This window comes from Undibacterium sp. Xuan67W (genome assembly GCF_049340165.1).
GTDB lineage: Bacteria > Pseudomonadota > Gammaproteobacteria > Burkholderiales > Burkholderiaceae_D > Undibacterium.
Genome location: NZ_JBMPPN010000009.1, coordinates 113,551 through 170,027, shown reverse-complemented (window position 1 = coordinate 170,027; position 56,477 = coordinate 113,551). Strand labels below are relative to the sequence as shown.

Annotated in this window: 51 protein-coding genes (1 of these 51 running past the window's edge); 27 read left to right on the top strand and 24 right to left on the bottom strand. The window is 51.1% G+C overall.

The features are described 5' to 3' along the window. A partial coding sequence (locus tag ACO0LE_RS10590; protein ID WP_422960333.1) for a hypothetical protein occupies positions 1–193 on the top strand: 193 nt, incomplete at its 5' end. Positions 194–198: 5 nt separating this feature from the next. Here the strand turns inward: ACO0LE_RS10590 and ACO0LE_RS10585 are convergent. Then, positions 199–885 (bottom strand): HAD family hydrolase, encoded by a 687-nt coding sequence (locus ACO0LE_RS10585; RefSeq protein ID WP_422960332.1) that lies wholly within the window; start codon positions 883–885, stop codon positions 199–201. Between the two features lie 173 nt (positions 886–1,058). On the opposite strand from ACO0LE_RS10585, the gene ACO0LE_RS10580 reads away from it, so the two are divergent. The 4 genes from ACO0LE_RS10580 to ACO0LE_RS10565 all read left to right on the top strand — a co-directional run bounded on the left by ACO0LE_RS10580 (position 1,059) and on the right by ACO0LE_RS10565 (position 5,765). Beyond that, entirely contained in the window at positions 1,059–1,952 is an 894-nt protein-coding gene (locus tag ACO0LE_RS10580) for an NAD kinase (protein ID WP_422960331.1), read from the top strand. Between the two features lie 112 nt (positions 1,953–2,064). Beyond that, positions 2,065–3,711 carry a DNA repair protein RecN gene (gene recN / locus ACO0LE_RS10575; RefSeq protein WP_422960330.1) on the top strand — a complete coding sequence of 549 codons (1,647 nt, stop codon included), beginning with the start codon at positions 2,065–2,067 and terminating at the stop codon, positions 3,709–3,711. Between the two features lie 81 nt (positions 3,712–3,792). After that, entirely contained in the window at positions 3,793–4,899 is a 1,107-nt protein-coding gene (hemH, locus tag ACO0LE_RS10570) for a ferrochelatase (protein ID WP_422960329.1), read from the top strand. A gap of 20 nt (positions 4,900–4,919) precedes the next feature. Then, the gene (locus tag ACO0LE_RS10565) at positions 4,920–5,765 is read left to right on the top strand and encodes a symmetrical bis(5'-nucleosyl)-tetraphosphatase (RefSeq protein ID WP_422960328.1); all 846 of its coding nucleotides are present in this window, start codon (positions 4,920–4,922) and stop codon (positions 5,763–5,765) included. Positions 5,766–5,826: 61 nt separating this feature from the next. On the opposite strand, the gene ACO0LE_RS10560 is transcribed toward ACO0LE_RS10565, so the two are convergent. The 6 genes from ACO0LE_RS10560 to ACO0LE_RS10535 all read right to left on the bottom strand — a co-directional run bounded on the left by ACO0LE_RS10560 (position 5,827) and on the right by ACO0LE_RS10535 (position 10,752). Beyond that, positions 5,827–6,561 carry a lysophospholipid acyltransferase family protein gene (locus tag ACO0LE_RS10560; RefSeq protein ID WP_422960327.1) on the bottom strand — a complete coding sequence of 245 codons (735 nt, stop codon included), beginning with the start codon at positions 6,559–6,561 and terminating at the stop codon, positions 5,827–5,829. 224 nt (positions 6,562–6,785) lie between these two features. Further along, a complete protein-coding gene (locus tag ACO0LE_RS10555) occupies positions 6,786–8,069 on the bottom strand; it encodes a dihydroorotase (protein WP_422960326.1) in 1,284 nt (427 codons plus the stop codon). Positions 8,070–8,188: 119 nt separating this feature from the next. Next, complete coding sequence (locus ACO0LE_RS10550; protein WP_422960325.1) at positions 8,189–9,148, bottom strand: aspartate carbamoyltransferase catalytic subunit; 960 nt, start codon at positions 9,146–9,148, stop codon at positions 8,189–8,191. Further along, positions 9,141–9,653: a bifunctional pyr operon transcriptional regulator/uracil phosphoribosyltransferase PyrR gene (gene pyrR / locus ACO0LE_RS10545; protein ID WP_422960324.1), complete on the bottom strand. Its 513-nt coding sequence runs from the start codon at positions 9,651–9,653 to the stop codon at positions 9,141–9,143. The genes ACO0LE_RS10550 and pyrR overlap by 8 nt, the downstream gene beginning before the upstream one ends. Then, positions 9,650–10,054: a Holliday junction resolvase RuvX gene (ruvX, locus tag ACO0LE_RS10540; protein ID WP_422960323.1), complete on the bottom strand. Its 405-nt coding sequence runs from the start codon at positions 10,052–10,054 to the stop codon at positions 9,650–9,652. Before ruvX ends, pyrR begins: the two co-directional genes overlap by 4 nt. Then, the gene (locus tag ACO0LE_RS10535; RefSeq protein WP_422960322.1) at positions 10,054–10,752 is read right to left on the bottom strand and encodes a YqgE/AlgH family protein; all 699 of its coding nucleotides are present in this window, start codon (positions 10,750–10,752) and stop codon (positions 10,054–10,056) included. The genes ruvX and ACO0LE_RS10535 overlap by 1 nt, the downstream gene beginning before the upstream one ends. Before the next feature lie 189 nt (positions 10,753–10,941). Between ACO0LE_RS10535 and ACO0LE_RS10530 the strand changes: the two genes are divergently transcribed. Further along, a complete protein-coding gene (locus ACO0LE_RS10530) occupies positions 10,942–12,441 on the top strand; it encodes a cryptochrome/photolyase family protein (protein WP_422960321.1) in 1,500 nt (499 codons plus the stop codon). Between the two features lie 64 nt (positions 12,442–12,505). Here the strand turns inward: ACO0LE_RS10530 and ACO0LE_RS10525 are convergent, their stop codons facing one another. The 6 genes from ACO0LE_RS10525 to ACO0LE_RS10500 form a co-directional block, all read right to left on the bottom strand. Then, a complete protein-coding gene (locus ACO0LE_RS10525; RefSeq protein WP_422960320.1) occupies positions 12,506–19,000 on the bottom strand; it encodes an Hpt domain-containing protein in 6,495 nt (2,164 codons plus the stop codon). Between the two features lie 93 nt (positions 19,001–19,093). After that, positions 19,094–21,430, bottom strand: coding sequence for a methyl-accepting chemotaxis protein (locus tag ACO0LE_RS10520; RefSeq protein WP_422960319.1), 2,337 nt, complete (start codon positions 21,428–21,430; stop codon positions 19,094–19,096). Positions 21,431–21,489: 59 nt separating this feature from the next. Next, positions 21,490–22,080, bottom strand: a complete 591-nt coding sequence (locus tag ACO0LE_RS10515) for a chemotaxis protein CheW (RefSeq protein ID WP_422960318.1) — start codon at positions 22,078–22,080, stop codon at positions 21,490–21,492. A 32-nt stretch (positions 22,081–22,112) separates the two neighbouring features. Then, positions 22,113–22,478, bottom strand: coding sequence for a response regulator transcription factor (locus tag ACO0LE_RS10510; protein ID WP_262837714.1), 366 nt, complete (start codon positions 22,476–22,478; stop codon positions 22,113–22,115). Positions 22,479–22,507: 29 nt separating this feature from the next. Continuing rightward, positions 22,508–22,909, bottom strand: a complete 402-nt coding sequence (locus ACO0LE_RS10505; RefSeq protein ID WP_262837715.1) for a response regulator — start codon at positions 22,907–22,909, stop codon at positions 22,508–22,510. A gap of 146 nt (positions 22,910–23,055) precedes the next feature. After that, positions 23,056–23,208 carry a rubredoxin gene (locus tag ACO0LE_RS10500; RefSeq protein ID WP_262837817.1) on the bottom strand — a complete coding sequence of 51 codons (153 nt, stop codon included), beginning with the start codon at positions 23,206–23,208 and terminating at the stop codon, positions 23,056–23,058. A gap of 205 nt (positions 23,209–23,413) precedes the next feature. Here ACO0LE_RS10500 and thiD point away from each other — a divergent pair, with 205 nt between their 5' ends. The 4 genes from thiD (at position 23,414) to ACO0LE_RS10480 (ending at position 28,401) form a co-directional block, all read left to right on the top strand. Continuing rightward, on the top strand, positions 23,414–24,244 hold the full coding sequence (thiD, locus tag ACO0LE_RS10495; protein ID WP_422960317.1) for a bifunctional hydroxymethylpyrimidine kinase/phosphomethylpyrimidine kinase: 831 nt from the start codon (positions 23,414–23,416) through the stop codon (positions 24,242–24,244). 131 nt (positions 24,245–24,375) lie between these two features. Further along, positions 24,376–25,659 carry a glutamate-1-semialdehyde 2,1-aminomutase gene (gene hemL, locus ACO0LE_RS10490; protein ID WP_422960316.1) on the top strand — a complete coding sequence of 428 codons (1,284 nt, stop codon included), beginning with the start codon at positions 24,376–24,378 and terminating at the stop codon, positions 25,657–25,659. A gap of 120 nt (positions 25,660–25,779) precedes the next feature. Further along, the gene (locus tag ACO0LE_RS10485; RefSeq protein WP_422960315.1) at positions 25,780–26,481 is read left to right on the top strand and encodes a transglutaminase-like cysteine peptidase; all 702 of its coding nucleotides are present in this window, start codon (positions 25,780–25,782) and stop codon (positions 26,479–26,481) included. Positions 26,482–26,493: 12 nt separating this feature from the next. Continuing rightward, positions 26,494–28,401 (top strand): bifunctional diguanylate cyclase/phosphodiesterase, encoded by a 1,908-nt coding sequence (locus ACO0LE_RS10480; RefSeq protein ID WP_422960314.1) that lies wholly within the window; start codon positions 26,494–26,496, stop codon positions 28,399–28,401. 251 nt (positions 28,402–28,652) lie between these two features. Here ACO0LE_RS10480 and corA read toward each other — a convergent pair whose 3' ends face one another. The 9 genes from corA to mpl all read right to left on the bottom strand — a co-directional run bounded on the left by corA (position 28,653) and on the right by mpl (position 37,618). Next, the gene (gene corA, locus ACO0LE_RS10475; RefSeq protein WP_422960313.1) at positions 28,653–29,618 is read right to left on the bottom strand and encodes a magnesium/cobalt transporter CorA; all 966 of its coding nucleotides are present in this window, start codon (positions 29,616–29,618) and stop codon (positions 28,653–28,655) included. An 83-nt stretch (positions 29,619–29,701) separates the two neighbouring features. Further along, positions 29,702–30,130 (bottom strand): hypothetical protein, encoded by a 429-nt coding sequence (locus ACO0LE_RS10470; RefSeq protein WP_422960312.1) that lies wholly within the window; start codon positions 30,128–30,130, stop codon positions 29,702–29,704. After that, complete coding sequence (gene mtgA, locus ACO0LE_RS10465) at positions 30,127–30,813, bottom strand: monofunctional biosynthetic peptidoglycan transglycosylase (RefSeq protein WP_422960311.1); 687 nt, start codon at positions 30,811–30,813, stop codon at positions 30,127–30,129. The genes ACO0LE_RS10470 and mtgA overlap by 4 nt, the downstream gene beginning before the upstream one ends. Beyond that, complete coding sequence (gene aroE / locus ACO0LE_RS10460; RefSeq protein ID WP_422960310.1) at positions 30,810–31,688, bottom strand: shikimate dehydrogenase; 879 nt, start codon at positions 31,686–31,688, stop codon at positions 30,810–30,812. Before aroE ends, mtgA begins: the two co-directional genes overlap by 4 nt. Next, positions 31,685–32,581, bottom strand: coding sequence for a TonB family protein (locus ACO0LE_RS10455; protein ID WP_422960309.1), 897 nt, complete (start codon positions 32,579–32,581; stop codon positions 31,685–31,687). The genes aroE and ACO0LE_RS10455 overlap by 4 nt, the downstream gene beginning before the upstream one ends. Before the next feature lie 69 nt (positions 32,582–32,650). Beyond that, the gene (locus tag ACO0LE_RS10450) at positions 32,651–34,774 is read right to left on the bottom strand and encodes a ribonuclease catalytic domain-containing protein (RefSeq protein ID WP_422960308.1); all 2,124 of its coding nucleotides are present in this window, start codon (positions 34,772–34,774) and stop codon (positions 32,651–32,653) included. A gap of 170 nt (positions 34,775–34,944) precedes the next feature. Then, a complete protein-coding gene (locus ACO0LE_RS10445) occupies positions 34,945–35,628 on the bottom strand; it encodes a chorismate--pyruvate lyase family protein (protein ID WP_422960307.1) in 684 nt (227 codons plus the stop codon). Further along, on the bottom strand, positions 35,625–36,197 hold the full coding sequence (locus ACO0LE_RS10440; RefSeq protein ID WP_422960306.1) for a YqiA/YcfP family alpha/beta fold hydrolase: 573 nt from the start codon (positions 36,195–36,197) through the stop codon (positions 35,625–35,627). Before ACO0LE_RS10440 ends, ACO0LE_RS10445 begins: the two co-directional genes overlap by 4 nt. Then, positions 36,194–37,618, bottom strand: coding sequence for a UDP-N-acetylmuramate:L-alanyl-gamma-D-glutamyl-meso-diaminopimelate ligase (gene mpl, locus ACO0LE_RS10435; RefSeq protein ID WP_422960305.1), 1,425 nt, complete (start codon positions 37,616–37,618; stop codon positions 36,194–36,196). The genes ACO0LE_RS10440 and mpl overlap by 4 nt, the downstream gene beginning before the upstream one ends. Before the next feature lie 306 nt (positions 37,619–37,924). On the opposite strand from mpl, the gene ACO0LE_RS10430 reads away from it, so the two are divergent. From ACO0LE_RS10430 to ACO0LE_RS10400, 7 genes are all read left to right on the top strand, one after another. Then, positions 37,925–38,518, top strand: coding sequence for a hypothetical protein (locus tag ACO0LE_RS10430; protein WP_422960304.1), 594 nt, complete (start codon positions 37,925–37,927; stop codon positions 38,516–38,518). Further along, the gene (locus tag ACO0LE_RS10425; protein ID WP_422954617.1) at positions 38,515–39,054 is read left to right on the top strand and encodes a TlpA family protein disulfide reductase; all 540 of its coding nucleotides are present in this window, start codon (positions 38,515–38,517) and stop codon (positions 39,052–39,054) included. Before ACO0LE_RS10430 ends, ACO0LE_RS10425 begins: the two co-directional genes overlap by 4 nt. Positions 39,055–39,121: 67 nt before the next feature. Further along, a complete protein-coding gene (gene aroQ, locus ACO0LE_RS10420; RefSeq protein WP_422960303.1) occupies positions 39,122–39,559 on the top strand; it encodes a type II 3-dehydroquinate dehydratase in 438 nt (145 codons plus the stop codon). Positions 39,560–39,682: 123 nt separating this feature from the next. Continuing rightward, positions 39,683–40,144, top strand: coding sequence for an acetyl-CoA carboxylase biotin carboxyl carrier protein (gene accB, locus ACO0LE_RS10415; RefSeq protein WP_422960302.1), 462 nt, complete (start codon positions 39,683–39,685; stop codon positions 40,142–40,144). 152 nt (positions 40,145–40,296) lie between these two features. Continuing rightward, the gene (accC, locus tag ACO0LE_RS10410; RefSeq protein ID WP_422960301.1) at positions 40,297–41,667 is read left to right on the top strand and encodes an acetyl-CoA carboxylase biotin carboxylase subunit; all 1,371 of its coding nucleotides are present in this window, start codon (positions 40,297–40,299) and stop codon (positions 41,665–41,667) included. Between the two features lie 93 nt (positions 41,668–41,760). Then, positions 41,761–42,672 carry a 50S ribosomal protein L11 methyltransferase gene (gene prmA / locus ACO0LE_RS10405; protein WP_422960300.1) on the top strand — a complete coding sequence of 304 codons (912 nt, stop codon included), beginning with the start codon at positions 41,761–41,763 and terminating at the stop codon, positions 42,670–42,672. 12 nt (positions 42,673–42,684) lie between these two features. Next, positions 42,685–44,064, top strand: coding sequence for a DUF3426 domain-containing protein (locus ACO0LE_RS10400; protein WP_422960299.1), 1,380 nt, complete (start codon positions 42,685–42,687; stop codon positions 44,062–44,064). Positions 44,065–44,075: 11 nt separating this feature from the next. Here the strand turns inward: ACO0LE_RS10400 and ACO0LE_RS10395 are convergent, their stop codons facing one another. Together ACO0LE_RS10395 and ACO0LE_RS10390 are read right to left on the bottom strand one after the other, a co-directional pair. After that, positions 44,076–45,008 carry a pseudouridine-5'-phosphate glycosidase gene (locus ACO0LE_RS10395; RefSeq protein WP_422960298.1) on the bottom strand — a complete coding sequence of 311 codons (933 nt, stop codon included), beginning with the start codon at positions 45,006–45,008 and terminating at the stop codon, positions 44,076–44,078. A gap of 10 nt (positions 45,009–45,018) precedes the next feature. After that, positions 45,019–46,110, bottom strand: coding sequence for a PfkB family carbohydrate kinase (locus ACO0LE_RS10390; protein ID WP_422960297.1), 1,092 nt, complete (start codon positions 46,108–46,110; stop codon positions 45,019–45,021). Positions 46,111–46,746: 636 nt separating this feature from the next. Between ACO0LE_RS10390 and rbsK the strand changes: the two genes are divergently transcribed. From rbsK to ACO0LE_RS10340, 10 genes are all read left to right on the top strand, one after another. After that, positions 46,747–47,676, top strand: coding sequence for a ribokinase (gene rbsK / locus ACO0LE_RS10385; RefSeq protein ID WP_422960296.1), 930 nt, complete (start codon positions 46,747–46,749; stop codon positions 47,674–47,676). Positions 47,677–47,900: 224 nt separating this feature from the next. Further along, on the top strand, positions 47,901–48,902 hold the full coding sequence (locus ACO0LE_RS10380) for a BMP family lipoprotein (protein ID WP_422960337.1): 1,002 nt from the start codon (positions 47,901–47,903) through the stop codon (positions 48,900–48,902). Positions 48,903–49,202: 300 nt separating this feature from the next. After that, complete coding sequence (locus tag ACO0LE_RS10375) at positions 49,203–50,780, top strand: ABC transporter ATP-binding protein (RefSeq protein WP_422960295.1); 1,578 nt, start codon at positions 49,203–49,205, stop codon at positions 50,778–50,780. Positions 50,781–50,782: 2 nt separating this feature from the next. Beyond that, on the top strand, positions 50,783–51,859 hold the full coding sequence (locus ACO0LE_RS10370) for an ABC transporter permease (protein ID WP_422960294.1): 1,077 nt from the start codon (positions 50,783–50,785) through the stop codon (positions 51,857–51,859). 10 nt (positions 51,860–51,869) lie between these two features. Further along, positions 51,870–52,841 carry an ABC transporter permease gene (locus tag ACO0LE_RS10365; RefSeq protein WP_422960336.1) on the top strand — a complete coding sequence of 324 codons (972 nt, stop codon included), beginning with the start codon at positions 51,870–51,872 and terminating at the stop codon, positions 52,839–52,841. Positions 52,842–53,032: 191 nt separating this feature from the next. Then, positions 53,033–54,025 carry a nucleoside hydrolase gene (locus ACO0LE_RS10360; RefSeq protein ID WP_422960293.1) on the top strand — a complete coding sequence of 331 codons (993 nt, stop codon included), beginning with the start codon at positions 53,033–53,035 and terminating at the stop codon, positions 54,023–54,025. A gap of 12 nt (positions 54,026–54,037) precedes the next feature. Continuing rightward, positions 54,038–54,880, top strand: coding sequence for an isopenicillin N synthase family dioxygenase (locus ACO0LE_RS10355; RefSeq protein WP_422960292.1), 843 nt, complete (start codon positions 54,038–54,040; stop codon positions 54,878–54,880). Between the two features lie 157 nt (positions 54,881–55,037). Continuing rightward, on the top strand, positions 55,038–55,454 hold the full coding sequence (locus tag ACO0LE_RS10350; protein WP_422960291.1) for a cytidine deaminase: 417 nt from the start codon (positions 55,038–55,040) through the stop codon (positions 55,452–55,454). Then, on the top strand, positions 55,451–55,681 hold the full coding sequence (locus ACO0LE_RS10345; protein ID WP_422960290.1) for a TIGR02450 family Trp-rich protein: 231 nt from the start codon (positions 55,451–55,453) through the stop codon (positions 55,679–55,681). Before ACO0LE_RS10350 ends, ACO0LE_RS10345 begins: the two co-directional genes overlap by 4 nt. A gap of 148 nt (positions 55,682–55,829) precedes the next feature. Next, on the top strand, positions 55,830–56,477 hold the 5' portion of the coding sequence (locus tag ACO0LE_RS10340) for a dienelactone hydrolase family protein (protein ID WP_422960289.1). Its footprint extends 234 nt past the window's final position; the window shows 648 of its 882 coding nt (coding positions 1–648); its start codon is at positions 55,830–55,832; its stop codon lies beyond the right edge, outside the window.

The window sequence follows — 56,477 nt, the reverse complement described above, 5'->3', positions numbered from 1 at the left end:
TCTGGATATATGGAACGAGCAAGCGGTCAATTCAGCGATTCAAAGAATTCAGTTAACTCGTATCATCGTGGCGCACCGCCCAGAGACTATCGGTATGGCACAGCGTGTGGTGGTATTGCAGCAGGGAGCGATGGTGCAGGATGTCCTTAAGCCTGTCGAGATGCCAGACTTGCCTATACAGAAGCAGGCTTAATAACTTCAAAACATTGCCACAACATCATGCAAACTGCTGACCACGGCATCTGGTCTGATATGCGCATGGTGTGGCTTATCTTGTTCTAGTTGATGACGGTTCATCCAGACGCCATACATACCCACTTTTTGGGCACCTTCCACGTCTAACAATAGATCGTCGCCGACATACATGACCTGCTCTGGTTTGAGATCGAGCGCATGGCAGGCTGCGGTAAAAATACGCGGATCGGGTTTGGCGCAGCCGAAGCGATGTGCGGCGAGAGAGACTTTGAAATGCGCTGCCAGTCCAATTTCATTCAGGTCGGCAAATCCGTTCGATACGGAGCCCAGTCTCACCCGCGTGCCCAGCGCCTGCAAACCTGGCAAAACATCGTCATACAGACTGACCTTATTTCTGGCATCCGCAAATACCGCCATTGCCTCATCTGCCTTATTTACATCAACTTTAAATTCTTTAAACAAAGTCGACAGCAATGCATGGCGCAGTGACCAGAGATCGTATTGAAAACGTGGATTGGTTTTGACCAGCTTTTCCCGATACGTACGCATCCGCTCGATTGAGTAATGCCTCGCAACCTCTGGCGTATTAAACATCATCCACTGATACAGAGTCGCCTCGGCATATTGGATGACAGGCGCTACCGGCCACAAGGTGTCATCTAAATCAAATAGAACTGCCTGGATCTGCATCTTTGCTCACTTTTTCCGTATTTCATACTGGGCCGCTGCATTTGGAATATCCAAATCAGATGCAATTATGGTCTAATCTGAGTCATCTCGCATGTCTCATACTAAGTTTGATCGCATGTTTCATAGTATGTTTTACAGTACGCCTCGTACACTAGCTAACAAATCTGACCTTTATGACTTCTTCGGCTAAAACCATTGCACTCGTTGGCAAATACAATGCCGCAGGTATAACCGAATCGTTGACTGAACTTGCCGACTTTTTGAGTCAGGCCGGGCATACCGTTGTCTTTGAGGAAGAAACTGCGCAGAACATTCTGCTAGATGCTTATACCGTCATGTCTGTCGCGGAAATCGGCAAATTTGCCAATGCCGCCATTGTGCTCGGCGGTGATGGCACGATGCTCGGGATTGCACGACAGCTGGCGCCCTACAATGTGCCGCTGATCGGCATCAACCAGGGGCGCCTCGGCTTTATTACCGATATTCCCATGGACCGGATGTTTCCCGTCATTACAGAAATGCTAGAGGGAAAATATGAATCCGAGCGTCGCAGCCTGTTGCAAGGAATCGTCGTACGTGAGGGTAACCAAATTTTCAGCGGCATGGCGTTCAATGACATTGTGGTGTCGAGAGGTGCCGGCTCTGGTATGGTGGAATTGCGGGTCGACGTTGATCATCACTTCATGTACAACCAGCGCTCGGATGGACTGATCGTCTCCACACCGACCGGATCCACGGCATATGCGCTGTCCGCTGGCGGCCCGCTGCTACATCCCAGCCTGAGCGGTATCGTGATGGTGCCGATCGCGCCACATGCTCTGTCTAACCGCCCTATCGTGTTGCCTGACTCAAGTGAAATCGTGATTGAGATCGTCGCAGGACGTGATATCAGCGTGAATTTTGATATGCAATCGTTCGCCAGCCTGATGTATCAAGACAAAATTATGATACAGCGCTCTGCCCATACGATCACCTTTTTACACCCACGTGGCTGGAACTACTATGACACGCTGCGTGAGAAACTGCACTGGAATGAATACCCCTCCGTCGAAGGGGCTTTACGTTAAAATACAATGATGCGCCGCTGCCCCTGAATGATCGGTGCGGCGAGTATGATTACGCACCTTTCCCTGGGTGACGACTCCAGTTTTCTTCAATTTCTTATCCCTGTAACCACCTATGCTGCGCACGCTTGCTATCCGTGATTTTGTTATCGTCGATGCGATAGAACTTGAATTTTCTGCGGGTTTCTCCGTCTTTACGGGGGAGACCGGCGCAGGTAAATCCATTCTGATTGATGCCCTGAGCCTGAGCCTCGGAGGGCGCGGTGATGCCAGCATGGTACGCGAGGGTGCGGCACGCGCCGACATCTGTGCAGAATTCTCCGTCGATGAAAACACGACCGCCTGGCTAAACGAAAACGATTTCGCTAATGACGACCATGAACTGATGTTGCGTCGTGTAATTGATAATGCCGGCCGCTCAAAAGCCTACATCAACGGCATCCCGGCAACAGCAGGTCAGTTGCGTGAACTTGGTGAATTACTGGTTGACATCCACGGTCAGCATGCCCATCAGTCTTTATTGAAATCAGAAGCACAACGGGCACTGCTCGATATGCAGGGTGGCTTGCAAACTCAAGCGCAAAAAGCAGGCAAATTATTCAAGGTCTGGCGCAATCTGGTCAAACAAAGAGAAGAGTTTGAGCGAGATTCAAAAAATGTACTGCTGGAGCGCGAACGCCTGGAATGGCAGGTGAAAGAACTCGACAAATTGCAAATTCAAGCCGGTGAATGGGAGAGCATCACCCACGAGCACAGCCGTCTGGCGCATGCTGCCAGCTTGCTTGAAGGTGCGCAGGAAGCTGTCGATCTGATTTCAGAAACCGATCATCCCATGCTGTCGCAACTCTCGTCGCTGCATCAGCGTTTATTGAAACTAGTCGAATACGATGTAGCGCTGCAACCGGTCGTCGATGCACTCGATTCTGCCCGCATCAACTTGCAGGAAACCAGCTATGCATTGAATGACTACCTGAACCGTATTGAGCTGGATCCGGCTCGCTTACGTACCGTTGAAGCGCGCTTGGAGATCATGCACGCCACGGCGCGGCGCTTCCATGTTGCACCAGAATCTCTGCATCTGGAACTGGCGATTCTCTCCGAGCAATTACAGCAATTAGCCGATGCCTCCGATATCGATGCACTCAAAACGCAGGAGAAAAATGCCTATACTGCCTATGAACAAGTCGCACAGACACTCTCCAAAGCGCGTCACAAAGTAGCGAAAGAATTAGCTGCCGCAGTCACCACCGCCATGCAGGATCTTAGTATGAGTGGCGGTAGTTTTGCGATTGCCCTGCATCCTTGCGAAGCGGCTAGTCACGGACTGGAACAGGTCGAATTCCAGGTGGCAGGTCACGCCGGTGTGCAACCGCGCTCCCTCGCCAAAGTGGCATCAGGCGGTGAACTCGCCCGCATCTCGCTGGCTATCTCGGTGATTACCTCATGTGCGACAGCGACCCCGACGCTGATCTTTGACGAAGTTGATAGCGGCATCGGAGGCGGCGTTGCTGAAGTCGTGGGACGCCTGCTTAAACGTCTGGGACAAGACCGTCAGGTGCTGTGCGTGACGCATTTACCGCAAGTGGCGAGTCAGGCAAATCAGCATTTTCAGGTCAGCAAAGACAGCAGCAACGGTAAAACCCAATCGCAGATCGACAGGCTCGATTCCAAGCAACGCGTAGAAGAAATTGCCCGTATGCTAGGCGGTATCGAAATCACAGCGACCACGCGCAAACATGCCCGGGAACTGCTGGCATCCTGAACCAGCTATTGCTATGACCATGACCAGATCAGTTCAACTGCGAAAAACTTTAACACCACCAATAAGATTACTAAAATACCTATGCGCTTCCTGAAAGAACCTGACTATACGCACGGCAAAGCCACTAAAACCGGCGTCGTCCTGATCAACCTTGGTACACCGGATGCACCAACCACGTCTGCAGTCCGGCGCTATCTGAAAGAATTTTTATGGGATCCGCGGGTTGTCGAAGTGCCGCGTCTGATCTGGTGGTGCATCTTGAACCTGATCATTCTGCCATTTCGCTCAAGTCAGTCAGCGAAAAAGTATGCCTCGATCTGGAGTAAGGACGGCTCTCCGCTGAAAGTCCATACCGAAAAACAGGCCATCCTGCTTAAAGGCTATCTGGGTGAGCGCGGACATGAAGTACAAGTTGCATATGCCATGCGCTATGGCTCACCAAATATTCCGACGGTGCTGCAAAAACTGAAGGAAGAAGGCTGCGAACGAATTTTGATTTTGCCTGCCTATCCGCAATACTCAGCGACCACAACGGGCTCTAACGCCGATGCCGTTTTCAGCCATTATCAGCGTACCCGCAATATGCCAGAGCTACGCCTGGTGCGCAGTTACCATGACCATGATGCGTATATCCGCGCTCTGCGTTTGTCGATCATGAACCACTGGCAAAATAACGGGCGTCCCGAAAAACTCGTCATGAGTTTTCATGGCTTGCCAAAAGCGTTTTTAATGCGCGGCGATCCTTACCATTGTGAATGCTACAAAACCGCGCGCCTGCTGGTAGAGCAACTTGGCCTCAGCAAAGATCAGTATGTTGTCACCTTCCAGTCGCGACTCGGGCGTGCCGAATGGCTGCAACCCTACACCGCCCCCACGGTGAAAACCTTGGCTCAACAAGGCATCAAACGGATCGATGTAGTATGCCCTGGCTTTATCGCTGATTGCCTTGAAACATTGGAAGAAATCGCGATGGAAGTCCGCGATGAATTCTTGCATGCAGGCGGTAAAGAATTTAGCTACATTCCCTGCCTCAACGAATCACCAGAGTGGTTGCGCGCACTTGCTGAAATTACTGAGCAACACCTGATTGGCTGGCCTACAATGATGACTGTCAGCATGCGAGACAAGCAAAAACAAGATGCCCTGATCAGCCGCTCAGAATCCAAGCGTCTTGGTGCAGATCACTGAGCCAGATAACCGGATAGATTATGCACACAGCACCATCAGGCCATGTTGACACTTACGTCATCGGCGACATTCAAGGTTGCTGTGAGCAGCTACAGCAACTGCTCACCAAGATAGAACAACGCTCTCCGCAAGCACGGTTGTTATTTGCAGGCGATCTTGTCAACCGCGGGCCACAATCGCTGGCAACGCTGCGTCTTGTAAAACAGTTACATGAGCAAGGTCGTGCTGACAGCGTGCTGGGCAACCACGATCTGCATTTGCTGGCGGTTGCCAATGGCATACGCCCCGCTCATCGCAGCGATACGCTGGACGACATTCTGCAGGTGCCTGATCGTGACGACTTACTTGGCTGGCTGCGCCATCGCCCGCTGGCGATCTGCCTTGACGATCATTTGCTGATACATGCCGGTGTTTTCCCGCAATGGTCGGTGCAACAAACGCTGTCGCTGGCGCAAGAGGTTATGACTCAATTACAAAGCGAGAACTGGATCAGCCTGTTACGCCAGATGTATGGCAATACACCGAACCAGTGGAATGATCATTTACAAGGCGCGGCCCGCTATCGCTGCATCATCAATGCGCTGACACGCATGCGGTTTTGCAGCAGTGACGGCATCATGGATTTTGCGAGCAAAGATGGCGTCGGAACGGCACCGGCGGGATATGCGCCATGGTTTGACCTGCCGAGAGCAAGTGCGGACCACACGCTGGTCTTCGGCCACTGGTCAACTATGGGACTGGTCCTGCGCCCCAACCTGATCAGCCTCGATACCGGCTGTGTATGGGGTGGGAAATTAACCGGCGTATCCTTAAAAAACAGAGATGTCGTACAGATCGATTGTCCGCAGCAGCAGGAGCCTGGTTAGGTTTTTGCTCTGGCATTTTGTTCTGACACCGCGATTTATCTGGTGAGCTTATTCCGTGAACTTATTCCGCGATACCGAGCTGCTTCATCACAGCCACCCACGCGACCAGCGCGACTTCGCGACGGTGGGCACCTTCGGTAGAAATCGACGGCAATCTGACGAGCTCAGCCGTCATTTTAGGTGCTCGTAAAATCGCATGCATACTCTCGACAAACGTCATGTCACCGATAAAATCGGCTGCTGCATGCAATTGCCCTTGCGCATCCACATAGCGCACAACCAGCGGCTGCACCGGGACATGCGCTTCTATTGCGGCTTCAAATAAGTTCGCATGAAACGGCAATACATTACCTTGTGCGGCAGTCGTGCCTTCGGGGAAAAAAGCGATGCGCTTGCCAGCTTCGATCTGATGCACCAAACCTTCGTAGATACGGCGCACATCGCGCTGTCTGCCGCGTTTGAGAAAAATCGTACCGGCTTTTTCGCATAACCAGCCGAGCAAAGGCCAGTCGCGGATATCGGACTTGGCAACGAAATGACAGGGATGCAACGTGTTAATAACGAAAATATCAAGCCAGGAGACATGATTCGATACGATCATCGCCCGCTCTGCGACGGCGCCATCACTCAGGTCTTTAAACACTACTGTGACTGTACAAATCGTGAGTAGTTTTTGCGACCAGCGACGCACCAGGCGCTCGTGCGTCTGTGCCGATGTAAAAGGAAACACCACAGCACAGGTCAATAATCCAGCGAATAAATGGATCACCACCCGTGCGAAACGCCAAGCTATCATGCCTATCCTGTTTTTATATACTGAGTGGGAGTATTTTTAATAACGTAGATATAATCTGCGCAATCAAGGCATTTTATGCCGATACTCCCCTATTTATTGATACTGCGGCATATTTTTGCGTTACATGCAGCTTTTAAGCGACATCGACCCATGGACACGGTCAGATCAGCATTGAATCTGATCTGACACTCAGAAACCTCAACTGAGTTTGAACGTAGCTTCACTTAAGACGCATCAAACGCGATATGACCAGAGACGATCGTTGTCTTCACGACACCGGGCAATTCATAGCCGAGGAAAGGGGTGTGCTTGCCCTGACTCGCCAACACTTTGGCATCGACAGCCCAGCGCGCCGCGGGGTCAAACAGGCAGACGTCAGCCGCACATCCGACAGCCAGTTGACCGCAACTCAGGCCAGCAACCTTCGCCGCAGCATGCGTAATAGTTGACAGCATTTGCGATAAAGACACATCGCCACGACTCTCTTCCGCCCATTTCAATGACAGCGAGAGTAGCAATTCCAGTCCTGTTGCACCAGGTGATGCTTCGGCGAACGGCAGCAGTTTTTCATCATCATCAACCGGAGTGTGGTCAGAGCAAATGGCGTCAATCGTGCCATCCAGCAAAGCTTGGCGAATCGCATCGCGATCACGCTGAGTGCGTAAGGGCGGCGTCAGACGGGCATTCGAATCGAAGTACCCAATATCCGCATCAGTCAAATGCACATGATGTGCGCCGACATCACAGGTCAAAAGCAGTCCCTCTTTCTTCGCCTGCCGGATCAGTTCCAGGCCCGCAGCGGACGAAATGCGGCACAGATGCACTTTGGCGCCAGTCGCCCGCATGAGTTCGAATAAGGTATGCAGAGCGATCGTTTCCGACATCACTGGCACACCAGCCAAGCCAAGGCGTGATGCCAGAGGCCCGCTATGCGCTACGCCACCTTTGCCGATGAAGGCATCTTGCGGACGCAGCCAGACGGTGTAGCCAAATGTACTGGCATATTGCAAAGCGCGCTGCAACACATTGGTATCGGCAATCGTGACTTCGGCTTGCGAAAAACCGATACAACCGGCATCAGTCAGTGCCGCCATTTCTGTCAGTGCTTCGCCTTTCAGCCCGATAGTGAGCGCACCCAGGGGATAAACATGGGCTTTATTCTGTACCCTGGCGCGCTGCTTGAGCATCTCGACCAGACCGGATTCATCCAGCACTGGGTCGGTATCGGGCGGACAGACCAGACTCGTGACACCGCCACGCATAGCGGCCTGCAACTCGGACTCCAGCGTTGCTTTGTACTCGAATCCTGGCTCACGCAAGCGAGCACTCAGATCGACCAGGCCAGGTGCTACGACCAATCCCGTCGCATCAATCGTTTTATTCGCAATGAAATCGGCAGGCGCCTGACCAACCGCCACAATCTTGCCAGCGGCGATAAATACATCTTGCACTGCATCGACCTGATTCGCAGGATCGATCAGGCGACCGTTTTTGATATGTATTTTCATACTTGTTCTTTCACGTGTTTTTTCGCTTATTTTTGCTTGCTATCCCGCGCATACTGACACTATGTTGCGTGCTGCGCCGCGGATATTCGCGGTGTTCGCCGGCGTTGTCAGCAGAATGGCTAATTGCCCGCAACAATGCTCATGACCGCCATGCGCACGGCAATGCCGAATGTCACCTGCGGCAAGATCACTGCTTGCGGACCATCGGCTACAGCGGAATCAATCTCGACACCGCGATTCATCGGCCCGGGATGCATAACAATCGCGTCAGGCTTTGCCAGCGCCAGGCGCTCCGGCGTCAGTCCATAACTCTTAAAATATTCTTGTGCCGAAGGAAGCAAGGCACCGCTCATACGCTCGTTCTGTAAGCGCAGCATGATAATGACATCCACACCTTTGAGACCTTCGTCCATGTTGTTGAAGACGCGCACACCCATTTGCTCCAGACCGCCCGGCAACAAGGTACGTGGCCCGATCACACGCACCTCTGGCACACCGAGTGTCGTCAGTGCATGAATATCCGATCGTGCAACGCGACTGTGCAATACGTCGCCGACAATCGCCACCGTGAGATTGGTGAAATCTTTTTTGTAGTGACGAATGGTGTACATGTCCAGTAAACCCTGGGTCGGGTGCGCATGACGACCATCACCTGCGTTGACTACGTGAACATGATTTTGTCTGGTGTCGTTCAAGTGTTTGGCGATCAGGAAGGGCGCACCCGAAGTCGCATGACGCACCACGAACATATCGGCATGCATCGCCGCCAGATTGTCGATGGTATCGAGCAATGATTCGCCTTTACTCGTACTCGACGCGGCAATGTTCAGATTAATGACATCGGCAGATAAACGTTTGGAGGCAATCTCGAACGTAGTGCGGGTACGTGTCGAGTTTTCAAAAAACAGATTGAACACGCTTTTACCTCGCATCAGCGGGACTTTTTTGACTTCGCGGTCACTCACGCTGACGAAGGAAGAGGCAGTATCCAGAATGTGATTGACGATGGATTTTGGCAAGCCATCGATGGTCAGCAGATGCTGGAGTTCGCCGTTTTTATTGAGCTGGGGATTATGCATGATCTATCGAGAAGCTAAGTTGACCACCGTCTGCACGCTGCAGATTGACGGAACAGTTTTTTTCAAATTCGGCAGTATGAGCGACGAAATCTGCCGCAATCGGCAACTCGCGCCCACCTCTGTCGACCAGAGCTGCCAGCATGATTTTTGCGGGACGACCATAGTCAAATAATTCATTAATTGCGGCGCGTGTTGTGCGTCCCGTGTAGAGCACGTCATCGACCAAAATAATGCTGGCGCCATCGACATCGAACGGAATCTGACTAGGCTTCACTTCAGCGTGTAAGCCTTTAGCCGCATAGTCATCACGGTAAAATGAAACGTCGATAAAGCCGGGCTTGCCCTTCAGGCCGAGATCGCTGACCAGACGCTCTGCCAGCCAGGCACCGCCAGAGTAAATGCCAACGATAGCGAGATGCTCATCGGTGGCAACACGCGCTTTAATTTGCTCCAGCAATTGCTGGTAGAGCGTTTCCGCATCGGGTAATTGCGTAGAAGAGGTCATGGAGTCTGGTCAAAATATTGTTGCAGAATTAGGGCGGCTGCCTGTGCGTCGATATGTTCGCCGCGTTTGGCGCTCAGCACAGCAGAGGAGTAACGTTCATCGACTAAGATCGTCGGCACAGCAAAACGACCGTGCAGCTGGTTGGCAAATCGGGTGCAGCGTACAGTCATTTCATGCCCGGCACCATCAGGATGCATGGGTAAGCCTACGACACAGAGCACGGGTTGCCAGTCTTTGATCAGTTGTGTGATTTCACTAAACTTGCCATCGTTGGTCGCGGCACTGATGATTTTTAAAGCCTGAGCTTGTCGCAGCAAGGTATTGCCGACTGCGACTCCAATACGTTTTAATCCGAAATCAAATGCCAGGATAGTGCCAGATACATTGGCGACAGCATTCATCAGGCGTGCCCTGCATCGGCTGCTAACATCATCGGATCGATACCGAGTAATTTGATCGCAGCAGTAAAGCGATCTTCAATTGGCAACTCGAACATAATCCTGGCATCAGCGGCAACAGTCAGCCATCCATTGGCGCCTATTTCCTGCTCAAGTTGACCCGCGCTCCAGCCTGCGTAACCGATACTGACCAAGACTTGCGCAGGGCCATCACCCGATGCAACCGCTTCTAAAACATCGCGCGACGTAGTGAAAGCGATCTGATCCGTGACTCTGAGCGAGGATGAAAACTTGCCGGCAGGCGCATGTAAAACGAAGCCACGATCATCTTGCACCGGTCCACCAAACATCACAGGCTGCTGGCGCATAGGGTGAGAATCAGGAATAATTTCAAGTTTTAAATCGATACGATCAAATAAACCCGCTAGCGTCATGTCAGTCGGCTTATTGATGACCAGTCCCATCGCGCCACGCTGATTGTGCTCACACAGATAAATCACTGTGCCGCCAAAAATTGGATCCTGCATCGATGGCATTGCAATCAAGAAATGATTGGTGAGATTTAAAGTGGTATCGGGCTGAGATGCCTCGCCGGATGTGCCGGAGGATGTGTCAGCAGCGGCATCCACAGGAGCATCTAGCTCTTGCTGTACGAATTCTGCCGATAATTCAGAGTGGGGATTTTTGATTAACTTCGCCATGCGCCCATTTTAGCATTTTTAGGCTGCTTTTTCGATGTCAGTGCTTGCGGCAAAACGCTGGATATTCCTGCTTTTGGGCATCTTTTAGGGCGCCTGCGCGGTTATCTGGATGATGATAAAGCGAACTGATCACGTTCTAAGACGATCAGCGGTATCTAAACATAACAAATCACAATTTTTCATACTACGATGACCACTTCTCAATTAACTGTCGAGCGCTCACTGGTCTGGTTCCGGCGCGATCTGCGCTGTTTTGATCATGCTGCCCTGTATGCCGCCCTTAAACATAGCCAAGCGGTGTATTGCGTCTTTGTTTTTGACAAAAGCATCTTGCAGGATTTAGTTCCTAATGACAGGCGTGTCTGGTTTATTCACGAAAGCATCAAGGAGCTGGCGCAGGAACTGGCGAAACTGGGCGGAAAGCTCATCGTACGTTATGGCGTCGCCGAAGAAGAAATCCCTGCATTGGCAGCAGAACTAAACATTAATGCGGTATTTGCCAATCACGATTACGAGCCTCAGGCGATCAGGCGTGACGCTCTTGTCAAGCAGCGACTGCAGAGTTTTGACTGCGCTATGTATACGCGTAAGGATCAGGTGATCTTTGAGAAAAATGAAGTCTTGTCGCTGGCAGGAACTTCTTTTTCCGTATTCACGCCGTATAAAAATGCCTGGCTGAAGAAATTTTATGCAGAAGGAAGCGATTTTTATAGCAAGCCCTATCCCGTTGACCTTTATGCAAACCGTTTTGCAGCAGATTTGCCTGCTGCACTGACCACTATCCCGAGCCTGGCAGAGCTAGGGTTTAAGGACGATCCGGAATCACATATGAACGTACCAACCGGCATGTCGGGCGGTACGGTATTAATCGCTGATTTTTTACAACGGATACAGCGCTACGGTCAGACAAGAGATTATCCATCGGTAAAAGGTCCCTCATATCTATCGGTACATCTGCGCTTTGGTACCGTATCGGTAAGACATCTGGTACGTGAAGCAATGACCTGTATGCGCACTGCTACCGATCTTGGCGGAGCGCAAGTCTGGCTGGCTGAACTGATCTGGCGCGATTTTTATTTTCAGATCCTGCATCATCACCCTCATGTTGTGGAACGCTCCTTTAAGAAAGACTACGATGCGATCCAGTGGGAACAGGGTGAGCGGGCAAAAAATCTGTTTGCGGCCTGGTGCGAGGCGCGTACGGGCTATCCGCTGGTCGATGCGGCAATGACGCAATTGAATCAGACAGGGTATATGCACAACCGCCTGCGCATGGTCGCGGCGTGCTTTTTAATTAAAGACTTGGGCATCGACTGGCGCTGGGGTGAGCGTTATTTTGCACAGCATTTGAATGACTTTGATTTGTCTGCAAATAATGGGGGCTGGCAATGGGCATCCTCGTCCGGTTGTGATGCGCAGCCCTACTTCAGAATTTTTAATCCGGTCACGCAATCTGAAAAATTTGACGCGGAAGGTAAATTTATCCGCCGGTATTTACCCCAACTCGGTAAGCTCACCAACAAACAAATTCATGCCCCATGGCTGCAGAGCACGGATGCATTGCGATCGGCTGGACTGACTTTGGGAAAAGACTATCCGCTGCCCGTCGTTGAACATGATCTGGCCCGCAAAGCGACCTTGGCTCGCTATGCAGTGGTAAAAAAGCCAGACGAAAAAAATGCACCTTGAGCAAGGTGCATTTTTAAATTTACATCTGGAGGATGATCTCTAGAAGACATCCGGCACGGTTTATTTATACGACAACCGCTTCTTTACTTACAAAACGTGTAATTGCGCCGAGCAAATCATCTTCACGATAAGGCTTACCAAAGTACTCATTCACACCCAACTCCTGTGCATAGTTACGATGCTTGTCCGCTGTGCGTGAAGTAATCATGATGATAGGAATGTGACTGGTGCGCGCATCACTGCGAACGTTACGAGTTAGATCGAAACCATCCATACGTGGCATTTCGATGTCAACCAGCATGACATCCGGAGTGACCGATTGCAGTTGCTCCAGAGCGTCAATACCGTCTTTGGCCAGTATCACCTGATATCCCTCACGTGTCAGCAAACGCTGGGTAACGCGACGTACCGTCAATGAATCATCAACCACCATGATCGTGTGCTGAGTGCGTAAACCCTGGACTGGCGCTACTTCTGCATTCTCAGTACCGGTACTGAGGTTCGCTACCGCGCCCATTTCAGGATTATCCTGAGTTGCTTGCTGTGTAGGATGGCGAGCATGTTCATGCTCCATTCTTTGGGCTAAAGGCACTGGATTCAGAATTAGTACGACTTCACCAGAGCCAAGTACCGTAGCACCGGCAATACCGGTCATACGAGCTAACTGCGGACCGATATTTTTAACAACAACCTCACGATTACCGACGATATCATCGACGTGAATCGCAACACGCTCTGCACCGCTCTTCATGATCAGGATCGGTGAATATTGCTGCGCAATCGGTGCTACCTCGTGCTCACCCAACATCGATGACAGGTAATGCATTGCAACGCGGGCGCCTTGCCACATAATCGCGCCATCATTGTAAGCAGTGGCCAGCATTGCAGATTTCAATTGCTGTACCTGCTCAACAAGAACGGACGGCACTGCAAAAGTTTTTCCACCAGATTTCAAGATAACGACCTGTGTGACGGCGAGAGTCAGTGGCAAATGAATGGTGAAATGCGCGCCCTTACCCTCGACAGAGCTCACCGCAACACGGCCGCCCAGAGACGCCGCCTCAGAACGTACCACGTCCATACCGACGCCACGGCCTGCCAACTCTGTGACCTCGCTGGCAGTAGAGAAACCCGGTTCAAAAATCATGTTAACGGCGTCGGCGTCACTGGCATTCTCGTCGTAACCAATCAAACCAACTGTTTTAGCTTTTTCGCGAATACGTGACAAGTTCAAGCCCTGTCCGTCATCACTGAAGTGGATCACAACTTCATTACCTTCCTGACGAATTTCAACTAAGAGTTCACCGATTTCTTCTTTGCCACTGGTACGACGTGCATCACGTGTTTCGATGCCGTGAACAATTGCATTACGCAATAAATGTTCAAACGGTCCGATCATTTTTTCCAGAACGCTACGGTCAATCTCAACCGATGTTCCGCGGATATCAAGATTGACACGCTTGTCGACTTCTTTCGACGTCTGGCGGGTTACCCGGTACAAACGCTCGGCAATACTTGCAAACGGAATCATACGGACACGCATCAAATCCTGTTGCAATTCACGGGTGAGACGTGCTTGTGTATGCAAATCGTTCGATGCACCATCAATCGTACGCGTCAGGTTGGTCTGCACCGTCGCTACGTCGCTGACGCTCTCAGCCATCATACGAGTCAGTTCCTGCAAACGGGTAAAGCGATCAAATTCCAAAGGATCGAATTCGCGATCGCCAGACATCGCCATGCGCGAAGTAATTTGGGTTTCTGCCTGAATCTCGACTTCACGCAATTGCGCACGCAGACGGTTCACGTTTTCGGTTAATTCAGTTAATGAAGTACGCAATGTGCCTACTTCATTTTCTAACTTAGAGCGTGAAATAGAAACTTCACCAGCCTGATTGACGAGGCGATCAAGAATATCTGCACGGACACGCACCAACGGCGCAGGGCCAGCAGGTGCAACCGGGGCAGATACTGCCGCGCGGCCAGGCACAAAATTGCTGACGGCATTCGATGCCGTTAAAGGTACTAAAGGTGCAAGGCTGACCAATTCTTTCGGGGCTGACGCAATATCAGCCGGACCGGTGTTAGCAGCTGCGTCCTGACTCAGCGTTTCCTGGAATTGATCCAGTTCCTGTGCTGCTGTCAGCGCTTCTGCAGCAACAGGCGCAACTACTTGTAACTGCGGATTCTGCAGGCGATCAAACAGTTGCATGCTGTAGTCGTGACGCATGACCAGATCATCCATCAGTGGCTGACGCGCTGCTCCGCCACCGGCGTGCATAAGATTCTCTACACGCGTTTCCATATCATGGGTGTGCTGCCCCAATTCCATCGCACCCGCCATCCGTGCACTACCTTTTATCGTGTGCATCAGACGCAAGATGGATTGAGGAATTGCCGTCTCTTCCGGTTGTTGCTGCCATGAGCGTAATAGCTGCCCTACCATAGGCAACAAATCATGACCTTCTTCGATAAACACCGGCAAGAGATCCTGATCCAGATCATCTTTGATGCGCAAATCGGGATCTGATGTCAATGGTGCCGCATCAAATGTAGTATCTGTCGCAACTTCCTTGTGCTGCGGCACTAGCGGCGCAATAACAGGCTCTGCAACTAGTTCTGGTATCGCAGGATCTACACTGACCACTGATTCTGGTTCAACCCGAACTGGCTGCTCAACGACTGGCTCATCAGAAACTGGTTCAATAAGCACCTCAGGCAAGGCGTCTGCAGTTACCTCAACGATTACATCCGGATGCTCAAGCAAATCTGCAGCAATCGCACGTTGCGTGTCCAGATCTAGCAAACTCTCTTCTGGCTTATCTAAATTAGCATTTGTCGTTGGTTCAGGTAGCAATTCAACTGCAGGAGCCTCTCCGGCGATATCCAATTCAGCTAAATCGTTGATAACGAGTTTTTCGTTTGTAGAGGTAATGAACTCGTCATCTGCACCAGCATCCGAACGCGCTATGACAGCAAGCAATAATTTATCCAGCTGACGAACTTCGGTCGATGCATGCTCTGCAAGCTCAGACAAACCGAATTTTTTCAACATCTGCTTCACGGTTTCAACTGCGTGATCCAGTGTGTCAAACTCTGCATTGTCCAGTACCACAGGATGACGCTCTAAACGCTGAAGAACCATTTCCAGACTGTGTGCAAGCTCTTGAACCGACTTCAAACCTACCGTAGCAGAGCTGCCAGCTAAAGAATGAGCTGCATGCACAGCATGTTTGGATACGTTGCGATGTGGCTCATGACGCCACTCAGCAAAATCCTGTGACAGGTAGCGGACAATTTCATCCGTTTCTGCCATGTAAATCGTGTGCAAAGGCAAACTGATCTCGATATCGCCGATACGTTTTACGTTATCATCCTGCGCTTCGGAAGGCTTGGATAAATCTGGGAACTCAATGATCTGCGCAGTCGATGCCGCTTCCGAAACGAGGTTTGCCAATGGCTCAGGTGCTATCGCGGTCACCTCTGACAAAGTCTCATGGCGAGTAACAGCATCCGAATGTACGATAGTCTCAAACACCGCGGCAGTATCCTGAGGCAATTCAGCTGCGGTATCTGCCACCACATCAAGAACAACTGGTTCTGCCGATAAAACTTCCGGTATATCGAGGCTATCTGTTGCAACAAGTGCTTCAGGGACTGATACTGAGTCGGGCAACACGACGGGTTCGATGAAATCAATTGCTTCGATTAAAGCAGGCGCTTCCGTAATTTCCTGGCGATCAACCGGACTTAATGATGTTGGTTCAAGAATAGTAATATCAGAGACAGTGATCGCATGATCAACGCTGTCACTCACATGATCTTCTTCATCTGCATCGAAGGCTGCAACCGCCTCAATGACGATCTCAGCCTCTTCCGGCACGGAGTTTGCCGTCTCTACAGCAGCAGTAAGCTCAACAAGAGCGGGCGAATCAGTGTGAGCATCATCCATTGCAGGATGAGCAACTTCAGCCAAAACAGGTTCGACTACAACATGCTCAGTAACAGGAGGAGCCACTTCTGCTATGGCAGTTTCTATATATTGGAAATCCTGACCGGCTTTAATGCGTTCTGCTGCGGCAATCAGGGCTAATCCATTGCGACTGGAGAATCCCACATGCTTCAAATCCTCGACCCAGGCAAACATTTCGTCTGCGGCCCGGTCTAACAAGGCGTACAAATGCTCGTTACCATCACGTGACTCGGACAGCCACATATTCATGATCTGCTCGATACTCCATGCAGCCTCACCAAAGACGGTCAGGCCAACCATACGTCCACTGCCTTTTAAAGTATGGAATGAACGACGCAGACTTGTAAGATGTTCTTGATTACCCGGATCGCGTCTCGATGCTGGCACAGTTTCTCTGACAAAGCCAAGAACCTCATCTGCTTCCATCAAAAATATTTCCAACAACTCAGCATCAATCGCGTCATCATTGGCAGGCAGCTCAGGAACATAACTAGGCGCAGGCTCACTGACAACGTGCGTCGTAGCCGCTACAATATGGTTGAGTGCGTCTTGAGAAATAGTCGAATCTGCTTGCCCCAGCAAATCAATCGCCGCACGAGCACGTGTACTCGCATCAGCATCATCAAGGAGGGTAGCAACCGAGCGCTCCGACTCAAGTGAATCTTTTAACTGTGCCTGCAGCTCACGGTTTTCTGGCTCTTCCATCAAAGAAGCAACAAGCTTTGACGATTGCTGCTGCTGATTGACCAGCTCTTGTTCTGCGGTAACGACAGTCTCGGATAACTGCGCCTGAACAACATTTCCGGCAGATTCATTCAGTGAAGAGGGAAGCAATTCTTTCTCTACACTCTTTTCCAGCAATCTGGAACGTAATAATCCAGCGTCCGCATCAAAGCTGAATTTTTTCTTTGCGGTATCTGGTTGAGATTGCAAGATCTCGATAAAGAAAGTCAGCGCACCAATATTTTGTGCGACATTTTGATGAGCGCTTTCCGCATGTTCAGTACCGGCAACTTCATAGAAATTTGCAATGACTTTGCGGGCATGTTCAACAGCAAGCATGGCATCATCCTGATCCAGGATAGCCAGAGCGCCGCCAATCTGATGCAAAATCGGATCAACAGGTGACAATACCTCGACACTAGCCGGATCACGGAAGTACTCGTCCAGAGTTTTTTCAACCTGACGCAGGCTAGATTGCATTTCTGCTACCAGTACCGACATCGTTTGTCTTTGTTGCGCCTCACGTGAAATTTCACCCATCCACGCGGCTTGAGTTGGCGGTTCATCACCGGAAACCAGTGACAACAAACGTGCCGTTACTTCGTCTGCACGTTCAGAAAAATGGTCTGGCAAACGTGATATGTGGTCGAGTGCATTTTCTACAAACAACAAGCTTGTTGCGAGCTCTATGCCGATCTTGCCCTTCTCCGGAGTGTGAGCGGCATGGCGTGCGATACCACTCAGTTCACGGAGCAACTTCGACAAGGGAGCCGAGTTCAGGTTTGCGCCATTCTCAGCTAGGTCTTTCATTTTTTGAGCAAAGCGATCTGAGACGCTAGCATCGCCATTAGCAATTCTGCCCCACAGATTTTTTAAACTACCCACCTGCTCTTTGGCAGTCGCCAACACATTGGCGGCAATCTTGCCATAGTTCTTTTGATCGTAATCAATCGGAACCTGATTGTCGAGCTGATATGCGCGGCGAATTTGTGCGACGAAAGCCGAGGGGTGATCGACCTGCGCAATAAAAAACAAAGCATCCCGCAGTAAACGCTCAGGAATACTGGAAACACCGTCCACGAGACGTCGAATCTGCAAATTAATGCGCCCGAAAATTTGTTTTACGTACTGTTTATTTTCGATCGCGCCCTGTGCAACCGTCTCGGCAAAGCCGCGCATCACCAGCCAGAAAGCTTTCGCTTGCGGCGTGACCTGTGCATGCTCAATCTCACCGATCAGATCGTGCATCGCCTTTACGGCAAGCAGTTGCTGCGCATTATCTTTGCTGGTTAAAACGGTCAGCAAGAGTTTTTCAAAACGTTGTCTCAGGCTGGTGTAATTCACAGCAGCGACATCATGTGCGATGGTCAACTCAGGAATTTGCTCCTGAACTGACAAAGACGGGAAGAACAAATCGGCAGGATGAATGCGCTCTGCACCCTTTAATTCGAGTAATGCCCGATAGTAAGGGAACAAACGCACAGGTTGATGTGCGCTGCCAGACAACAAGTCTTCGAGGTAACGCAAAATAGCGTGGAAAGCGTCGTTGATGACGTCAATATGCGCCGGATTCATTTCGAGCTGCCCCGATTGCAGGCGCTCGATCAAATCCTCGATGGTCTCAGTAACAATCGACACACCGTCGATATCCACAATCTGCAAGGCGCCATGCGCCTGATGCAAATAACTTTTGGCATGCAATAGCATCGTGGATTTACTATCGTCATCCTGCACGACAGCATCCGACAATAATTTTCCAGCACTGGTAATTGCTTCGCGGACTTCACCCATCACCCAAGACAAAGGGCCAATATCAAACTGCTCCTGGGGAGTTTCTTGCGAAATTGAAAAATCAGACGTCATGCGTACCCCGCAAACTCAAAGGGCGATAAACCTTCGCTTATCGCCATGCATTTATGATCTGGCTACGAACAATACGCAGCCAGTAGCTGAAAATTAAGCAGCAACCCGGAAACGAGATACGGAGTTTCTAAGTTCTTCAGCCAACATCGACAATTCACTAATGGAATGCGCAGTTTGTTGTGTACCGGTCTGAGTTTGCTCAGTAATCGTCAAAATGTGTTGAATATTTTGAGCAACGCCGTTAGCAGAAGTTGCCTGCTGCTCGGTAGCGAGAGAGATGCCTTGAATCAGTTCCGCGAGACGGTTCGAAACGCTACGGATTTCAGACAACGCGGTACCAGCAGCATCGGAAAGTTTTGCTCCCTCAACCACACCCTGCGTGGATTTTTCCATCGCGGCAACCGCATCGTGCGTATCTGTTTGAATCGTACGAACCAGCGCACCAATCTGCTTGGTCGCTTCAGCTGAACGTTCCGCAAGGCGTTGAACCTCTTCCGCAACCACGGAGAAGCCTCGACCTGCTTCACCCGCTGACGCTGCCTGAATCGCCGCATTCAACGCCAAGACGTTGGTCTGTTCGGTAATATCAGAAATCAGTTCAGTGATCTCGCCAATCTCTTGAGAGGACTCACCGAGACGCTTAATACGTTTAGATGTTTCTTGGATTTGTTCGCGAATCTCGTTCATACCTTTGATCGCGTTTTCCACCGCGTGGGAACCTTGCTCTGCCGCAGCAACCGACTGACGTGCAACCTCGGCTGATTCGTTCGCAGAGCGGGAAACGTCGGTAATATCCTGTGCCATGGTCACAACAATCTGACCCGCGTCAGAGATTTCACGAGACTGCTGTTGTGATGCTTCCAGCAAATCATTAGAAATACTTTGCGCCTGATTAGATGCAGAAGTAACCTGCGCCGCCGTTGACGTAACACGACCTACCAGCCCGCGCAACTCTTCCACCGTGTAGTTAACCGAGTCGGCAATCGCACCAGTAATGTCTTCGGACACCGTTGCCTGAATCGTCAAGTCACCATCCGCCACTTCCTGCAGTTCATTCATCAGACGCAAAATAGCAGCCTGATTCTGATCGTTCGCAGCTTTCGCCTCTTCTTCCTGCTTCTGCGCTTGCAACATCTGCGCATCGGCCTCTACACGGCGTTCATTCGCTTCTTTAGCGCGGTTACGGCTATCCTGCAACAGAACCAGAGCGATACCTGCAGCTGAAACCAGAGCCAGTACAGCGCTTAACAACATCAGCCAGAATGAAATACTGATCGTATCTTGCTGAGCAGTGTAAGTTTTTTGAAGCTTAGTAATTTTTTGCTTCAAATCTTCGTTTTCGTTAAACACCAATTGTTCGGATTGTTTCGCTGCAATAAAGTTTTGCAGATTACCGAGAATGCTGGAAACGGAAGTCTGGTATTCAGCAAACGCTTTTTGCAATTCGAGTAATTTTTCACGTGTTGCAGCATCTTTCGTCGGCGTCAGACGCAATACATCGCTACCGTTCAGGAAGCCGTCAACCAGATCACGGAACGTGTTTGTATCTTTACCCAACAAAAATGCCGTTTCAGGGTTAACACCTTCAGATGTAAGGAATTCATTCGCGCTACGCGCCAGACGCTGAGTCAACATCACCAGCTGACCTGATGCTGAAATTTCACGAGAATTACCACCGCCCTGTACCTTTAAGGTCGAAATTTGTTCGGTCAGTTCCAACAGGCCACCAGACATGCCATTCAGTTTTTGCAGCGTCTGACCGAAACCCGTCAACTCTTTACGCAACTTCAAAATTGTGTCGGCCGCTTTGTCTGAGTTATTCCAGGCCTTCTTAGTGTCGGCCAAGATGGGCTCAACAGAAGAATCTGGCTTTTTCAATTCACGGCCTTGATAAGACAAACCATTCAGCAAAACGTTTAGATCGCTGTTGATCTCGCGACGACTTTCATCGAGCTGCTTAAACGCTGCCGGATTACCTTGAATCGCATTCGGTGCCGCTTTACCAATACGCTGGGAGTGCATCAGCACCTCACCGGCAATCTGCGCCTGAGTAGAAATCAAAGTTGACTGGGCAGAGTTCAGATAAACGAACAGAGCAACCGCCAGCAACGAACCCACCATCAGGATCAGCAATAAACGAATCTGTCTTTGCAACGGCAAATGACCGATCAGAGGGAGGCGAATATCCCCCCCTTTTTCCAGCGCATCACCAATGAAGGTCGCATCAGCGCGCGGCACATGCGTGCGCTCTGCGACGACTTCTACTGACTCAGGCTTTGCTTCGCCATGAGCGTCTCCCGGGAGCATCTTCACGTTACTAGCCTCTTCAATCGAATCGGCAGCATTATTGAACTCCCGGACGCTTGATTCTGCTAAGTCAAGCTCTTGGTCTTGTTTTTTCTTGGACAAGGACGGTAGTTTATATGCCATTACTAGGTCTCCTAAACGATTGAGAAGCTGTCAGCCAATCTGATAATTCAACTGACGAATTACAAGCCAATATGTAAAAAATCCTGATCTTGCACCAACGTAGCCAAACTCAGCTGCGTCCAGATGTTTGCATCACGATCACGATATTTCTTAACGATCCAAGGTTTCTGGTCGGGTTGGTTTTCCCCTTCCGGATTCACTTGCTCTTCCATTTCTGCTACGTTCCTCAAACCCAGCACCTGAGTCACGAGTAAGCCACTGTTAAATGCCAGACTGGGGGCAAATGCAACGACACGGCAGCTATGATCAAGGTTCGTCACATCGCGCCCCTCAAAACGAGCAAGGTCGACAACGCTGGTCAAACTTCCCCGTATGTTTGACAAGCCAACATACCAGTCTTTGGTCAGAGGGACTCTAGTCATAGAACCGGCAGAGACGATCTCACCGGACTCCTGCAAATCAAGCAAATACCTTACCTGTCCAATCATCACGCCTAGTTGACTTGCACTAACGCGCGCGCCACTTTGGGCTGCCTGCATACGCTCAACCAGCTGCGCCTGAAATTCCCGCAAACGGGTACGGCGCAGACCAGCATCTGGTCTGGTTCTGTCTAGGCTTGTCGCTGGTTTATCGCGAGAAGTTTGGTCCATAATGGTCCGGAAAGGTTATCGAACGAAAACAATCAGCCGAGTGCGGCTATCTTTGCTAATAATTCCTGCGGGTCGATTGGCTTGACGAGGTAGTCACGAGCACCTTGACGCAATCCCCAGATACGGTCAGTCTCCTGGTTTTTGCTGGTACAGATAATCACAGGAACATCCTGTGTTTCAGGATCACGGGCAATCGCACGTGTGATCTGAAATCCGTTCTGACCAGGCATAACCACATCCATCAAAATCAACTGCGGCTTATCGGCCTTGATTTTTGTCAGTGCCTCTTCACCATTTTCAGCAGTTGATACTGAAAAACCATTTTTAACGAGGATATCCGTTAAAAAATAACGCTCGGTCGGAGAGTCATCCACTACCAAAATTTTCTGTATAGCCATTTTTTACCTCAACATTTAATACGGTTAAATCATTTGGATGGCGTGCCGGATGTGTAATTACGCACCGTTTTGAGCAAACTGTCTTTTGTAAAAGGCTTAGTCAGATATTCATCTGATCCTACCATCGCACCGCGCGCACGATCAAATAAGCCGTCTTTGGAAGACAACATGATCACTGGCGTATCACGAAATTTGGCACTTTTTTTGATTAATGCGCAAGTCTGATACCCATCTAGCCTTGGCATCAAGATATCGCAAAAAATCAAATCAGGATGAGAGTCGTTAATTTTAGCCAAAGCATCAAAGCCGTCTTCTGCCAAAACCACCTTGTAACCCACCTGCCCCAAAAAAATCTCTGCTGACCGACGGATCGTACTGCTGTCGTCGATCACCATAATTTTCAAGCTTTCATTGCCTGTCAACGTTGACATAAGATTATCTCTAAGATACTGGGGTTAAAATCATCTGACACTGTAACAAAAAATGACAAACTTGCGATGATTTTTTCCCAGAATAAACATTCGAGTACAACACGCAACACCAAACTACTTTAAAAATTATTCTTTAAGCAATCAAATCAGAATGCGACCATCTCGAAATCTTCTTTGCGGGCGCCACATTCTGGACAGGTCCAGTTCATCGGCACATCTTCCCAGCGGGTTCCTGGCGCAATACCCTCATCTGGCAAACCTTGCTGCTCATCATAGACCCAACCACAAATCAGGCACATCCATGACTTCAATTCTGTAGTTGCTGATTCTTTATCACTCACGACCAAAACCCTTCAATCAAGTAAAATACCGAGATTGTCGCAAAACATTTCCGCTAGTCTTAAGCATGCACTTTTTAGCACTGATGTTGGTGCCTGAATTGAAAACACCGCCGGAATATTGAGCAATAACCTCTACAAAGTCGACTATATTAATCTACCAAACGTGCAAAACCAAATTTCTCCACTTATTTTGACCTTTGGGGCCTCCGATCCGGTTGCCGCAATCGGCGTGCAGGCAGATCTTGCCTCTTTTGCCGCAATGGGTTGTCACGGCCTGCCGGTCATTACTGCCATCCTTGTCGGTGATACCTCACAAATCGATGACATCTATCCGATGGAAACCGATCTGGTCACGGATCAAGCCCGTACCGTCCTCGAAGATATGCCTGTCGTCGCGTTCAAGGTCGGACAAATAGCGAGCGTAGAAACAGTCACCGCAATTGCCGAAATCGTCTCCGATTATCCGGATATGCCGCTGATACTGGATCCATTTAATTCCGGCATGCCGGAGGTACCGGAAGCAGAGGATCTGTTGCTGGCCATCCGCGAGCTCCTCATTCCGCAAGCCAGCTTATTGCTGATCTCCGCCGTTGAATTATCCAGACTGGCAGAAACCTGGAGAGAAACCGGTGCCCAGAGTCTTGCCAGCTCTGAAGAAGAAATGCTAGCAGATGTGGCCACCCTGATTGAATCTGGTTGTGAATACGTTCTGGTTACAGGCACGCCAACCAGCACCGTAGAAGTAGCTAATATTTTATTCGACGAATCTGGCGTGGTGCGCAACGATCACTGGCAAAGAGTCAGCGGCTCACATGCCGGTGGCGGCACCACCTTATCCGCCAGTATTGCTGCCCTGCTGGCCAACGGTCTAGAAATTCCGGAAGCGGTACTTGAAGCACAAGAATTCACCGTCGCGGCAATTGGTCACGCACAACGTCTGGGCATGGGCAAGCTTATCCCTGATCGTTATTTCTGGGCGAAAGAACCAGAATAATATTGAGTCTGACTTTATTGAGCCTGATTTTACTGATTCTCGTTTTTAATGCATCGCAAGACATAACCGTCTCCTTGGATCCACATTCTTTTTTGATCTTTTCATCATTACCTACCTGATACTGCATCACCATGACAAATAAAAACGACAGCCTGTTTTTCCGGGCACAAAAAACGACACCGGGCGGCGTCAATTCACCCGTGCGGGCATTCCGCTCTGTGGGCGGCACACCTCGCTTTATCACCCGTGCTGAAGGCCCTTATTTCTGGGACGCAGAAGACAAACGCTACATCGACTATATTGGCTCCTGGGGACCAGCAATTGTCGGACACGCTCACCCTGTCGTCGTCAAAGCGGTTCAAGAAGCAGCTACGCGCGGCCTGAGTTTTGGCGCCCCAACCGAAGGTGAAATTCTGATGGCAGAAGAAATTTGCCGTCTGGTTCCGTCCATTGAACAAGTTCGTCTCGTATCCAGTGGCACAGAAGCAACAATGAGCGCATTACGACTGGCGCGCGGTGCAACCAAACGTGACAAGATTATCAAATTCGAAGGCTGCTATCACGGTCATGCAGACTCTCTTCTGGTTAAGGCCGGCAGCGGTTTACTCACATTTGGCAATCCGACCTCGGCAGGCGTTCCGGAAGATTTCACTAAACACACATTGGTGCTGGACTATAACAACCCGCAACAACTGGAGGATGCGTTCAAAGCCTATGGCAAAGACATTGCCTGCGTGATTGTCGAGCCCGTTGCCGGGAACATGAATCTGATCAAAGCGACGCCAGAATTCCTTCAGACAATGCGTCGTTTGTGTACGGACTACGGTAGTGTCTTGATTTTTGATGAGGTCATGTGCGGCTTCCGAGTCGGCCTTGGCGGCGCGCAAGCCTTATACGGAATTCAGGCCGATATCACTGCGCTGGGCAAAGTGATCGGGGGCGGCTTACCCGTAGCAGCGTTCGGCGGACGCTCAGACCTGATGCAGCACATGGCGCCTTTAGGTGGTGTCTATCAGGCGGGAACTTTGTCCGGCAACCCGGTTGCTGTAGCGGCAGGCATGTCGACACTGAAGCTCGTACAAGAGCCTGGCTTCTACGAAAATTTATCTGCGCAAACCACGAAATTGGTTGAAGGCTTGAGCGCTGCCGCCAGAGAGGCCAACATCTCGTTTTGCGCCGATTCTCAAGGCGGCATGTTTGGTCTGTATTTTGCCAACTCCATCCCAGACAGTTATGCAAGCGTGATGGCAAGCGACAAGGAAAAGTTTAATCGTTTCTTCCATCTCATGCTCAATGCCGGCGTCTATCTGGCTCCCTCTGCATTTGAAGCGGGATTTGTCTCCGCCCAGCATGATGATGGCGTCATTGCCGCAACGATAGAGGCTGCACGACACGCCTTTGCTCAATTGAATTAATGCTACAGTAGCCCACACTGCATCAACTCAGCCTGTCTGCCGTCGTCAAGACAAAGTACAGAGCAACCTGATGCAGTCCTCATTTTTTGTCTCTTGATGTGATACCCACGGACACTTAATTTGTCATCGCGCTCTCGTCAATTGCCTGTGTTGAGTAAGCTAAGTAAGCTGGCATTCTGTGTGTCAGCTTCCTCCATGTTGCTGACGGTTAGTGCCTTTGACTTCCCGCGCTTACAAACCAGCATACGGGCGCTGGGCGGTACTCAGCAAACACTTAATGAGTGGCAAAAATTAGTGCAGGCGAACGCCACTACATCAATCGCCGTCAAGCTGCAAACCGTCAACGATTTTTTTAATCAAAAAATAAGCTACGCAGAGGATCAGGAAGTCTGGGGTGTCCCCGATTATTGGGCAACGCCGATGGAAACGCTAGCCAAGGGTAAAGGCGATTGTGAAGATTTCGTCATTGCGAAATACTTTACTTTGCGCAGCATGAATGTTCCGGATAATCAATTGCGCCTCATCTATGTCAAAGCGCGGATTGATAACACCGACGGTATTGGCGGCAGTACCCAACAAGCGCATATGATACTGGCGTACTACCCACCTCCCTCTACGGACGGTGAGCCTCTGGTACTGGATAATTTAAATACCGAGATTCATCCGGCATCACAACGTAAAGACTTAACACCGATATTCAGCTTCAATAGTCAAGGAATTTTTTCCGGTGCTGCGGCCAATGCCGTAGCGGGTGCCGGCGGCACCAGCCGTCTATCGAGGTGGCAGGACTTGTTAGAACGTGCACGACGCGAAGGTTTTTAAAGGAAACGCATTATGTCTATGTATCGCCAACTCTGGCTTGCCATTATTCTCAGCACGCTGCTCGCGTCGATAGGCAGTTTGCTAGCGTCGACACTCAGTTCGCGAGCGTATCTGAATGAACAGCTCAGGATGAAAAATGCCGATAATGCCAGCGTTCTTGCCCTGTCGATCAGTCAGAAAAGTACCGATCCTGTAGATCTCGAATTAATGGTGGCGGCACTCTTTGATCGCGGGCATTACGAGAGTATCAGCATCACCAACCCTGATGGTAAAAAAATGGTCGAGCGCGTGACTGCGGCAGAAAAAACCCAAATACCGCAGTGGTTTATTCGCCTGTTCCCGATCCACTCATTCCCGGGGCGAGCACAAATCAGCGATGGCTGGAAACAAGTCGGTACGATTTCTCTGGTATCGCAAAGTGGTTTTGCGTATCAGGCATTATGGGACTCCACCTGCAATATGCTGGGAGCGATTGGTCTGGCCGGATTAATTTCCGGCTATCTGGGCACACAGGTATTACGCCGTCTGAAGCAACCACTAGATTCCGTCATTGCACAAGCACACGCCTTGTCAGAGCGACGCTTTGTGACGACACCCGAGTCACAGGTACCCGAGTTAAAACAACTGTCGCTTGCGATGAATGCGTCCGTCAATTTATTAAAATCCATGTTCGCTGAAGAGGCCACCAGACTCGACCACTTGCGCCGCGAGGCGAATACCGATGCGATCACCGGTCTGGCAAACCGCACGCATTTCATGGCGCAGCTACAAGTCATGGCCGAGGAAGAAAATGCCGCAACTGGCACGCTGGTGATGCTCCATCTGACACACTTCGCTCAACTGAATCAGCAATGGGGACGTGAAAAAACGGATGCACTGCTCAAAGATATCGGCCAGGCCTTGCAGCAACATATTCTGGCATTAGAAGAAGGCTTCGCTGCCAGGCTGAACGGATCGGACTTTGCTGTTTTGTGTCGTCATGCCGACGCAGAGCCCGTAGCAAAAACGCTGCTCGATCTTGTGAAGTACACACTAGAGCAAGCGGGCGATCATCCCTGCAAAGCCTGTATCGGCTATGGTGAATTTGACTATGGCATGACTGCAGGCGACCTGCTCTCTCAAGTCGATACGGCGATTGCCAGCGCTGAAATGAGTAGCCAGAGCGATGCCCGTCGCGCAGTGCCACTCGGCATTGCACAGGCCCCAAAAAGCAAAGATGAGTGGACTAATCTGATACAGCAGGCTTTGCAGCAAAATCGCGTCAAACTCGCGGTGTTTCCTGTCACTGATTTCACTCACCGCTTGCTGCATCAAGAGACCGCGTTGCGTCTGATGTTTGACGGTAGCTGGTTTGCGGCTGGCCGCTTTATCCCGATCGCAGAACGACTAGGTTTATCCGCACAACTCGACCTAAGTGCGGTTTCGCTGGGCCTCATTACCTTGGGCCAGCAACCTGCATTACCGGGGCTGGCGATTAATCTGTCGGCTTTTTCTATACGTGATGCGGGATTCAGGGAAGAGCTGCGCCGGTTTATGGAAACCTATACCGATCTCTGCCATCGACTATGGCTGGAGATACCTGAGAACGGCGTGTTCGCCCAACTCGACGCCTTCAAAATTTTTGAGCAAATGGTGCGACCATTTGGTTGCAAGATCGGTTTCAAACACGCAGGACATCAGCTCAGCAAGATGAATTTAATCCATGACATCAAACTGGACTATCTCAAGATTGATGGCAGTTTTATACGCAGCATCGATAGCAACGAGAGCAACCAGGTGTTCATCAAAAGCATGACGAATATCATGAGCCGCATAGGCACACAGGTCATTGCAGAAGCTGTCGTGTCTGAAGAAGAGTTCAATGCCCTTGCCACGCTCGGGCTGACCGGCGCAACCGGGTCAGGTGTGAAGCTACTCTAGTTTCGCGTATTGGATTCGTGGCAGGAGCAAAACAGCACTGCGAAGTTGCGACGGTGATGAGCTGAATGAATTCACCTGTCAAAAATTCTGAAAGTCCAGGTTGAATCCGCTGTCTGCATGGGGCTCACCAAGGCATTTTGTGCGAGGAGGCGCGCCAACATTGTGGATTCAGTTTTCAGAAATGATTTTTTGCGTACGAGCTGTATTAGCAATAACGCACTCTAATCATTGGTGGCGTGAAAAAAAATGATCTATTTCAACCAGCCACGGCGACGGAAATACAGGAACGGGGCGATAGCAGAAGCCAGCATCAATACCAGTGCAAACGGATATCCCCAATCCCATTGCAACTCCGGCAAAATTTTAAAATTCATACCGTAAATACTGGCGATCAGCGTCGGCGGTAAAAATGCGACCGAGGCCACAGAAAAAATCTTGATAATCTTATTCTGATTGATATTAATAAAACCGACGGTCGCATCCATCAGGAAGTTAATCTTATCGAACAAAAATGAGGTGTGACCATCAAGTGATTCAATGTCGCGCAAGATCTGCCGCGCCTCTTCAAACTGGTCGGCATTCAGCAGACGTCCACGCATCAAAAAACTCACAGCCCGGCGCGTATCCATCATATTGCGGCGAATCCGGCCATTCAGATCCTCCTCTTGCGCAATCGCATTCAGGGCGGCCGCCGCATCCTGATCAGAGAAATTCTTTTGCAATACTGCCCGGCTTACCTCTTCGAGATTTTGGTAAATTCCCTCCAGCGCATCAGCAGAATACTCGGCATCCGTTGCGTACAAATCCAGTAAGACATCTTTGTAATCGTTGATCGAACCAGGCCGGGAACGGGCGCGCATACGTACCAGTCGGAATACCGGCAAATCGAGAGTATGAACAGAGAACAGGATATCGCGGGCAAGAATGAAAGCGACTGTGACGGTACGGGCTGGCTCGTCGTCATCATCAATCAGAAAATCTGTACGCAAATGCAAGTCGCCATTATCCGCTTCGTAGTAACGTGCTGAGGCTTCAATATCTTTGACCTCGTCCTCGCCGGGTAAGGTCACGCCATAAATACTCTTGACCCATTCGCGCTCTTCTTCATTCGGATCGGTCAGATCGACCCAGATCGGCAACGTATTCTCCAGATCTTCGCGGTTCTCTACATTGATCTGGCTGAGGCGGCCATTGTGTAAAACGAAAACATTAATCATGGATGGATTCCGGCGAAAACGGATGGCTGGATTGTAAACCTGTTCATCTTACAATTTCAAACAAGATGACAAGGGCATCGACATCAGCGAGCTTGCTTAATAATCAGTTGTTCACGTAAATCAGCGACACCACTAGCCTGATTTTCACCGCTGGACGCAGGCACTTTAGGCGGTTCAAAGCCCTTGTTATCGATCAACTTGACTGTGCGTGTCGTTGTATTTGTATCGAGACAATCAGTATTGGAGAACACGACTTTCCCCTTGATAGTACAACGGCGCACCTCTGAATCTGCGGTGATCGTCTGCCCTATCGGATTATGTAAACTAGCCGCGTCCTTGATACCGGCGGAGATCGCATCACCGGATTTTGTCCAGCGCAGGAGTGCGTCGTGAAAAGGCAATTCGCCATAACGCATAAAATAAAAGAAGGCGAGTGCTAACGATGTCATGAGCATCATCACAATCGACGTCATCAGCAAACTAACCGCACCGGATTGCCTCTGCAAGCTCATGGCAACTCCGCAGAATTCATACGTTTCAAAATCATTTCACTACGTCTTTGTAAATACGCCGATCCGGTATTTTTATCGAAATAGCGCGGCTTAGGCAGCATCACAGCAAGCCGTGCCGCCTGCGCAGGTCCCAGCGCCGCGGCGCTAATGCCGTAGTAGTGCTGAGATGCTGCCTCGGCACCAAACACACCGACACCCCATTCAACTACGTTCAGATAAATTTCCAGAATCCGTTCTTTATCCATGCACAGCTCCAGCATGTACGTCACGATCAATTCCTGCCCTTTGCGCAGATAACTACGTTGTCCGGACAAAAACAAATTCTTCGCTAACTGCTGCGTAATCGTCGAACCACCGGACACTACTTTGCCCTTCTTTTGATTTTTTTCGTAGGCTTTTTGCATAGCTTCCCAATCGACACCGTCATGATCGACAAAACTATCGTCCTCGGAAGCAATCACAGCGCGCTTCAGATTGTTCGAAATTTTGTTATATGGCACCCATTTATGCTGGAGCCTGGCGTCTGGATTTTTTTCTTGCAGTACGCTTAATTGCTGACGCATGAAGCTGGTAGACGATGGATTGAATTTCACCCACCAGCAAATTTGCAGTAAAAAATACGCCTGCAGCAAAATGAATAAAAGTATCGGCAACAGAATCAGCCACAAGAAAAAACGCTTCATGACGACCTCGCCCTAGCCAACAACGCGCCGCGCAACTCTGCCAGCACGGGCGCCGTCTCAGGCAATACACCACGCCATAGCGCAAAGGCGACTGCCGCCTGTTCAACTAGCATTCCAAGGCCGTCACGGATCTGTGCCTCATGGCTAGCGGCAAAGCGCAAGAACGCTGTCGGCGCTGCTCCGTACATCATGTCGTAAGCCAGCGTATTTGCAGTGAAAATACCTGAAGAAACCGGCGGCACATCGTCGTGCAAACTTGCGGAGGTAGCGTTGATGACGATATCGAATTCACCGTCTACATCACTGAACGCGCTGCTGGTGACAACAGAGGCGATTCCTGCAAGCGGTTCATATTGATGCGCCAGCAAGACCAACTCTTCAGCTCGCGCAACGGTACGATTGGCGATCACCAGCTGTGCAGGTTGCTGTTCCAGTAGAGGCAGGAGCGCACCACGCGCGGCGCCGCCAGCGCCGAGCAGTAATACGCGCTTTCCCTGAAGCGTCACACCCGCATTACGTACAATATCGGCAACCAATCCCTGACCATCCGTGTTGTCGCCAAGAATGACAGCACCCTCAAACTTCAGCGTATTGACCGCACCGGCAGCTTGCGCACGCGGTGTCAATTGTGTGGCAAGCGCAAAAGCCTCAAGCTTAAAAGGGACAGTGACGTTCACCCCTTTACCGCCAGAGTTACGAAAGGACAAGACCGTCTGTGCAAACCCATCCAAAGGAGCCAGCAGGCGTTGATAATCGATTTGCTGGGCCGTCAGTAAGGCAAAGTGCGCATGTATCGCCGGCGACTTGCTATGCGCGATCGGATTGCCGATGACAACGTAACGGTCAGCTGTTGCGGCTCCAATCAGGGTACTCAATTGGGGCCTCCGCGCAACTCGGTTTCGAGTTGTTGATCACGGGTGAATTTGAAGCGGGTAATGACGACCCAGAGATCATCTTTATCATTCGAGCGCATATTCGCCGGGAACTTGCCAAACGGCGCCGCCCGCCGAACGATGCGTAAAGCAGCCGCATCCAGCGCGCGGTTACCCGATGATTTTTCTACCTTTGGTCCACCATCTTTTTCGTAGATGGTACCGTCCTGAAAAATCGGAATATAGATAATCAATTCACCGTACAGCTTCTTACCATCTTTTTGAGGAAAATTCAGCGTACCGATGTCCTCGACTTTTTTCTGCAAGGCCTTGTAATACATGGCATAACCAACTGCTTGCGTACTCGGCGTAATAAAGGTTTTACGCGGACGTTTGTTCTGATCTTCTATGGTCTGAGAAATCTCCGCAGCCATTCTGGCCAGCGCCTGATTGCTGTCCACATTATCCCGGCCATCGCTACTTTGTTTGCTGTCTTCTGATTTATTGCTGTCACTGGTTTTAGTAGATCTGAACGGTGTTTTCAAATCGACCTGATCCATCAATTTTTTTTGTCGTTCTTCCAGCTCTTCGACTTTACGCTTCGCCGTCATAATGCTGTCGCCGTTTTCGGTCTTGCGCATATCCGGTAGAGGTGACTTGGCGCGCCCCGCATCGCTCGCACCACCGCCATCGAGATCGGCCTGAGCTAATGCTTCTGCTTTTAAGGGTTTTTTATCATGCTTAGCATTGACTAAAATAACTTCCAGACCGGGATCCGCAGCAACAGCCTCAGCAGGTCGGGGAGAAACAAAGTGCAATAACAAAATCGTCCCGTGCAAGACCAGGGAGATCAAGATGGCAGTGGACAGAATCAGATTATCAAAAATGGATTTCACAAATAGTTTCGTCGTTTTTTTAATGTAAGGCGGCGATCAGAAGTCATCGACTACTCTTGCGGACTATGTTCAGTTTTCTGGCTGCGCCGGATTGACGTGATGCTCGGCCTGCTGCGACACGGTCAATGAGTCGATCGCATCAACTTCGCCTGACATTGTAGCGCCGTTACTTTCTTCCGTAACGGTCAATTCGCCAGCTTCGCTGGACTGATCAGCCATATCGTCGACCACGGCGACAATCTCGCCATCCGCAGCGTCGTCTTCGACATCGCCAAGACCTTCTTCGGTCACGCTGGATAACATTTCCAGAATACGCGCTTCAACGCTGAGATCTACCTCATCCCAGCGCAGGATGTCGAGTTTGACCTGTGCGCCGCGCGCCATTTGCGGCATGCCCGGCAAACGGATGATCAGGGGAATATCGACCAAGCGCAGCACTTCATCCTTGAGCACTACGGCCACAACCTGGCGCGCCTCTTCTTGTTGCAACCAGCGCAGGCACCAGTATCTTTCCATGGTGGACTGGAAGTCGCCATAGGCGGAATACGCAGCGTCAAAACCAGATACGATTGCGAACAGGTCAGCGTCTTTGGGTTTAAACGGCGCTACCAGCGGTGCGGTTACGCCATTTTGTACGCAGGCGATGATTTGCCACTGATTCACCAGATCGGTATAGCGACGCAGTGGCGAAGTACTCCATGCATATTGATCGACGCCCAGCCCCTGATGTGGCGCGGCGTGGGTAACCATACGTACCTGCATCTTGGCGGCCCAGCCACCAGACCCGCCCCCCTGCGCACGATAGATGCCGGGGATGCCGTGATCGGCCATGAATTTGCCCCAGGTACTGTTCGCAAAAATCATCAGCTCGGCAACCATCTTATCCAGCGGCGCACCACGCTTGCGGCGAACGATGGAGACAACATCATTCTCAACATAAAAATTGAAATCGACACGGTTGGTTTGCTCTGGCTTAAGTCCGAAACTTTCGCGCTTCGCCATGCGACCCTGCTCAAGCACCAGCGCCCATTGCCAGATTCTGGCGATCTCGGCTTTGTGCGGATACTCGCCGGCATTATTTGCGAGATTGTCCTCGGTCACCAGTGCATCAAGATCGTTATGACGCAGATTCGATGCCATCGGTATTGCTTCGACCTTGGTTTCGGTGCTGACGACAGACCAGTCTGTTGTGTTGAGCGTCACATATAACGACAGCGCCGGACGCGTCTGGCCTTCGCCGAGCGTATAAGTCTCGACCAGCGCATCGGGCAACATCGTGATCTTGTCGCCTGGCATATACACAGTGGACATACGGGAACGCGCAATGGCATCGAGCGCATCACCGCGCTGTATACCCAGCGCTGGTGCCGCAATATGAATACCGACGCGTATCTGGTCGCTGCCCAACTCAACGACGGAGAACGCATCATCAATCTCGGTCGTGGTTACGTCATCAATCGAAAAAGCCTGCACATCTGCCACTGGCAAATCCGTCGGCAAAGCTGGAATAGGCGCTGCAGGAAACCCCAAGCCCCTAGGAAAACTCTCAAACAGAAATTTAGAAAAGTGCAGGTCTTTCGCACTCGTCAGTCCGCCGCATGCCAGCATCAGGCGTGCTGGCGAAGTTTGCAAGGCATCGCAGGCTTCGGCCATGGCTTTATATTCAATGCTGTTTTTGTCAGGCTTGAATAATAGTTGCAGTGCCAGTGATGTAAATGCGGCGGGCAGGCGATGTTGCTTCAATTCTTCAACATACGCCGCCTGCACGATCAACTGCTGCTTCTTCTTTTCTATGCCTGCCAGAGCTGCCTTCAAGGAGGCTTCCGGTGCTTTTTTGTAGCGGCCACGGCCCTTTTTGTAGAAATAAACCGGTGAGCTATGCAATGCCAGAATCAGTCCAGCTGCCTCGTCGGGCGTCGGTGCGTGTCCAAAATATTCGGCACCTAATTCAGCAAAACCAAATTCATCCTCGCCCGCGACTTCCCATAAAAACGCCAGGTCAATCTCAGCCGCCAATGTTTTTGCCTGAGTCATCAATGTGGCAGGATCGGGAGAGCCGAACTGCAACAGCACATCCTTCGCCTTGACTTTGCTACGCTTGCCGCTCGCCAGCTCAACCTGATACGCCTCACCCGCCTGCGACAAGACGCTGCCTCCCTTGAAATCACCTGATTCTTCAAAAAATAAGTTCATGCAATACTTCTTCGATGCGCCGGTCGCCCAGCTATTGTTTATCCAATACAGATCTGACGTCGATACATGAGCTATACATTGCTTCGACACGCTGTCAATCTATAATCAATTTATTCCATAAGGGGAGTATCGCCCAATTTAAGCCCAGTCCGCACTCGATACGGCGTGGTTTAAATATGCTCCCCACCAGTATGCTTTAATTTCAAGTCTATAATCGCTGGCAAGAACACCTCCGTTACCAGCAGGCTACTGCCTTTACGACGAAACACCGATCGTCGTGCCAGCAAGCTAAATACGCCCTGCGTCAGTCCGGCTAATTCTTCAATAGCGACAATCCTGCGCATCAAGGGATGCGAAGGGCGCAAACGTGCGTACATCAGATCACCACGCGCCACCAGCGGATCGTTAAACAAGGTTGTCCCTAGAGAACGCTCGCCGAGAGAACGGAATAAAGGCCATTGCGTAGCGCTCGCCGTCAAGGGCACCACCGTATGCGCATAGACCATCGCTTGCCCGTCACAGCGCAAGATCACCTCTCGCTCATGCACTTTACGAACTACAGGCAAACCGATCTGCTCAGCCTCATCAGGCAGACACAGGGCACGGCGCTGGTGCAGGCGCTGAACGCGAAACTGACCGCAACGCGCTACCAGACGCGCAGTCAGCGAACCGCGGTTGGACAGCCAGTCTGCCATCAGGGGCGAGGCCTGTACGCCGTTCACATTCGCAAACCAGCGCGCATGAGCTGGTGTCACGATCAGCGATATGCAAGGAGCACCTTTATCTTCATGCTGATGCGCCGCTGCTTTCTGCTTCATGCCTTGGCTCATACTCTGCTTTATGTTTTGCGTCATGCTTTTTCATCGCAAAACGCTATTACCTGATCGATATAATCAACAAAATCCGCCATACCATGATCACTGCCCTGAATCACAATCTGTTGAGCGCCGGGATAATGCGCGACCATCTCGCGCCAGTCCAGCACCTCATCTCCCGTCGCTGCCAGCAATAAATAGCGTTCGGGCTGAGTAATGGCCACTACTTCGCAGGCACGTAACTCCGGCACATACTCCGCTTTAAACTCAAATATCTCGTCACTGTGATAAGCCGTCGTGACGCCGACGTATTTCTTCAGATCGCGCGGCGGCTTGACGGCAGGATTTAACAGTACCGCTTTGCAGCCATAACGCTCCGCCAACCAGGTTGCATAAAATCCTCCTAGAGAGGACCCGATGATAGTGATCTCGCTGAGCGGATAAGCAGCAAGAATCTGCTCGGCTTGCTGGATTGCTATCAAAGGCGAGGCCGATAGCTGCGGACAAACATAGTCATCAGCACGGCCAAGGCGCTGCATATGCTCCGCCATCATGCGGGCTTTAAAGGATTGTGGCGACGAGCGAAAACCGTGCAAGTACAAAATCATGCTTGTGCAACCTTGCCCAAGGCATCCAGCAATTTTTGATGAATGCCGCCAAAACCACCATTGCTCATGACCAGAATATGATCGCCTGGCTGCGCTTTGATGACAATGTCCACGACCAGCTCACTCAGATCATGATGAGCGCTCGCCTTGTCGCCAAGCGGCTGCAAGGCTTCGGCCAGATCCCAGCCTAGGACAGTTTTACCTGTGGCAGGTGCGCCATAAGCAAAAACCAGATCCGCCTCGGCCAGACTGCCTGGCAAAGCTTGTTTCATGGTGCCGAGCTTCATGGTGTTGGAGCGCGGCTCCAGTACTGCCAGAATGCGTGCCGTACCGACCTTACGCCGCAAACCCGCAACCGTAGTCGCAATCGCTGTCGGATGATGCGCAAAATCGTCAACGACGGTGATGCCATTTGTAACACCGCGAACCTCCATGCGGCGCTTCACGTTGACAAACTGTCCCAGAGCCTCAATGGCAATCGCTGGCGTGACGCCAACATGGCGGGCCGCCGCAATCGCAGCCAGTGCATTCAGGCGATTGTGCGCGCCATTCAATTGCCACTGTACCGTGCCCTGAAATTCGCCATGAAAGAGAACGTCGAAATCTTCGCCGTCTTTTAAGATCAATGACCAGCCTTGCTGCGCATCACTGTGTAGATCTGCATTGGCATCCACGCCAAAGAATTCTTTACTGCTCCAGCAACCGCGCTCCAATACGCGCTGCAACGAGCCTTCCTGCCCGTTCACGATCAGACAACCAATGCCGGGCACCGTGCGCACCAGATGATGGAACTGCGTTTCAATCGCGGTAATATCGGGAAAAATATCAGCATGATCGTATTCGAGATTATTCAGAATTGCGGTCTTGGCATGGTAATGCACAAACTTGCTGCGCTTATCAAAGAAAGCGGTATCGTATTCATCAGCCTCAATGACAAAAAAATCGGATGCCGCCTGATTTAATGCCTGACCGGACAGACGCGCAGAAATACCGAAATTCAAGGGCACGCCACCGATCAAAAAGCCTGGCGCATAACCGGCAGACTCCAGTATCCACGCCAGCATCGCCGAGGTCGTCGTCTTGCCATGAGTGCCCGCGACAGCCAAAACCCATTTATCCCGCAGGATATGTTCGCCCATCCATTGCGGACCGGAGATATAAGGCAAGCCACGATTCAGGATTTCTTCCATCAAAGGATTGCCGCGGGTAACAACATTACCGATCACATATAGGTCAGGTTCAATGGCACTCTGTTCGACACCAAAACCTTCAGTCAGCACGATTCCTTGCGACTCCAGCTGCGTGCTCATCGGCGGATACACATTCGCATCACACCCCGTCACTTTGTGCCCCGCCTGTTTCGCCAACACGGCCAGACCACCCATGAACGTACCGCAAATACCTAATATGTGAATGTGCATAATTATTTAGTCAAACGAGCTAGCTGCGCGCAAATTTCAGAATCCCGCAATTCTACCTGAGAGATGCCTTTAACCCAGCTTTTCCATCAACCCGCTCATCTGTATGGAGGCAATGCTGAAATAGTAAGAACTCCATTCAATCCCATTGGTTTTTGATCCATGCGTTCATTGTCAATTTGCAAGCACGGCCCCAACGATTGCCTGGCTGGCAAACTGCCTGACCTGACGTTGATAGTAAATCCGGCTTTACTTCAGCTTTACCTCAGCTTTAATCCGGGATTTCTCCTTTTGGTTTATCATGCCGACATGATGATAAGTACTCCTAGAGAAGCCGAATCGCTGCGCGCCGAAATCGCTGCGCTGGCGGCTCGCATGATTGCTGAAGATGGCGCAGATTATGGCTCCGCCAAGCGCCGCGCTGCCAAACAATTGCTGGGCAATCAAAAAGTTCGCGGCGATGTCATGCCCGACAATCAGCAGATTGAGCAGGAAGTACGCGAATACAATGCCATCTTTTTTGGTGATACCCAACCACAGCGCTTGCTGGAATTGCGCGAAATTGCTCTGGATGTAATGCAACTACTGGAGAGGTTCAATCCATATCTGGTCGGCGCAGTCATGAATGGCACCGCAGGTGATCATTCCGACATCTATTTGCATTTATTTACCGACAATGGCAAAGATGTTGCCATTTTTTTGCTGAATCAAGATATTCGTTTTGAAGTAACCGAGAACACCTCAAGCAAACGGCATGAGCCCGTTGAGACCTTAAGTTTTATGTATCAGCAAGAGGGAGTGCATCTGGCGCTCTACAATCAAGATGATTTGCGCGCTGGGGGTCGTAATGAGCGCGCAGGCATGGCCGCAGTGGCGGCATTAATTTCAGAAAGTCAGGAATGAATAAACGTTTTTTCTTCGCCGCCGTTTTGGTCGCGATTGCATCAATCACATTTGGAGTAGTCGCTGCCAACAAACAGCTGGCGCCTTCAGCCCCCAAAAACGCCAGCGTGGCGCAGTTGCTCGCACTATCCTTGCCTGACAGCAAGGGACAAACCCAGAAACTCGCACAATGGCAGGGGAAGTTCTTATTGGTTAATTTCTGGGCAACCTGGTGTGGACCTTGCGTTCAGGAAATGCCAGAACTGTCCGCATTACAAAAAGACTTGGCCAGCGCCAACGTTCAGCTTCTGGGCTTGGGCATTGATAGCCCCACCAATATCGCTGATTTCGCAAAAAAATATCAGATTACCTACCCCTTATTCGCCGCTGGCATGGAGGGCACCGAGTTATCTCGCCAATTGGGCAATCAAGCAGGGGGATTACCGTTTACCGTACTGATCGCCCCGGATGGCTCGGTGGCAAAACAATATCTCGGTCGTCTGAAAATGGATGAATTGCGGGCCGATATAAGTAAACTGACTAAAGCGGCCAAATAGTTTTCCTTGCCAATCCACTACAAATAGCGGCAAAATGCGGCTATCTTCGTGAAACAGAATTGATAATATGGCAAGCAAACTGCTGCTGCTGAATGGTCCGAATCTGAATTTGCTAGGCACCCGTGAGCCGCAAGTCTATGGCGCAACAACACTGGCCGAGCTGGAAAATGCTGCACAAAATCAGGCCCAGCAGGCCGGCGCAAGTCTAATCTGTTTCCAAAGTAACCATGAAGGTGCCCTGATTGACAGGATACATGCTGCGCGTGCAGAACAGATTGACGTCATCATCATTAATCCGGGCGGTTTGACGCACACCAGCATTGCTTTACGTGACGCACTTGCCGGAGTTGCGATCCCTTTTATTGAGGTACATATTTCCAATGTGCATCAAAGAGAACAGTTCCGGCATCATTCTTTCCTTTCCGAAATAGCCAAAGGCGTGATTTGCGGCCTTGGCACTGAAGGCTATCGATTAGCGATTGACTTTAGTTTAAAAAATCTTTAAATTCTTGCATCTTCACGCAATTTACATACATTGGCTTCGATATAGCATATAATTGCGTGCATTCCAATAACGCTTACTGAACTAAATTTTGAGTTCAGACGCATCTTCACTAGGGGATTTCACATGGATTTAAGAAAACTCAAGACTTTGATTGATCTCGTTGCCGAGTCCGATATTGCCGAACTTGAAGTCACTGAAGGCGAAGGTAAAGTCAGGATTGTTAAAACCCCGGCCGTTCCGCAGAATCAAGTCGTGATGATGCAACCTCAGCACATGCAACAAGCAGCACCAATGTCCCCCGCACCAGTTGCCACAGCTGCCAGCACTCCGGCAGCTCCGGTTGTACCCGAAGGTAACATCGTCAAATCTCCTATGGTAGGCACGTTCTACCGCTCTTCTGCACCGGGCTCCGCACCATTCGTAGATATCGGCAAAAACGTCAATGCCGGCGATACTCTGTGCATTATTGAAGCGATGAAACTGTTGAACGAAATCGAAAGTGATTTCAGCGGCACCATCAAACAGATTTTGGTAGAAAACGGTCAGCCAGTAGAATACGGCCAGCCTTTGTTTATCGTTGGCTAATTCAAAACTCTAGCCTGGACTTCGTTTTAAGATAGGCCAAGATATCAAAACGGCTAAACTCAGTATTCCACATTGCGTACTCGCTGAATTTTGTACCCAAGTGAGCATACTGCCTGCAACGCTGCAAGCAACGTTACTGCAAAATTTATATCATGTTTGAAAAAATTCTAATCGCCAACCGGGGGGAAATCGCGCTTCGCATCCAGCGCGCCTGCCGTGAAATGGGCATCAAAACCGTGGTCGTTCACTCTGAAGCAGACCGTGAAGCAAAATACGTCAAGCTGGCTGATGAGTCCGTCTGTATCGGCCCGGCACCCTCGAATTTAAGTTACCTCAGTATGCCGGCAATTATCAGCGCCGCTGAAGTGACTGACGCACAAGCGATTCATCCAGGCTATGGCTTTTTGTCTGAAAATGCCGATTTCGCAGAGCGCGTAGAGCAATCCGGCTTTGTCTTCATCGGCCCGCGTGCAGAATCCATCCGCCTGATGGGCGACAAAGTATCTGCCAAACACGCCATGATCAAAGCAGGCGTACCTTGCGTACCGGGTTCGGAAGGCGCACTCCCTGACGATCCTAAAGTCATCGTCCAAACTGCACGTAAAGTCGGCTATCCGGTCATTATCAAGGCAGCTGGCGGCGGTGGCGGACGTGGCATGCGCGTGGTTCATACTGAGGCAGCATTGCTCAACGCGGTCACCATGACCAAAACGGAGGCTGGTGCCGCATTTGGCAACCCTGAAGTGTATATGGAGAAGTTTCTGGAAAATCCACGCCATGTGGAAATCCAGATCCTGGCCGATCAGCACGGCAGTGCCGTCTGGTTAGGCGAGCGCGATTGCTCTATGCAACGTCGTCACCAGAAGGTCATTGAAGAAGCACCAGCACCAGGCATCCCGCGTAAGATCATCGAAAAAATCGGCGACCGTTGCGCTGCAGCTTGCCGCAAGATCGGTTATCGCGGTGCAGGTACGTTTGAATTCCTGTACGAAAACGGCGAGTTCTATTTCATCGAAATGAATACCCGCGTTCAGGTTGAACATCCGGTAACCGAAATGATCACCGGTATCGATATTGTGCAGGAGCAGATCCGTATCGCGTTTGGCGAAAAACTACGGGTACGCCAGAGCGATATCGAACTGAAAGGTCATTCTATCGAATGCCGTATCAATGCAGAAGATCCGTTCAAGTTCATACCATCACCAGGGCGTATCACATCCTGGCACGCACCTGGCGGCCCTGGCATTCGGGTAGACTCACATGCGTATGCTGGCTACTTTGTTCCGCCAAATTATGATTCCATGATCGGCAAGGTAATCTCTTATGGGACGACCCGCGAACAGGCGATTCGTCGCATGCAGATTGCGTTGTCCGAAATGGTAGTAGAGGGAATACAAACCAATATTCCTTTGCATCGTGAACTGATGGTCGATGCACGATTCATCGAAGGCGGCACCAATATTCATTATTTAGAGCACAAGCTGGCAGAAATGCCAGATCTGGCAAAGAAAAATAAATCTTAGGTCCGGCTTCCGGATTTTCGAACTAAAAGTAAATCAGGACGCAGCGGATCCTTTGGTCTACTGCGTCCTGATGTAGTAAACAAGGATATAAAAATGGGTTGGATAGAAATTGTCATCGAAGTAGCGCGCGATCATGCGGAAAGTCTGTCAGATGCATTGATGGAGGCGGGTGCGTTGTCCGTTTCTGTTGAAGACGCTGATGAAGGTACCGATGCAGAAAGACCTTTATTCGGCGAGCCTGGCATGGAACCAGAAGAAGCCGCATGGGATCACAGCCGCGTCGTTGCGCTGATCGCAGAAGACGCAGATCCCGTCGCTATCCTGACCGCAGCATCGACTGAAGTCGGACTGGCGGCAGTTCCAGCCCATACAACCCGTACCGTCGAAGAACAAGACTGGGTGCGACTGACGCAATCCCAGTTCGACCCTATTCATATAGGTAAAAATATTTGGGTCGTGCCAAGCTGGCATGACATTCCAGACCCAAACGCACTCGTGCTTGAGTTAGATCCTGGACTGGCCTTTGGTACTGGCAGCCACCCTACTACCCGTCTCTGCATGGAATGGCTGGAAGCCCACGCACCGAAAGATTTGTCCGTATTAGATTACGGTTGCGGCTCTGGTATTCTGGCGATGGTTGCGAAAAAACTCGATGCACGCGCTGTGGTCGGTGTCGATATCGATCCGCAAGCGATAGAGTCAGCCCAATTTAATGCAGAACGCAATCATTGCGACATCACGTACGCGCTACCAGAGACTTTTGCGGCCTCACATCCGATCGGCGTGCAGTTTGACGTCGTTGTCGCCAATATTTTATCCAGCCCGCTCAAAGTCATGGCACCGATGCTGGCAGGTCGCGTTGCTGAAGGTGGCGCGCTGATTTTATCTGGCGTCTTAGCGCGACAGGCCGAAGAGGTTGCTGCAGCCTATGCGCCATTTATCCAACTCACCGTCTGGGCAGAGCACGAAGGCTGGGTAGCCTTGTCCGGTCGCCGTTCAGTCTAAGGACGCACAAGCATGGCACTAGCCACTCAATGCCCTCACTGCCATACAACCTTCCGGGTTGCCAATGATCAGTTGAAGCTGCATGGTGGTCTTGTGCGTTGCGGTTCCTGCCAGCAGACTTTTAACGGCATTGAGCATTTGCTGGCACCTGCCGCTGCTATACCTCCGGCGACTCCGTCTGCCCCACACCACACTGTCCCTCCGATCAATCCGACCACTTCGCCCACTTCGATTACTCAGATCACTGACAATCCAACGCCAACTCCCGGCGTCATTGCGCCAGCACCTACTGAGATTGCGGCGCCGGCAATTGCGGAGCAAGCATCGGAGGCAATGCCGCAAGAAGAACCGGACTATACGGCAAGTGTTGAAGCCTTGGAAGCAACCTCTCCGGAGGCGCTCGTCGATCAGGCTGAAGCGCATTCTCCGGCAATCGCGGCAACTGCGGACGCGAGTAGAGAAGCGTCATCAAGCGTTGACGAGCTTGATTTTGATATGGGTGTCGAAGATCTTGATGCACCATCAGCGAGCGCTCAACATATCGTGTCAGCAGATGACACGCTCGATGATGAAAAAATCAATCAAGTTGAGCTAGAGACACGTATTGCTTTAATGGATGAGCCCTCATGGTCAGCTACAGAGGCATCCGGCGAGGCAACAGAATCAGATAACAGACAAGAACCGCATTTAGATAATTCCGGCCCAACTGACGATGACAATGCGCATGCCCTTCAGGACGAGGAAGTCTATTCCGGCGAGCCGGAGAAGCATTTGCATGACGGCTTAGACTTTGATAACAGCGGCAAATCCGACTCGGTTACCGATCAATTATCACAACCAGAACAACAGCTGGAGCATGAAGCAGAATTACCAGGATTTGTCATCGCCGCAGAAAAAAACAAAGGACGCCGTCGCTGGATCCGTATTGCGATGATCGTTTTGTCCCTGCTTATGCTGTTGTCACTAACAGGCCAGGTGTGCTATAGCGCCCGCAATCAGATTGCGGCTTGGTTGCCGCAGACAAAACCTGCATTAATCGAGGGCTGCAAATTATTGAAATGCCAGATCAGCCTGCCTGCACAGATCGATCAGATTTCGATTGAATCAAATGAGCTGCAAGCGCTGTCTGCAGCCAGAAATGTTTTTACTCTGGCCGTACAGTTGCAAAACAAAGGGTCGCTCACGCAAGAATGGCCAATGCTAGAGCTGGTGCTGAACGATGCAAAAGACAAGCCGGTTCTGCGCAAAGTATTTGTGCCATCCGATTACCTAAACAATAAAAACGACCTGTCTAAAGGTTTTTCACCTTCCAGTGAACAATCCGTTAAATTGTATTTTGAGTTATCCGACATCAAAGCTGCCGGATATCATGTGAGCATTTTTTATCCTTGATGCAGCACGAATCAATCAGCCTGATTCGGTGCATTCAGAGCGTTCAGCGCGACCGCCAGACGCGAACCGACTACTGCGTTGTTTTTGATCAGAGCAATATTCGTGACCAGGCTGCGACCTTCCGTTAATTGCTTAATCCTGTGTAATAAAAATGGGGTGACTGCCTTACCGCTGACGCCCTGCTGTGCCGCCTCCTGTAAAGCCTGTTCTGTCATCTGATCAATCTCGGCCTTTGGCATCGCCTCAGTCTCTGGCACGGGATTAGCAATAACCACACCGCCCCGCAAACCCAGACTCCATTTACAACGCACAAAACTGGCCTGCTCTTGCGCACTATCTAAACGGAAGTCCGCTTTGAAGCCGCTATCGCGAGTAAAAAACGCCGGAAACTCCGCCTGACCGACGCTAACGACCGGTACGCCATGGGTTTCCAGATATTCCAGTGTTAGCCCCAGATCCAGTATCGACTTCGCACCAGCACATACGACCGCGATCGAAGTTTGGGCTAGTTCCTGCAAATCGGCAGAGATATCAAAACTGGTTTCAGCTCCGCGATGGACGCCACCGATACCGCCGGTGACGAATACCTGTATTCCCGCCAGCTCCGCACAAATCATCGTCGCCGCAACGGTAGTCGCACCGAGCTTGCCGGTCGTGAGCACATACGGCAAATCACGACGACTGACTTTCATCGCATCCGGTGCAATGGCAAGCTGTTCAAGCTCAGCGTCAGACAAGCCAATCCGTATCTTGCCTCCGATGATCGCAATCGTCGCAGGCACTGCTCCCGACGCACGAATCAACTGCTCAACTTCACGCGCAGTCTGACCGTTTTGCGGATAAGGCATGCCATGGGAAATGATGGTGGATTCCAGGGCGACAATCGCCTTGCCTTGTGCTTTTGCCTGGATGACTTCTTCTGAAAAAACGAGATGGTTTTGCATAATGTATTTCTTATTTAGGTAAATTTATCAAAGTATCAGGAGCCAGGTCAGGACAGACAGTTGCGGCACTTTGTAAGGTCAGCGCAGCCAGATGCAGTCCGCGCTTTGCTGCCGATATCATGTCATTATCGTCATGACACAGCGACCAGCAAACCGCCGCGGCAAACGCATCGCCAGCACCGGTGACATCGCAGACATCCACAGCAGGCGCATGCAATTCATGCCATTCCGCACCATCGGTCAGCATCACCCCAGCCTCCCCCAAAGTGACGATGACATCCTGTACGCCCTGTGCCTGCACTAAGCGACAGGCATGTTTAATGTCATCCTCGGTATCGAGCGTTTGCGCCACCCGGGTTCCCAGCTCGGCCCGGTTAAGTATCAGCAACCTGACTCCTTGTAAGTCGTCAGGCAAGCGGCTCATCTTCGGCTGGGACACGGCAACCAGAACCAGCGGGTGACCACAACGGATCGCTTCAGCCTGCAAATAGTCAATACTGGATTTAGGCAAATTCAGATCCGCGACGGTCATCAGAGCGACCGCCCTTTGTGTCTGTCGGCTCGCAAGAAAAGCCACATCAAGCTGTTCACACAATTGCATATGCGCCAGTGCCAGCACCATTTCACCATCGGCATCGAGAATCGCGGTGTAGCTGCCACTACCCTGACCGCTCAGCGTCAGGCTGGCACTGGTGTCCATCCCGGCAACACGCCCCTGTGCCAGCAAACCAGCACCGCTCGCATCATCCCCCACAGCGCAGATCAGGCTCGTAGCACTGCCCAAGCGGGCGAGATTTTCAGCAATATTGCGCGCCACGCCTCCAAAACTCTCATACTGACTGACCGGATTCGACGTCCCCATCTGTAACGCCCCCACAGTCCGGACTTTGCGGTCGATATTAGCCCCGCCGATACACACCACCGGTCTGCGCTCAGGGAACACATAGGCACGCCCCAGTAAGCGTTTTTCGCGAATCAGACTGGCGATATGCCCTGCCACCGCCGAACGCGATAATTGCAGCCGCTCCGCCAGCTCCTGCTGCGAGATAAACGGCTGGGCATGGATAATCTGATATAACTGTTCTTTTTTTGATTCGATCACGAGGCGTCCGAAAAGTAGTGCAAAGAAATAAAACAGTAAAAACGGTGACGTAAAGAGAACTTACGCAAAACGACAATCTGATCACCACCAAGCATATTGAATCCACAGGAAGGATGCGGCTTCCAAAGGGTTTTCGTGCCAACAGGCGCACCCCGCTTGCGGATTCGTTTGAAAAGTTTCTAAAAAAGCTTCTAAAAAACCTTCACCCGATATTTCATAGAATCGCTTACTTCTGACTTTCCCCTGTATCGCCGTGCCACAGTGTCTCCGTGGTAAAAGGTCTTGGTTTTTGCGTCAATTCTATAAAAATCAGATAAAACAGCGGAATAAAACAAACATTTGTCTAAAATAATAAACAAATGTCTTTTTTTCGTCAAATTCTTCGTCCAACTCGTCGTCACATGATGATTAATTCCCTCACCAGTTTTAACCGGATGCCACACCAGCAGAGCATTTATGTCGTGATGATTTGACGTGGCTAACTATCCCGTGCAAAATTTCCAACATTTTGAATTTGAAGCAAAATTTCAACGCTTTGCAGATTAGTTCTTGACTTGCATAAGCTCACCATAGTTAAATAGGAAATCGATTGCGCAAACGATTGCGCGATCATTTTTTTAGCCAAGAGATCGTCAAATGAAGCCACGCATCGCCGTTGTTGGTAGCGTCAATATGGACCTGGTGTTTCGCACCCCTCGCATGCCCGCCGTCGGCGAAACCATGCACGGTCATGAATTCTGTCAAATTCCCGGTGGTAAAGGTGCAAATCAAGCGGTAGCGGCAGCACGTCAGGGGGCGGAAGTCAGCTTTATCGGCGCAGTAGGCAATGATGGTTTTGGTGAATTCTCTCAAGCCTGCCTGGCAAAAGAAGGCATAGAGCTCAGCCATCTGGCAACGATCAATGGCGTCGCCACCGGCGTCGCAGGCATTCTCGTCGAAGACAGCGGCAACAACAGTATCGTGCTGGCAGCTGGCGCCAATGCGCGCGTCAGCATCGACCAGGTAGAAAGTGCGAGCGCCACGATCATGGCAGCAAAGTTCTTGCTCTGCCAGCTCGAAACGCCTCTGGCCAGCGTAGAACGTGCGATTCAGATCGCCCATCAGCATCAAGTCGGCGTCATCCTGAATCCAGCTCCCGCACAAGATTTATCTGACGACATTTTGCAACTGGTTGACTATCTGGTGGTCAATGAAACAGAAGCATCTCAGCTCAGCAAAATCACAGTGACCGATCAAAATAGCGCGAAATTAGCTTCCCAAGCACTGCTTAAGCGTGGTGTGGGCACCGTCCTGCTGACCATGGGAGAACACGGCGTCATCATTACAGATAAAACAGGAAGTCAGTTTATCACCGCAATTAAAGTTGACGTCGTCGATACGACAGCAGCGGGCGATACCTTTGTTGGCGCATTCGCGGTTGGTCTGGCTAATGGATTGAGTGTGCTCGATGCCAGCGGCGAGGCGCAATACACGGCAGCACTGACGGTGACCAAACTTGGTGCACAAACCTCGATCCCGCATCGTCAGGAAGTAATGGAATTTATGCAGCGCCGCCAAGCTGCTTAGCAAACACTAACTTCGCAAACAGATATAGCTTAACCGAGTCCTGATATTACGCCAGTCAGCTCAGTATCTCGGCAACAAATTTTGAAATAAAATCGGCGCTGACTGACTGGAATAGTAAGACCATGTTAGGCTTGCTAGCCACTGGTAAAAATACGCTTGAACTGATTTGAACCTGCCTGGCCATGCAGTCATCTCCAACGAATACGACCGACGAGGATTTACCGATGAAACTGAAGCATCTTTGCCTGACCATGACAGCTGTATCAAGCCTGCTCGCCGCGAATGCGTACGCCGCAGATCCAAAGCTGGCAGTGATTTACGATGCAGGTGGCAAATTCGACAAATCCTTCAATCAATCGGCCTCCGAGGGTGCAGAGCGCTTCAAAAAAGAAACCAAAATTTCCTATCTCGAAGTCCAGGTCGCCAGCGACACTCAGACTGAACAGGTATTGCGCAATCTGGCACGCAAGAACGTCGACCTAATCGCCGCGATCGGTTTCGCGCAGAGTCAGGCAGTTCAGAATATTGCCAAAGAATTTCCAAAAACCAAATTCGTCCTGATCGATGGCGTAGCCACCGGTGACAACGTCAGCTCCGTCCTGTTTAAGGAACAAGAAGGTTCTTATCTGGTTGGCGTTGCCGCAGCAATGGCGAGCAAATCCAAAAAAATCGGCTTCGTCGGTGGTATGGACATCCCGCTGATCCGCACCTTCTCTTGCGGCTACGCGCAAGGCGCCAAAGCTATTGACGCTAAAGTCGAAGTCACAACCAATATGGTCGGCACCACGACGTCCGCCTGGAACGATCCAGCTAAAGGCGGTGAGCTGGCGCGCGCCCAGTTTGAACGTGGCGTCGATGTCGTCTTTGCGGCGGCGGGTGGCAGCGGCATGGGCACACTGCAAACTGCAAAAGAAAAAGGCAAGCTGGCAATCGGCGTGGACTCCAATCAAAATTATCTCTATCCGGGCACCATGCTGACCTCGATGGTGAAACGTGTTGACCAGGCCATCTATGACAGCTTCATGCAAATCAAAAACGGCAACTGGAAAGCTGGCATCATCAGCAAAGGCCTGAAAGAAGGCGGCGTAGACTGGGCGTTAGATAAAGACAACCGTAACCTGATTACGCCAGAAATCGAAAAACGTGTGAACGCCGCCAAGCAAGACATCGTCAGCGGCAAAGTCAAAGTGATCGATTTCCGTGAAGGCAGTAAGTGCCCGGTTTGATACCGATTTGATGCTAGATTCATGTCAGATTAATTGGCCAGCGACCCAGCAAATAGATATAGGGCTTAGGCAAAACTGTTCCAGCTAGGCGTGCCGACGAAGACAGTGCTATGGCACGGCGAGGCGGCAACAACGACGCTGGGGCGGTTTTGCATAAGTCCTAAGATAAAGAGAGATTGATGTAAGACCTCTGCCCATATCTGCAAAGATGATGGGCAGAATAAATTGCACGTAATCGTCAGTCCTCTGCTGCCATAACCATAGCCATCCTCACTCAGCTAATTTTTTTACCATCCCTGTATGCAAGCAGCCGTAGAATTCCAGCAAATATCGAAACGCTTTGGCGCAGTGCATGCCAATCGTGATGTGAGTTTTTCTATTGCGCCAGGCAGTATTCATGGCGTTATTGGCGAAAACGGCGCAGGCAAATCGACACTGATGAGTATCCTGTACGGCTACTATCGCGCCGACAGTGGCAAGCTGTTGATCAACGGTCAGGCACAACACATCCGCAACAGCCAGGAAGCCATCAAGCTCGGTATCGGCATGGTGCATCAGCACTTTATGCTGGTAGAAAACATGACGGTACTCGATAACGTGATGCTCGGTTCCGAAGGCGGTTTCCGCCTCGCCGCCCATCGCACCGAGGTAGAGAAAAAGCTACGTGAAATTTGCCAGCGCTATGCACTGGATGTTGATCCTCTCAGCAAAATTCAGGATCTTTCCGTCGGCTTGCAGCAACGGGTTGAAATTCTCAAACAGATCTATCGCAGTGCGAATATCCTGATCCTTGATGAACCGACTGCGGTTCTGACCGTGCAAGAAACTGCCTCCCTGTTTGCCGTATTACGTCTGTTTAAAGAGCAGGGCAAAACAATCATACTGATCACGCACAAGCTGCAAGAAATTCTCGAGATCACTGATCAGGTAACCGTGATGCGCGCCGGTACAGTGGTCGGCTCCGTTGCCACCGCAACGACCAACAAAGAAGAACTCGCCAACCTGATGGTAGGTCGCCCCATCCAGACACAATTGCCGCGTGCACCTTATGCGCCGGGTCAGCCAGTGCTGGAAGTGAAGCATCTGAATTTGCGTAGCAAACAATCTGTCGAATTACTGAAAAATATTAATTTCACCATACGTACAGGTGAAATTGTCGCCATTGCCGGCGTCTCAGGTAACGGCCAAAGCGAATTGCTGGAGATCCTGTCTGGCATGCGTTTGCCAAGCAGCGGTGAAATGCTCTTGCAAGGCAAGGCATTACCAATCGCCAGACGCAAAGACGCCGACGGCCTGCCAGCAAGGTTTCGCCAGCTCGGGATTGCGCATGTGCCGGAAGACCGCTTGCGTGATGCGGTTGTGAAGAATTTTTCAGTGATGATGAATAGCTTTCTCGGCTATCAGACGCAGGTCAAAAAACGGTTCGGCTTGCTGGACCTTAAAGGTACGCTGGCCCGCTGTACGGATCTCTTGAAAAAATTTGACGTGCGCCCGGCCGATCCTGCCCTGCGTATCGCCTTGCTCTCAGGCGGTAACCAGCAAAAAGTCGTGATTGCCCGCGAAATCGCTGCGGCACCTAGATTAATGCTGATCGGACAGCCGACCCGTGGCGTAGATATCGGCACCATCGAGAATATCCATGCGCAAATCCTGGCAATGCGCGATGCAGGCGTCGCAATTTTGCTGGTCTCGGTCGAACTCGAAGAGGTCCGTGCACTGGCCGACCGGATTCTGGTCATGTCCGACGGTTGCATCACGGGTGAGCTGATGGCAGAAGAATTCGACGCAACACGTATCGGCCTGCTGATGGGCGGCTCCGCTACCCAGCCGGCGCACTCAAGCGATACGGCGCGTCCGACATCACAGAGCAATGCATAGCCATGAATAATAATGAATTGCCACGCTGGGCTACAGCGATCGCCCTACCGCTTCTGAACTTGCTCTCTGCAATGCTGGTGGCTGCACTGGTTATTTACCTGCTGGGAGAAAGTCCGGTTGAATCTCTGGGCATTCTGCTTAACGCAGCGGTACTCAATCCTGAGGGCTTGGGTTACACCTTATTTTATGCATCAACATTTATTTTTACCGGCTTGTCCGTCTCCATCGCAATGCAAGCGGGCTTGTTCAATATCGGCAGTGAAGGCCAGATGTATGTCGGCGGCCTTGGCTTAACGCTGGTATTGCTGGCGCTCGACGCGAGTCTGCCGGGATGGTTGTTGATTCCACTGGCAATCATCGGCAGCGCGCTGTTTGGCGCGGCCTGGGCGTATTTGCCTGGCTATCTGCAAGCCAGACGCGGCAGTCATATCGTGGTGACGACCATCATGTTTAACTTCATCGCGGCCAGCCTGATGAATTTTGTGATCGTCACTTATCTAATTCCAACCGGTCAGCAAAACCCCGCCAGCCGTGTGTTTGCAGAAGCTGCCTGGTTACCGAAATTGAATGCGATATTGCCCGTACTTGGCGAAACACCGCTGAACATCAGCTTCGTCCTGGCGCTGGTCGCGCTGGTCATTTATGGCATCGCGGTGTGGCGCTCTGCCTGGGGTTATCAGTTACGCGCCACAGGTCTGAACCAGCATGCAGCCCACTACGCGGGTATCTCGATCACAAGAACCATCGTCATCGCGATGTTGATATCCGGTGGTCTCGCTGGCCTGGCATCCGTGAATTCCCTGATGGGGTCAACGCATTATCTGAATCTGAATTTCCCGGCAGGCGCTGGTTTCATCGGTATTGCGATTGCCCTGATGGGTCGTCAGCATCCGCTTGGTATTTTGCTGTCATCAATTCTATTCGGTGCGCTGATTCAGGGCGGCTTTGATCTGTCGCTGGAAAAACCGAATATCCCGACCGAAACCTTCATCTTTATCCAGGGCCTGATCATCTTGTTTTGTGGCGCCATGGAAAACCTGTATGCGCCGGTGTTAGCGCGCCTACTTAAGCGGAACTGAAGCGGAGTTAATAATGTTTGATGATTTTCATTTCGCCAGCATACTGGTCTCTACCATCCGCAATGCACCGGTTCTGATTTTCGCCGCGATGGCGGGTCTGTTTGCCGAACGTAGCGGCGTCGTCGATCTGGCATTGGAAGGCAAAATGCTGGCCTCGGCCTTTGTCTCTGCTGCGGTCGCCTACACAACCCAAAATCCCTGGCTGGGCATACTGGCAGGAGTCGGCATCTCTGTCGCAATCGCTTTGCTCCAAGGCTTTGTCAGCATTACACAAAAAGGCAATCAACTGGTCGCCGGTATCGCGATTAATATTGCCATGAGCGGCCTAACTTTTGTCCTTGCCCAATTCTTTTTCTCCCAAGGTGGCCGTACGCCAGATCTGGGGCAGGCACGCTTGTTTGATATCGTTTTACCAGGCACCGCAGCAGTAGAAAACATCCCGCTGATCGGCTGGATCTACGGCAAGTTGATCGGTGGTCATAGCGCGCTGGTCTATCTGGCGTTCGCGTTAATCCCTGTCGTGCATTGGATTGTCTATCACAGCCGTTTTGGCTTGCGCCTGCGCGCTGTTGGCGAGAACCCGCACGCGGCCGATGCCGCAGGTGTCAATGTTGAGCGCACCCGTTTCATGGCGATGTTATGTGCGGGTGTCTTATGCTCGTTTTCGGGCGCTTATCTGTCTATCATACAAAGCGGATTCTTCCTGCGCGATATGTCTGCTGGTAACGGCTATCTGGCACTGACCGCACTGGTGTTCGGTAACTGGCGTCCTTTACAAACAGCATTGGGCTGTTTGATGTTCGGCTTTTTTACCGCATTGCAAGTTCAGATCGAAGGTATCGAATTTCCAGGCATCGGCAAAATCCCCGGCTCTCTGATACAGATGATTCCGTATGTCGTCACCGTCGTCGTACTCGCGGGACTGATGGCGAAATCTGTCGCACCAAAAGCAACTGGCGTGCCGTTTGTAAAGTCGCGTTAAACAATTATATGTGCTCTCTCGCCTGAAGGGGAGAACCATAGCTGAGATCGCAGCAGACACATAGCTATATAGCAGTGAGAACGGCTATATTCGATCATGTTTTCGACCTCCTTGAACCGGGTCAACCGCAACAAGTCATTTCGCGTCTGGGTTCTGTTAATGGCCAGCCGGAGTAATTTTGGAGAACATCCATGCAAGCAAAACACAAAGTCATTTTTGATACAGACCCAGGTGTGGACGATGCAATGGCGCTGTACTTTGCACTCGCCCATCAAGACATCGACGTCATCGGTATTACCACCACCTTCGGTAATGTGTATGTAGAGCAGGCAACGATCAACGCCTTGTATCTGACCCGCATCGCAGGCCGCAGCATTCCGGTAGCGCAAGGTGTGGACGTGCCATTCGCAAAAGCTGCTGGCACACCGCCTGACTTTATCCATGGTGCCGATGGTCTGGGAAATCTGCCAAGCCGTATCGACGTCGGTGGCAAAGCAGAAGTCGAAAGCGCCGCAGAATTCATCGTCAAAATGGCACGTCAGCATCCGGGTGAAATCACCCTGGTCGCGGTAGGTCCGCTCGGCAATCTGGGTCTGGCACTGAAGATGGAGCCGCAATTACCTAAGCTGCTGAAAAAAGTCGTACTGATGGCTGGTGCCGTTGACGAACCAGGCAACGTATCGCCGGTCGCCGAGGCCAATGTCTGGAATGATCCTGATGCCGCCGATCTGGTATTTACCGCAGGTTGGGATCTGACGATGGTCGGTCTGGACGTCACGCACCGCGTGGTATTGCCATCAAGCTTCTTTGCTCGCCTCGCAGCACAGCATCAACACGTCGCGATGGACACCCTGTCACATGCAGTGAATTTCTATGCGAACTTCTACCAAAGCATCCGTCCTGACCTCGGTCATGCCTGCTACGGTCATGACGTACTGGCGTTTGTGTGGCTGGTTGCGCCAGAGATATTCGAAACGCAATCCGGTCGTGTCCGTGTCGCCAAAGAAGGCATCGGCAATGGCCAGACCATGATGGCAAAACTCGCGATTCCTTACCCGCAACCCGGCTGGGAAATCAGCAAGCCTGAGACCCGCGTCTGCATGAAGGTCGATGCCGATGCCTGCGCTACATTGATCGATGCAACCTTGTCCGGCAACTGGCTACAACCAGCGCTGAGCAACTAAGGAGAAGCCGTCATGCATATTCAACCAGTTGATTATCGCGATCCGGACGCCGCAAAAAAATTCACCGAAAGCCTGCACAACACCGGCTTTGGCGTCTTAACCAATCACCCTTTGTCGCAAGATCTGCTCAATACCATTTACAAAGAATGGTATGACTTCTTCCAGACGGATGCGAAGAATAAATACGACTTCGATGCCGAAAAAATGGACGGCTATTTTTCGCCAAAAATTTCTGAAACGGCCAAGGGCAATACCAAGCGTGATCTGAAAGAGTTCTATCATATCTATCCGGAAGGTCGTTATCCTGCCGAAGTATCCGACGCAGCACGCCAGTACTACGATCACGGCAACCAGCTCGCGACCGAACTACTGCAATGGGTTGAAGATCACACGCCAGCCGACATCAAAGCCAAATATTCGATGCCGCTGTCCGATATGATTACCGACAGTGACCTGACTTTGCTGCGCGTATTGCACTATCCACCTTTGCGCGGCGATGAAGAACCGGATGCGGTGCGCGCTGCAGCACATGGCGACATCAATCTGCTGACCGTATTGCCGGCAGCGACGCAGGCAGGCTTGCAGGTATTGGGCAAAGACGACACATGGCATGATGTGCCCTGCGATTTCGGTATGCTGATCGTGAATATCGGCGACATGCTCGATGAAGCGTCGCAGGGTTACTACCCGTCGACTATACATCGCGTCCTGAACCCGACTGGCGAAGAAGCGAAAAAATCACGTATTTCTTTGCCGCTGTTCCTGCATCCGCGTCCCGACGTGGTGCTGTCGGAACGCCACACCTCCGGTAGCTATTTGCAAGAACGTCTGAAGGAACTCGGCGTTAAGAAATAAAATTTTAAAAACGATCCCGCTTTATTCATGCGCCTCTCCAGTCATTTTCGACCTAGAAGCCGCACCGGATAAGCGGGATTGATTTTAAAATGATGATGAATCGATCTGCCTGGTCTGGCTATTCTGCTCAGACACTTTACCTCCAAAGAGAATCCGTATGACAACCCAAGACCTCACCCAACACCTGATCGCCGAAGCCCATCAAGCCCGCGAACGCGCCTACGCGCCCTACTCCAAGTTTAAAGTCGGTGCCGCGGTACAAACCAAAGACGGCAAAATTTTTCGCGGCTGTAATGTCGAGAACGCATCCTACTGCCTGTGTAATTGCGCCGAGCGCACCGCGCTGTTCAGTGCCATCGCAGCCGGCTATCGCCCCGGTGATTTCGCAGCAATTGCTGTCACGGGCGATACCGACGGCCCAATCGCTCCTTGCGGTGCCTGCCGCCAAGTCATCATCGAACTCGGCGGACCGACATTAGCTGTCGTGCTGACCAATATCAAAGGCGACATCAAACACACGACCGCCGGTGCACAATTGCCGGATGCGTTTTATCTGGAACCGGACGCCAATTGAGCCCTCTCAATCCCAAAAAACTCCTGCTCAGCAAATGGACTGCGGCTAAGCCGGAGAATAAAGAAAAGCACTTTATTGTGACTAAGCTCATTGAGCCGGAGACGCCAGATAATCCGGATAAGCCCTGTGAGCTGATCATAATCGAAGCAGTTCACTCCGGGAATAGCCGCACCATTCCCTGGAAGGAATTGACAGACACCACCAAATGGCTGCAAGGCTGGAAATAACATCATCTGAAAGTGACCAGACTACTACGGTCATTGTGTGACAAGCTGGCACGGCGGCGATACAAATCACCAACGCAAGGGTTTGAGGTTTTCCGGTATGCTATGCGCTGTTTTCCCCATGCCACAATAATTCCTTCAGGAGATTGTTATGCAGAATCAACAGGATTTCGATAGTCTGGTCGGCAAGTCAAAACTGGCTGAGGGTGTTGATCGCCGCAGCTTCATTCAAACCGCCGTCGGTGTCGGCTTTGCCGCCGCTGCTTTACCCGTCATGGCGCAAACCATGATCAAGACCGATACCAATGGATTGACCGCTGGTGTCGTTGTATTAGAAATCAACGGGCAAAAAGTGCCTGTCTATCGAGCACAACCTGAGGGCAAAACTAACCTGCCTGTGGTTCTCGTGATCTCTGAAATTTTCGGTGTCCACGAACATATCGCCGATGTCGCGCGCCGCTTTGCCAAGCTCGGCTACCTCGCTCTGGCACCCGAATTATTCGTCCGCCAGGGTGATGCCAGCAAGTACCCGAACATCGGTGAACTGATTAAAGAAGTTGTCTCCAAGGTGCCCGACGCCCAGGTCATGTCCGACCTCGATGCCATAGTTGCCTGGGCCAAAACCAACGGCGGCAATACCAGCAAACTGGCAATCACCGGCTTCTGCTGGGGTGGTCGCATTACCTGGATGTATGCCGCTCATAATCCCGGCGTCAAAGCCGGTGTCGCCTGGTATGGCCGCCTGGTTGGTGAACCTACACCGCTTTCCCCAAGCAACCCTGTTGACATCGCAGCGGGC

Bases quoted from the DNA above. Each gene is read 5' to 3' on its own strand.
- ACO0LE_RS10585 (WP_422960332.1), bottom strand. From the start codon at position 885: ATGCAGATCCAGGCAGTTCTATTTGATTTAGATGACACCTTGTGGCCG.
- ACO0LE_RS10580 (WP_422960331.1), top strand. From the start codon at position 1,059: ATGACTTCTTCGGCTAAAACCATTGCACTCGTTGGCAAATACAATGCC.
- recN (WP_422960330.1), top strand. From the start codon at position 2,065: ATGCTGCGCACGCTTGCTATCCGTGATTTTGTTATCGTCGATGCGATA.
- hemH (WP_422960329.1), top strand. From the start codon at position 3,793: ATGCGCTTCCTGAAAGAACCTGACTATACGCACGGCAAAGCCACTAAA.
- ACO0LE_RS10565 (WP_422960328.1), top strand. From the start codon at position 4,920: ATGCACACAGCACCATCAGGCCATGTTGACACTTACGTCATCGGCGAC.
- ACO0LE_RS10560 (WP_422960327.1), bottom strand. From the start codon at position 6,561: ATGATAGCTTGGCGTTTCGCACGGGTGGTGATCCATTTATTCGCTGGA.
- ACO0LE_RS10555 (WP_422960326.1), bottom strand. From the start codon at position 8,069: ATGAAAATACATATCAAAAACGGTCGCCTGATCGATCCTGCGAATCAG.
- ACO0LE_RS10550 (WP_422960325.1), bottom strand. From the start codon at position 9,148: ATGCATAATCCCCAGCTCAATAAAAACGGCGAACTCCAGCATCTGCTG.
- pyrR (WP_422960324.1), bottom strand. From the start codon at position 9,653: ATGACCTCTTCTACGCAATTACCCGATGCGGAAACGCTCTACCAGCAA.
- ruvX (WP_422960323.1), bottom strand. From the start codon at position 10,054: ATGAATGCTGTCGCCAATGTATCTGGCACTATCCTGGCATTTGATTTC.
- ACO0LE_RS10535 (WP_422960322.1), bottom strand. From the start codon at position 10,752: ATGGCGAAGTTAATCAAAAATCCCCACTCTGAATTATCGGCAGAATTC.
- ACO0LE_RS10530 (WP_422960321.1), top strand. From the start codon at position 10,942: ATGACCACTTCTCAATTAACTGTCGAGCGCTCACTGGTCTGGTTCCGG.
- ACO0LE_RS10525 (WP_422960320.1), bottom strand. From the start codon at position 19,000: ATGACGTCTGATTTTTCAATTTCGCAAGAAACTCCCCAGGAGCAGTTT.
- ACO0LE_RS10520 (WP_422960319.1), bottom strand. From the start codon at position 21,430: ATGGCATATAAACTACCGTCCTTGTCCAAGAAAAAACAAGACCAAGAG.
- ACO0LE_RS10515 (WP_422960318.1), bottom strand. From the start codon at position 22,080: ATGGACCAAACTTCTCGCGATAAACCAGCGACAAGCCTAGACAGAACC.
- ACO0LE_RS10510 (WP_262837714.1), bottom strand. From the start codon at position 22,478: ATGGCTATACAGAAAATTTTGGTAGTGGATGACTCTCCGACCGAGCGT.
- ACO0LE_RS10505 (WP_262837715.1), bottom strand. From the start codon at position 22,909: ATGTCAACGTTGACAGGCAATGAAAGCTTGAAAATTATGGTGATCGAC.
- ACO0LE_RS10500 (WP_262837817.1), bottom strand. From the start codon at position 23,208: ATGTGCCTGATTTGTGGTTGGGTCTATGATGAGCAGCAAGGTTTGCCA.
- hemL (WP_422960316.1), top strand. From the start codon at position 24,376: ATGACAAATAAAAACGACAGCCTGTTTTTCCGGGCACAAAAAACGACA.
- ACO0LE_RS10480 (WP_422960314.1), top strand. From the start codon at position 26,494: ATGTCTATGTATCGCCAACTCTGGCTTGCCATTATTCTCAGCACGCTG.
- corA (WP_422960313.1), bottom strand. From the start codon at position 29,618: ATGATTAATGTTTTCGTTTTACACAATGGCCGCCTCAGCCAGATCAAT.
- ACO0LE_RS10470 (WP_422960312.1), bottom strand. From the start codon at position 30,130: ATGAGCTTGCAGAGGCAATCCGGTGCGGTTAGTTTGCTGATGACGTCG.
- mtgA (WP_422960311.1), bottom strand. From the start codon at position 30,813: ATGAAGCGTTTTTTCTTGTGGCTGATTCTGTTGCCGATACTTTTATTC.
- ACO0LE_RS10450 (WP_422960308.1), bottom strand. From the start codon at position 34,774: ATGAACTTATTTTTTGAAGAATCAGGTGATTTCAAGGGAGGCAGCGTC.
- ACO0LE_RS10445 (WP_422960307.1), bottom strand. From the start codon at position 35,628: ATGACGCAAAACATAAAGCAGAGTATGAGCCAAGGCATGAAGCAGAAA.
- ACO0LE_RS10440 (WP_422960306.1), bottom strand. From the start codon at position 36,197: ATGATTTTGTACTTGCACGGTTTTCGCTCGTCGCCACAATCCTTTAAA.
- mpl (WP_422960305.1), bottom strand. From the start codon at position 37,618: ATGCACATTCACATATTAGGTATTTGCGGTACGTTCATGGGTGGTCTG.
- ACO0LE_RS10430 (WP_422960304.1), top strand. From the start codon at position 37,925: ATGATGATAAGTACTCCTAGAGAAGCCGAATCGCTGCGCGCCGAAATC.
- ACO0LE_RS10425 (WP_422954617.1), top strand. From the start codon at position 38,515: ATGAATAAACGTTTTTTCTTCGCCGCCGTTTTGGTCGCGATTGCATCA.
- aroQ (WP_422960303.1), top strand. From the start codon at position 39,122: ATGGCAAGCAAACTGCTGCTGCTGAATGGTCCGAATCTGAATTTGCTA.
- accB (WP_422960302.1), top strand. From the start codon at position 39,683: ATGGATTTAAGAAAACTCAAGACTTTGATTGATCTCGTTGCCGAGTCC.
- accC (WP_422960301.1), top strand. From the start codon at position 40,297: ATGTTTGAAAAAATTCTAATCGCCAACCGGGGGGAAATCGCGCTTCGC.
- prmA (WP_422960300.1), top strand. From the start codon at position 41,761: ATGGGTTGGATAGAAATTGTCATCGAAGTAGCGCGCGATCATGCGGAA.
- ACO0LE_RS10400 (WP_422960299.1), top strand. From the start codon at position 42,685: ATGGCACTAGCCACTCAATGCCCTCACTGCCATACAACCTTCCGGGTT.
- ACO0LE_RS10395 (WP_422960298.1), bottom strand. From the start codon at position 45,008: ATGCAAAACCATCTCGTTTTTTCAGAAGAAGTCATCCAGGCAAAAGCA.
- rbsK (WP_422960296.1), top strand. From the start codon at position 46,747: ATGAAGCCACGCATCGCCGTTGTTGGTAGCGTCAATATGGACCTGGTG.
- ACO0LE_RS10380 (WP_422960337.1), top strand. From the start codon at position 47,901: ATGAAACTGAAGCATCTTTGCCTGACCATGACAGCTGTATCAAGCCTG.
- ACO0LE_RS10375 (WP_422960295.1), top strand. From the start codon at position 49,203: ATGCAAGCAGCCGTAGAATTCCAGCAAATATCGAAACGCTTTGGCGCA.
- ACO0LE_RS10370 (WP_422960294.1), top strand. From the start codon at position 50,783: ATGAATAATAATGAATTGCCACGCTGGGCTACAGCGATCGCCCTACCG.
- ACO0LE_RS10360 (WP_422960293.1), top strand. From the start codon at position 53,033: ATGCAAGCAAAACACAAAGTCATTTTTGATACAGACCCAGGTGTGGAC.
- ACO0LE_RS10355 (WP_422960292.1), top strand. From the start codon at position 54,038: ATGCATATTCAACCAGTTGATTATCGCGATCCGGACGCCGCAAAAAAA.
- ACO0LE_RS10350 (WP_422960291.1), top strand. From the start codon at position 55,038: ATGACAACCCAAGACCTCACCCAACACCTGATCGCCGAAGCCCATCAA.